Here is a 53,421-nt window from a genome sequence, read left to right on the forward strand (position 1 = left end):
TGATCTGGGGGATTGGTTCAAAGGCATCGCCTCAATCGACCGCATGCCGAAGATCGAGGATGCAGGGTGTCTTGCCTTCAATTCGATCAGTGCATTTGCCCGCTCTGACCCTGAGGTCAATGCCCGAATCGAACGCTACCTGACCGCGCTGGAAGGGCGGTTCGCGGCGATTCTAAGCCGGGCAAAGAAAGACGGGGCCATCCGTTCCGAGGTCGATCCACCTGAGGCCGCCCGGGTGCTGATCAGCCTTTTGTTGGGCCTGCATACGATCATGAAAGCCCGAACCTCGGACCAGTTCCCGCAGACCTATGCAGACGCAGCCGCCGGGCTGATCGACGGGTGGAAGGCACGATAAAGACCGCTTTTTTCGATGAACGTAAAGAGCCATAGGCACCGATGAACATCCGCTCGGCTATTAGGTGTCAGCCGGTGCATAGCTTCCGTCTTTGCAGTGCGTTTCGCGACCGCTAAGCGGTGGCGTAAAAACGCAGACAAGCCTTAAATCGGCGTCTGTGGCTTGCACCACGTGCCGGTCATGCTGATCCAATGCGTAAAGAGTGAATGGTTCAAGGAGGTGCCAGATTTTATCATCAGCCGCCCTGATCCGGCCCTTACCCTCGATACAATAACACGCCTCCAGATGATGGGTGTATTCAAGTTCGAGCACTGCGCCCTTTTTGATGATCGTATCCGTCAGCGAAAACCCCATACCATCGGAGGCAAGCAGCAGACGCCTACTGTTCCAGCCCGGACCGGAAACGTCCCGATCTGTCCCAAGGATTTCTTTGAGCGCCGTAACGATCATCTTTCACCGTCTCTTTCCTACCGAACCGCGCGGTTCATCCCACCGTCGGACAGTATACTCTGACCGTTAATATAGCGGGCCGCATCACTGGCGAGAAACACGCAGGTTTGTCCGATTTCCTCGAACGTAGCTGGTCGTTGCGCCGGAATTTCCCGACGGGCTTGTTCGGACAGGTTCACATTCTCGCAGAACCCGGGAAGCAGGTTGTTCATACGGATGTTGTGCCGCGCATAGCGATCCCCGTAGAGCTTTGAGAAACTGTGCAGAGCGCCGCGCAGCATGCTCATGGGGTAGGGCGCGCGTGGCTCGATTGTGTTCATGGACGAGATGTTTACGAATGCACCGCCGCCTTGTTCGATCAAAATGGGCGTGACGATACGGGCGATCTTCACGACATTCAGAACGTACATATCCAGACTTTCGTGCCACAATTCGTCGCTAAGCTCCAATAGCGGCCCGTCAAAATCAGGATCGAAGCCTACCGTTTTGATGGCCTCGGGTACCGACCCCCCGTGCCCCATGTTGCTGACGATTGCATCAATCCGCCCGTATTTGCTCATGGTGTCATCGATCATCGCCTGTAAGTCGTCGACATCCAGAACAGAACCGCGGCGGCCAATGCCCCCAAGCTCCTCGGCCAGTTCAACCGAGCGATTGGACGGCGACATCAGTGAGACTTTGTAACCTGCCTTTGCCATCTCAACGGCGCAGCCCCGGCCAATGCCTTGTCCGGTACCTGTCATCAACGCAACTTTGGTTTCGGGCATGGTATGTCCTTTCAATGGGCGCAAAGCTTGTGAGAATATTCAGTCTGCGTTCAGTGTATCCCCTTGAAACCAGACAGACCTATCGAGTTTTCAGAGCATTGCTGTTAGATTTTCTCACATGACAGAAAACCTCAGGCACCTTCGCGCCCTTCAGGCCTTTGACGAAACCGCAACCCAGTCCAGCCTCACCAAAGCGGCGGATGTGTTGAACGTCACCCACGGGGCGATCAGTCGGCAAATCAAATTGCTGGAACTGCACCTTGGCGTGACACTCTTTCATCGCCGCCCCAATGGCGTTGAACTGACCAGAGCCGGGGAACGTCTGTATCAGTCAACTCGGGGGGCGTTTTCGGCGTTGCAGTTGGGTGTGATGGAGGTGAAGCGATTGCATCACCGCCAGTCGATTACCGTGTCCCTGTCCACGTCGCTGGCGCTCAAATGGCTTGTGCCGTTGCTTACCTCGTTTCAGCAAGACCATCCGGGGATCGCATTGTTGCTGGACACAAATGATGCCTTTGCGGATTTCGATGCGTCCGAGGTCGATGTCGCTCTGCGGTTTGGCGAGCCCGGATGGGGCGGGCTGTATCATGAGCAGATCAAAAAAGAGGAATTGATTGTCGTGGCCGCGCCGTCGCTTGTCGAGAAAGCGCGGCTGCCAATGCGGGCCGAGGACGTGGCTGATCTGCCATTGTTGCACGACGCTTTCAACGTCGGATGGGAAAGCTGGGCTGCACAAGTTGGGCTGGACGCCGATCGGATCAACTCGCAAAGCATCAAATACGTGGATAGCGCTGTTCTGTTGGAGGCGGCGATTGACGGACAGGGCGTGGCACTGGCAAGACATCTCTTGGCGGCAAGAGACTTGGAACTTGGTCGGCTGATCCGTCTCGATGATAGCAGCGTCCCGTTGGATCGTGGGCTCTACTTCGTCTGCCGCCCCGGCGATCAGGAGCGGGTCACGGTGAGAATTTTCAAGAAATGGCTCATGTCGATTTGAATGGCAGTGTTTTTGTGAGGAGTTTCTACTCTGACCAGCCGCAACTTGGCATCGCAGTCTGTCCGCCTAAGACTGATGTTGCCATCTTAACGCAGGATCAAAAATTCGAGCTATCGGTCAGCCGCAAGAAACCTGTTCAGCGCATTGCGGGTGATACGCTCCACTTGTTGATCCTTGCAAATCAGCCCCATGACCCATTCGCAGGTCCCTGCGGTGAAGACTTCGCCTTTGCCGCGCCGCCAAAATAAAATGACGCCATTCCCGCGCGAACTGCGGTCCAGTGTTTCGGCTTAGATCGTACCGAATTGGGCCTTTGCTTTGAACTTCGCATCATCCTTACCGATTTAAACAGTCTCACCCCATATCCCGTGATCCGGCTCGACGTTCCCCCGCAGTCCCGCATGGGCTGCGGTCTACCTTCCGCGATTGGGCGGCAGAAGAGGGCTACGATCACCACATGGCAGAACTGGCACTCGCCCATATACGGTCGAACGTATGGGGCGTGATCCCGTATACATAGACCAGCTGTCTATTGGTGTTGTTGGTGGCATCCAGCCAGACAAATTGAACGGGCTGCTGATCAACTCTGACGATGATGGTTTGTTGGCGCGATTTATACCGATCTGGCCCGACCCCGTTCCGATACAGCGTCCACAATCCATTCCTGATGATGCGTTCATGGAGCGGGCGCTCACCAGGCTACTGTCACTACGTATGGTAGCGGACGAATACGACGTCACGCGGCCTTGGCTCATCCCCTTCACGGAAGAGGCCCGCGACCACCTCGATACGTTACGTAGCTATGTACGGGATTTGGAGGTCAAAGCAGACGGGTTGTTGCTCTCATATATAGGGAAACTCCCCGGAATGACCATTCGGCTTGCCCTGGTGTTGTCATACTTGGACTGGTCAACAAGAATCGAAGACGAAGCACACCAGGTCACGGCAGCGGACTTTGAGCGGGTAGCGTTGTTTGTCACATCCTACGCTTTGCCGATGGCGCAGCGCGCGTATGCAAGTGCGTCGCAGTCAAAAACTGAACGGGCTGCGCGCCGGTTGGTGGCTGTAATCCGGGAACAAGCCTGGGAACGCTTCACATCACGTGAGGTATTGCGCCTGGATCGATCAGGGCTGGCAACCGCTAGTGAGTTAAATCCGACTCTCAAGGCGCTGGAAGAAAGCGATATTATTCGATTGGCCGAGCAAGCATCAAACCCAGCGGGCGGGCGACGTTCTCGACTCTACATGGTCAATCCGATGATCCACCAGGCGCAGTTGCGAATAGTCTCCTGACACAACCGACAGAACTCATACTTGGACAAGTTTTGTCGGTTGCGTCGGTTTTGTCAGATGCATTTTTGTGTCAAAAAAAGAGCAGTTTTAAACATACTCACTTCTAGTCTGACTGCTGGAGTGGAGCGTGCAAGTGCATGAGACACTGAAGCTTAGAAACATTGCAGCGCCGAGCACGATGCTAGTCGCATAAGCAACTGTAAAATAAAAGCTAATCATAAAATCCACCACAAAGCCTCCGCTCTAAGCCTTGTTCTTGCGCTCGAATTTTGATCTCAGTAATTGCGGTAAAAACCGAACACACAGTTAAAAAAATAGGAACGGAAATGAGTAGCGGCGACCTTACAAGTGCTAAAAAGGCGATCAGCAAGGCCAAGAAAGACGGTTCCGGTGAACTCAACCTATCCAGGTTGGGCTTGACAAAACTCCCAACTGAAATAACAGAGCTTGAGAATTTAAGGTTCTTAGATCTCAAGAGCAATAACTTATCAGAATTTCCACAAGAAATTTTTCGCCTCAAGTATCTGAAATACTTGGAGATTTCATTTAATCCGATAGTTGCAATCCCTCCGGAAATTGGTGAGCTTTCTAACCTAGTGGTTCTTTCTATGACTGATTTGGGCATCGAAGAGTTGCCAGTCGAGATCTGTCAACTACAAAACCTGCGAGAACTCTTTGTTGGCCTGAACAAATTATCTAGATTACCTAAGGGGTTCTCACAACTACCTAATCTTCAGGCTCTATATCTTCACAAGAACAATTTCAGTACCTTTCCAAGCGAAATCGCGCACTACAAAACCCTTCAAACACTCACACTCGGTTCGAAACTCAGGAGAATTCCTAGCAGAATTTCTCGTTTCAAAAAACTGAAACGCCTTAGCTTAACTGGAAATAAGCTTGAGTCTATTCCATCAATAATTGGGAGCATAAGTTCCCTAGATGAGCTTCAAATCTCAGGAAACAATATTACTGAAATACCTTCTGAAATTGGTGAACTGGAAGGCCTTACCCAATTTCAAATCTATGATAACCCTCTTCCCGCCTCGCTTTTAAGTGCTGAAAAAGATGGAACAAATGTACTGCTTGCGCAGATAAAAAGCCTAGCAGACCCCAATAAGATTGCCACGCTATCAGAGGCAAAGCTGATGATCACAGGCGAAGGTAAAGTCGGAAAGAGCTGCCTAAGAATGGCGCTCGATGGCTCACTTGATCCTGACCGGGACCTCTTTCACTCGACAACTTGGGGAGTCGACTGCGGAACACTATTTCTATCGGATGAAGGCGCACCCAACGGAAGCATTCAGTTCAATTACTGGGACTTCGGCGGTCAAAAGATTTATCGAATAACTCATCAGTTTTTCTATTCAGATCAAGGACTTTACTTGCTTGTCTGGGATCCACGATTGGGTGAAGAACAGTGCCTCGTCGAGGATTGGTTGGTACGGATTGCCGCGCGTACCGCGGGTGTTGCCAAAGTCATTCTTGTAGCGACCCACGCCGACGCTGATGGTGGCAATTATCACCCTAAACTTGATTTATCTCAGTATGATCCGGAACTACGCGCTCTAGTAGTCGATCAGATAAGTGTCGATAGTTTCTCCGGCAAGAATATTGAAGCACTAAAAACGGCGATCAAAAATCACGTCAAAGGTATGCCGGGGATTAAGAGTCCAATCAACTGCGACTGGGATAACGCGCGACAAGAAGCATTAGACCCAGGCAACTCAGACCCGTGGATGAGTTATCGAGAGTTCGAAGGAATTTGCGCGCACTACGGTATAGAAGACCCACAGGCAGTGCGTTCAATTGCCGCCACGTTCCTCCACCGATTGGGGCGTGGAGTTTGGTATGGGATCGACTGGGAAAATGATGCTTTTTTGAGGGATACGATTGTTAGAGATCCGTCTTGGCTAGCCATGGCCTTCATGGAAATCGTTCAGCATGAACCAACCAAACTTGCGGGAGGAATGCTCGATCACGAAGCACTACCAGATGTTTGGATCAATCACGGGCGCGAAAAAGACGGCTGGCGAGTATTTGACCTGGACGATCACCAGAGGATTATTAGGATGCTGCGCGCTCAAGGAGTTGCGCTTCCAACAAAAGCCTCTGACGGTCAGCGCAGCTTGATTCCCCAACTGGTTTCGTCAGAAAAGCCGGCTCTTCCATGGAACAGTGCGAGTGAATTGTCGCATGAAGCTCGAATCATAAGAATGCGAACCAAAATAGAACCCGCTGTAGATGGTTTCATTTATCGCCTAATTGCTGGGCTAGAACCTTATCACCATTACTTGAATGATGGTCGGGGCGCGTTTTGGCAACTCGGAATGTTCCTTCGCGATTCAGCCGGACGTTTCCGAAATGATGCACTTATAACGCTGAAGCCCGAGCGTAACTTCATAGAGCTTGAGACTACGGTTACAGGAGAAGAGCCAGGCTTGCTTATGCAGCAAATTGATGCTTCGATTACCGAATGCTTAAAGTTCTGGCCAGGGGCGAACCGTGATGATCGTGTTGGGTGTCCACACCATTTTGGCGGCGGCTGGTGTTCTGGCCACTTTAAATTGTCAAATGTCGAACGCTGGCTCAGGCGAAATCAGGAAAACGCAATATGCCATGAGTGCGACCATGTCACACCTCCCTCTGATCTAATTTATGGTTTGCGGTCTCGAGCTCAATCGCAATCGAAATCTGAGCAACTCCTGCACTACCTGGCATTCAAAGAACAGCGACCTGCACCCAAGAGCGTTGTACTTCTCCCAGTCAAGTCCAATTGGAAGGATATAAGAAACTGGGAGATTCTGGGCCGAACACGGTTAAAGGCGCAGTTGCGCTCCGAGTTCAGTGGCGCACTAGTCGCAGAAAAAGAGTTTACTGCTAACCCTGGGTTGTTGAAGTATCTTGGTCCAGTCGCAAAGTTGGGAGCACTATTTTTCGCTGCTACACCTTTGCCGCTAGATCTTTCACCAGGGTTTTCGGAGAGCTTCGGAGAACTTAGTGACTCCTTAGACAAGCTTGGCGATCAGCTGCCAGACGGAGAGCAGAATATCGAAGTTGAGTCAGTGAGTGATGACAAAAATCTTGCACTGGTTGAGGCATTTCTCGAGGCAATTGACCTGTCGCCCAAACTAAACGGCATGGACTTGGAACGCGCGCCTGACGGCAATTGGTACTGGATGACCGCAGACGAAGTTAACCAACACAGGCCCATACAAGCTTCGATCGAAGCAGCCAACGACACCTAAGAAAGACCAAAATTTAATTCCACTGCCGGTTCGCCGTCTTGGCCTTAAGCCAAAGACTGGCGAGCCGGTTTAAGCCCACCCGATATATGTTTTGAAGAAATGTCTGGCACTAGGAAGATGCTGTGCCATTGGCCATCGAGATTCTACACTTTGGAAGCACCAATGCTTGGCTTCCTTCCTCTTGCCAAACGACTGGTCAACTCTACGAGAGGGATCAAATGGGGGATACAACCCAGGTCCCCATATTTTATATTATTAAAATAAAATAATAAGAAGACTAGTGGCGGAGAGACAGGGATTCGAACCCTGGGTGGGCTTGCACCCACAACGGTTTTCGAGACCGCCCCGTTCGACCACTCCGGCACCTCTCCGCGGGGGTCTGTGAGGGGGGGATTTAGTGAGGAACGCGCGGGGGTGCAAGCAGAAAATTCCCGAAATTCACCAAGACGGGATTTTCCATTGCCAGACGGCGCAAAACACCTAGGCTTCTGGGTATGACTTGTCACCTACGCCGCCTCGCTTTGCCCTTTGTTCCGTTGCTTTTGGCCTTGGCCATGTTGCCCGCGCCTACATGGGCCGCCGGGCGCGACCGGATTGAGGCCTTTCTGACCACAACCGGTTTTGACGTGGCGCTGGACAGCATCGCGCTTGCCTCGGCCTCGGCGCCCCGGATGCTGGGAATCGATCCTGAAGGGTTCGGCTCGGACTGGACCCGTCTGACCGACGAGGTGTTCGACACCGAAGACATGCACGAAACCGCGGTGGCCATTCTGGAACAGACGCTGAGCGATGAGGCCCTGAACCATGCCGTAGAATTCTATGCCTCGGATCTGGGGCAGCGGCTGGTCGAGGCGGAAAATGCGTCTCATATGGCCGAAGATGACGACGCCAAACAGCAGCAGGGTCAGGAGATCGTGGCCGGTCTGATCAAAGACGGGTCAAAGCGGGTCGAGAACCTCAAGCGCATGAACGCCGCCATTGATTCCAGCGGAACGGCGTTGCGGGCGCTGCAAGAGGTTCAATTGCGGTTTCTGCTGGCCGCCAGCGCATCCGGAGTGATCGACTTGGAACTGAGCGCTGATGAGCTGCGGCAGATGATGAAGCAGAACGAAACCGGCATGAGACAGGCGCTGCAATTGTCCGCGCTTGCCGGGGCGGCCTATACCTATCGGGCTTTCTCGGATGCCGATGTCATCGCCTATGCCGAGGCGTTGGAACAGCCGCTGATGCAGGAGGTCTATGAGCTTCTCAACGCGGTTCAATACGAAATCATGGCAATGAAGTTCGAGATTCTGGCCTCACGGATGGCGGAATTGCACCCGATACAGGACATCTGATGCGACTGTTTCTGGCGTTTGCCGCCCTGTTTTTGTGGACCATGCCGCTACAGGCCGAGGAAAAGGTCGAACGTCTGCTGCGAGCCCTGCATCTGGATGAAGTCATCGCGATCCTGCAGGATGAGGGTGGCACGATGGGGCAAACCCTGCAGGAGAGCTTTCTGGACAATAAAGGCGGCCAGGTTTTTCAAAACCAGGTCGGCCGGATTTACGACGCCGGCAGAATGCGCCGCCAGGTCATGGATGTGTTCGATCAATCCCTTACCGACAGGGAACTTGACCGCGCCATCCTGTTTTACGAAAGCGATCTGGGTCAGACTATCGTTTCGCTTGAGATCACGGCCCGTATCGCGCTTGCCGATGAAGCCATCGAGGAAATGGCACAGGACGCGTATGAGAACGGCGACAAGGATTCCGAGCTTTACCGTCTGGTCGATGAATACATCCGGATCAACAACCTGATCGAGGAAAACGTTCAGAACTCCATTAGCGCCGATTACAATTTTTTCCGCGGGATGGATCTGGGCGGTGAAGTGGATGACGCCGAGCTTTTGGCCCAGCTTCTGGCGCAAAAGGACAGTATGACAGAAGAGACGCAGACTTGGCTGTATTCTTTCTTTCTGCTGGCGTACCAACCGCTGAGCGATGCGCAGATTCGCGAGAATATCGCGTTTTCACGAACCGAGACGGGCAGGGCGATCAACAACGCCCTGTTTGAAAGCTTTGATCAGATGTTCGACGTAATCTATTTTCAATTGGGTCAGGCGGTCGCGCAGGTGCTGCAAGGGTCCGACCTTTAAGCCTGCATTTGATGTTGACTTTCCTCTGCAATCTATGGATAAGCGCGCATCCCGGCCGGTTTTCCGCGCCGGGTCTCGTTATTATTGACCCATAGGGCATATCCCACGGGTCGTCACACAGCCCGAAAAGGGCGCGCTGTTCGAGGTGGCTGAGGCCGAAAACGCCCGAAAGGGGACCACAGAACGCGGGTATGAAAAGGAAAGACGCATGTTTGCGGTCCTCAAGACTGGCGGCAAGCAGTACAAGGTTCAGGCGGGCGACGTGCTCCGCGTTGAAAAGCTGGCTGCCGACGCAGGTGAAAAAGTTCAATTCAACGATGTTCTGATGCTGGGCGGTGACGCTCCGGTTGTTGGCGCACCTTTCGTTGAAGGCGCGGGCGTACAGGCCGAAGTGATCGAACAGGTCAAAGGTGACAAGGTCATCAAGTTCGTCAAGCGCCGTCGTAAGCACAGCTCGAAGCGTACCGTTGGCCACCGTCAGAAACTGACCCTGGTCAAAATCACCGACATCCTGTCGTCGGGCGCTGACAAGTCGGGCATCAAGGCTGCAACCGGTTCGGCTCCGGCTGGCGAAGCTGCTCCGGCGGCAAAAAAGCCTGCCAAGAAAGCAGAAGCCAAAGCAGAGGCATCCGCCGCCGTTGCCGCTGATGATCTGACCAAGCTGAACGGTGTCGGCCCCGCCGCTGCCAAGAAGCTGGCAGAAGCCGGTATCGAGAGCTTTGCCGCTCTGGCCGCCTTGTCGGACGAGCAGATTGCTGCTATCGACACCATCAAAGTGAAACCCGAATGGGTTGAGCAAGCCAAAGAGCTGGCTCAAGGCTAAGGAGAGAGAGAATGGCACATAAAAAAGCTGGCGGTTCCTCCCGTAACGGTCGCGACTCAGCTGGTCGCCGCCTTGGCGTGAAACTGTATGGTGGCCAGGCAGCCATCGCAGGCAACATCATCGTGCGTCAGCGCGGCACCAAGTTCTGGCCGGGCGAAGGCGTAGGTATGGGCAAAGATCACACCATCTTTGCAACTGTTGATGGCGCCGTGAAGTTCCACAAGGGACTCAAGAACCGCACCTTTATTTCGGTCCTGCCAGTGGCGGAGGCCGCAGAGTAAGCCGAAACCCATAAGGTTTGAAAAATTCATGGGGGACCGGCAGAAAATGCCGGTCCCCTTTCTCGTTTTAACGCAGTTTTGATCAATGGCCCCGATGACACACGCAGCAAGCATTATCCCGTCCCTGGTTCAGGGCCGGATCGCCCCTGCGGTTGAAGATCGGATGGGGCGGAAATATCTGATTGGGACGTTAATTGGTTTCACCGTTGCGTCCGCGATTTACGTGTTGTTCGGAGGAGGAACGAACTCATGAAACTTGAGACAATAATAAACCAGCCGGTCATAGAAACCGAGCGGTTCGACCTGCGCCCGCTGCGTCGGTCGGATATGGGTCTCATTGAACATTACGCAGGCGATGAGCGCGTGGCGCGCATGACCACGTCGATCCCGCACCCTTTGCCGCCCGGCTCGATCGAGGCCTTTGTGACCCGTTCCATGGCCGAGGATCGCGAAGAGGACGTTTGGGTGATGGATGCCACCAAAGATGGCGGACCCGAGCTGATCGGCCTGATCTCATTGACGCGGCTGGATCGCAACCAGACCGAAGTCGGCTATTGGGTCGCGCCGGTCTATTGGAACACCGGCATCGCATCGATGGCGGTCGAGGCGCTGGTCAATGCAAATCCGCTGGAGAACGCCACCATGTTCGCCAGCGTGTTTCAGGATAATCCGGCCTCGGCCCGGGTGCTGACCCATTGCGGGTTCCAGTACCTTGGTGATGCCGAGAATTATTCGGTGGCGCGTGATGCAAACGTGCCCACCTGGACATACAGTAAAAAACTCTGACTTGTGGCCGATGGGGCCTTTGCAGTAGGGGACAGCCATGAAATTTCTCGATCTTGCAAAGGTCTACATCCGGTCCGGGGCCGGAGGTGGCGGCTGCGTCAGCTTTCGGCGCGAAAAATACATCGAATACGGCGGTCCCGATGGCGGCGACGGCGGTAAAGGCGGGTCCGTCTGGGCCGAGGTTGTGGACGGGCTGAACACCCTGATCGACTTCCGTTACCAGCAGCATTTCTTTGCCAAGAACGGCCAGCCCGGTCGCGGTCAGCAGCGCACCGGCAAGGACGGCGACGACATCGTCCTGCGTGTGCCCGTCGGCACCGAGATCCTCGACGAAGACGAAGAGACCGTCATTTGCGACCTGACCGAGGTTGGGCAACGCGTATTGCTGGCCAAGGGTGGCAATGGCGGATTCGGCAACCTGCATTTCAAATCGGCCACCAACCAGGCCCCGCGCCGCGCCAATCCGGGGCAGGCGGGGATCGACCGCACCATCTGGCTGCGGCTGAAACTGATCGCTGATGTGGGTCTGTTGGGGATGCCCAACGCGGGCAAGTCAACCTTTCTGGCGGCGACATCGAACGCGCGCCCGAAGATCGCGGATTACCCCTTTACGACGCTGCATCCCAATCTGGGCGTTGTCGGCGTCGATAATGTCGAATTCGTCGTGGCTGATATCCCCGGCCTGATCGAAGGCGCGCATGAAGGCCGCGGGATCGGTGACCGGTTTCTGGGGCACGTAGAACGCTGCGCGGTGTTGCTGCATCTGGTCGATGGCACATCTGAAACCGTTGCCGACGATTATAGAACCATCATCCACGAGCTTGAGGCCTATGGCGGCGAGTTGGCCGAAAAGCCCCGCATCACGGTGCTGAACAAGGTCGACGCGCTGGATGACGAAGAGCGCGATCTGGCCAAAGCTGAGTTGGAAGAGGCCGTCGGCGGCCCCGTCATGAACATGTCCGGCGTGGCTCATCTGGGCGTGACCGAGGTTCTGCGGGCCCTACGCGCTCAGATCGACGAAAACCGCCTGCGGCAGAAGCCCGCTGAGGAGGCGAAGACGTGGCAACCCTGACCTCGGCGAAACGTCTGGTGGTCAAGATCGGGTCCGCTTTGCTGGTGGACCGGAATACGGGGTTGTTACGGTCGGACTGGCTGCATTCACTGGCGCAGGACGTGGCCTGGCTCAAGGGGCAGGGGACGGATGTCATTCTGGTGTCGTCCGGGTCAATCGCTCTGGGTCGCGGGGTGCTGAACCTGCCGATCGAGATCTTGGCGCTGGAACAGTCTCAAGCCGCCGCTGCCGTTGGCCAAATTCGGTTGGCCCGTGCGTATGAAGAGGCTCTGACCCCGCACAAGATCACCACTGCGCAGGTGCTGGTAACTCTGGAAGACAGCGCTGACCGCCGCCGTTACCTGAATTCACGCGCGACGCTTGAGACATTGCTGAGCCTCGGTGTCGTTCCGATCGTCAACGAAAACGACACCGTTGCGACGGATGAGATCCGCTATGGCGACAATGACCGACTGGCCGCTCAGATCGCGGTGACCATCGGCGCCGACCAGCTGATCCTGTTGTCGGACGTGGATGGGTTCTATACCGGCAACCCGAACGAGGACGCCTCGGCCACGCGGTATGACTCGATCGACGACATCACCCCCGAGATCGAAGAAATGGCGGGCGATGCCGGGTCGGGCCTGTCCAAGGGCGGCATGAAGACCAAGCTGCTGGCCGCCAAGATGGCTACTGCGGCGGGTTGCGATATGGCGATCACCGAAGGATCACCCCTGAACCCGTTGAAGACGCTTGAGAATGGCGCAAATTGCACCTGGTTCACGGCCACTCTGGATCCGCACGCTGCCCGGAAACGCTGGATTTCGGCGATGAAACCGCGGGGCGAGATTGTGGTGGATGCGGGCGCGGCGCGTGCGCTCGGCAATGGAAAAAGCCTGCTGCCTGCGGGCATTGTCGAAGTGACCGGAGATTTCGGCCGCGGTGATCCGGTGGCGATCCTTGATCCAACCTCGCGCCGATTGGCGCAAGGTCTCAGCCGTTATACCGCGCAAGAGGCGGATGCGATCAAGGGACGAAAGTCCTCGGAGATCGAGGCGACTTTGGGTTATCCGGGGCGGGCCGTTTTGATCCACCGGGACGATTTGGCGCTGTAGGCGCGCAATGCTAAAACACCAGAATACCGACCGAAAGGCACATGAGATGAAGGATTTCGACAGCATTCCCACACTGATGGCCGATCTTGGAAAACGCGCCAAATCGGCCTCGGCCGATCTGGCTTGTGCCAGCGCCGAACGCAAGCACGCCGCCCTGATTGCCGCTGCGGATGCGGTTTGGGCAAACCGGGCCGACATTATCGAGGCAAACAAGAAAGACCTGGAGTTCGGGCGCGAAAAGGGTCTGAGCCCGGCGATGATGGACCGCCTGATGCTGGACGAAACTCGTATTCAGGGCATGGTTGACGGTCTGCGGGCTGTGGCGGATCAGGCTGACCCGGTTGGCGAGGTGCTGACAGAATGGGACATGCCCTCGGGCCTGAACATCCAGCGCGTGCGCACCCCATTGGGTGTGATCGGTGTGATCTATGAAAGCCGCCCGAACGTGACGGCGGACGCCGGCGCACTGTGCCTGAAATCCGGCAACGCCGTGATTCTGCGCGGCGGCTCCGAAAGCTTTCATTCCTCGGGCGCGATTCACGCCTGTCTGGTCGAAGGGCTGAAGGCCGCGAATTTGCCTGAAGACGCGATCCAGCTTGTGCCGACGCGCGACCGTGCCGCTGTGCAGGAATTGCTGACCCTCACCGACTACGTGGACGTCATCGTGCCACGCGGCGGCAAAGGTCTGGTTGGTCTGGTCCAGCGCGAAGCCCGCGTGCCCGTATTCGCACATCTCGAGGGCATCGTTCATATCTACATCGACAAGGCCGCAGATCCGCAAAAAACGCTGGATGTGGTGCTGAACGCCAAGACCCGCCGTACCGGGATTTGCGGTGCCGCCGAGTGCTTGCTGGTCCATCAGGACGTTGCCGAAACGCTGGGCCGGGACGTCATCGCAGCTCTGCTGGCGGCGGGTGTCGAGGTTCACGCCGAAGGCACGCTGGCCACCGAAGGCACGGTTACCGCGACCGCTGAAGATTGGGGCAAAGAGTTCCTCGACAGCATCATTGCAGCCAAACCTGTCGCCGATATCGACGCCGCCATTGCGCATATCCGTCAGTATGGCTCGAACCACACCGACTGTATCATGACCGAGGATGCGGGTGCCGCCGCGCAGTTCTTTGAACGGCTCGACAGCGCGATCCTGATGCACAATGCCTCGACCCAATTCGCCGATGGGGGCGAGTTCGGCATGGGCGCCGAGATCGGTATCGCCACCGGCAAGATGCATGCGCGCGGGCCTGTGGGCGCCGCGCAGCTGACCAGCTTTAAATATCTGGTGCGCGGGAACGGAACGACCCGGTACTAGAACCGGATAACAATGCGGGTTGAGGTGGTTTCTGCCGCAACCCGCCGCCCCATCGACGCAGCGGTTTCGGGCAGCAGCGCAAACTGTACCTGCGCGGGGGTGACCTTGTTGGCAAACCGGCCCAGAGGCAGGTTCTTCCACAGATCATTATCCAGATTCAGCTTGTCGGCGGAACCGGTCACCGACCAAGTGTCCCCGGTATTGGTAATTGTGACTTCACCGCCAAAGGGCATCGCGCTTTCGCAGCACATCAATGCCAGAAACGCCAGTTTCACCTGATTGCGCGGTACCGCTTCGGTCAGGTGCCAGTTGACGCGCACACGGCCAGCCCGTTCAACATCCTTCAGCAGCTCAGACACCTCAGCCCGACCCAGGGGCTGGTCACTGGCCGATCCGAACGCAACGCGGAAGAACCGTATCCGCGCTCCGGCACTGCCGACACTGCCCGAGATCAGCTCCATCTCGGGGCCCTGGGTGGCACCGACCATCTCAAGCAGCTCCAGACCGTTGGTGATCGCGCCAATGGGGCTGATCAGATCGTGACAGATCCGAGAGCCGATCAGCTCGGCCAGGTTGACTGTGGTGTCGCTCATGCGTACCTCCTGCTGCATCTGCTGCCGGACCGGAGCCCAGACATGTCAGACCTCAATGCCATTCTTGCACCGGGCATGTATGTCCGCCACCCCGATTTCCCCGATTGGGGCGTTGGACAGGTGCAGTCCAACATTGGGGGCAAGATCACCGTCAACTTTCGCGAGCAGGGGAAAGTGGTGATTGACGGAACACGCATCGCCCTGATGCCAGTCTTTGATCCGTGAAACTGGTTTAGGAAAGGTTAACAACCCCGCAAATCCGCTCTTGTTGCCATCCCCCTGGAATCTGCGGTATCAGCGCCAAAACAAGAACGGAACCACAAATGCCGGATGCAGGTCCTTCCTTTACCGTCAAACTCGCCGAGACCGAGGACGAATTGCGCGCAGCCCAACGGCTTCGCTATGACGTGTTTGTCCGCGAACTGGGCGGTGGCGGAGAGATGGTCGATCACGAGGCTGGGCTAGAGCGCGACAGGTTCGATCCGTATTTTGACCACATGCTGGCAATCGACAACGTCACCGGCGAAACTGTGGGCGTTTACAGGCTGTTACCGGGCGAACGTGCAATAGAATTGGGACAGTTCTATTCCGAGGACGAATATGACCTGACCATTTTGAAACAAAGTGGCCGCAAGCTGTTGGAACTGGGCCGATCCTGCCTGCATCCCGACTATCGCGGCGGCACGGCGATGTATCACCTGTGGAACGGTCTGGCGGCTTATGTCACCGAACGCGAGATTGAGGTTCTGTTCGGCGTCGCCAGCTTTCACGGCACCGATGTGCAAGAGCTGGCGCAACCCTTGTCGATGCTGCATCACAATCATCTGGCCCCGCCCGATCTGAGGGTGCGGGCGCAGCCGGACGTGTTTCAAACCATGAACCTCGTGGCGCCGGATGATTTGGACCGACGCGCGGCGATGGTGCAGGTTCCGGCGCTGATCAAAGCCTATCTGCGGTTGGGCGGTTTCGTGGGCGAGGGGGCCTTCATCGACCGCGCCTTTAACACAACCGACGTGTGCCTGATCCTCGACACCGCCCGCATGAACGAGCGACAGAAACGTATCTATGGCGGAGCGTAACCCGGTGAACGACGTGCTGTGGAACAGTAAGGATGCGCCGGACCCGATCAATCTGGGGCTGGTGGGCTGGGTTCTGGTTATCCTGCGCGGGGTGCCTCTGGCCCTTTTGGTGTTTGGGGGGCTGGTCGTCCTTCTGACCATTCGCCTGATCGAACTCCCGCTATTCGGCGTGCGCCGTCCGGTCACGCCGTTTATCACGCAATTTGTGTGCCGCAACGCATTTCGCATCCTCGGGATGGGCTTTCGAACCTCAGGGGAGTTGATGCGGCAACGCGGGGCGGTGGTTGCAAACCATACGTCCTGGCTGGACATTTTCGCGCTGAATGCACGCAAGCGGGTCTATTTCGTGTCCAAGGCCGAAGTTGCGAAGTGGCCCGGCATCGGTTGGTTGGCCCGCGCGACAGGAACCGTGTTCATCGAGCGGGACCGCAAGAAAGCCAAAGAACAGACCAAAGTGTTCGAGACCCGCCTTAAAGCCGGCCACAAGCTGCTGTTTTTTCCCGAAGGCACCTCGACCGACGGCCTGCGGGTTCTGCCATTCAAAACAACGCTCTTTGCCGCGTTCTTCGCGGATGAACTGCGTGATTTTATGTATGTGCAGCCGGTTTCGGTGGTCTTTCACGCGCCCGAAGGTCAGCCGGACCGGTTTTATGGCTGGTGGGGCGAGATGGAGTTCGGACCGCATCTGCTGAAGACACTTGGTGCGCGCAGACAGGGTTCCGTGGAACTGATCTATCATGCCCCGGCTAAGGTCAGCGACTTTGAAAACCGCAAGGCGCTGGCTGCGCATTGTGAAGAGGCCGTGCGACATGCGCACAGCTTGGCGCGCATCATAAAATAATGCGCTCAATCATAAAAATTTATGATTTTTCCCTTGTAGGGTGACCTCTGCTGCCGTATACGCGCGCCATTCAAACCCGCAGGCGGGGTTTGGCCTTTTTGAGGGAGACATCCTCATCAAGACCGCCGGTTGGAGCATCTGCTTCTTTCACCCCCGCCCAGGCGTAAACCGGAAAAGGAAAATAGCATGGCTCTTCCCGAGTTCACCATGCGTCAGCTGCTGGAAGCTGGCGTTCACTTTGGTCACCAGACACAGCGTTGGAATCCCCGCATGGGCCCGTTCATCTACGGCTCGCGCAATGGCATCCACATCATGGACCTGACCCAAACCGTTCCGATGCTGGACCAGGCTCTGCAGGCTGTTCGTGACACCGTTGCAAAAGGCGGCCGCGTTCTGTTCGTTGGTACCAAGCGTCAGGCCGCCGGCCCGATCGCTGAAGCGGCTGAAAAGTCGGCTCAGTACTTCATGAACCACCGCTGGCTGGGCGGCACGCTGACCAACTGGAAAACCGTTTCCCAGTCGATCAACCGTCTGAACCAGATCGACGAAGCCATGGAATCGGGCGCCGAAGGCCTGACCAAGAAAGAGCGTCTGGGCATGGAGCGTGACCAGGCCAAGCTGCAGGCTTCGCTGGGCGGCATCCGTGAGATGGGCGGCGTTCCGGACCTGCTGTTCGTCATCGACGTCAAAAAAGAAGCACTGGCCATCGCCGAAGCCAACAAGCTGGGTATCCCGGTTGTGGCTGTTGTCGACACCAACTGCTCGCCCGACGGCGTTGACTACATCATCCCCGGCAACGACGACGCAGCCCGTGCGATCGCTCTGTATTGTGACCTGGCCGCACGTGCCGCTCTGGACGGCATGACCGCTCAGATGGGTGCAGCAGGCGTTGACCTGGGTGCGTTCGAAGAAGCGCCGGTTGAAGAAGCCGTTGCAGAAGAAGCGCCGGCCGAAGCAGAAGCATCTGCCGAAGCGTAAGCTGCCCGTCACGTAAATGACATATGGGGCAGGGTATGACCTGCCCCAATTCCGTTTGAATTGAGGAGAGCCAAGAGATGGCAATCACAGCAGCAATGGTTAAAGAACTGCGCGACCAGACCGGCGCAGGCATGATGGACGCAAAAAAAGCGCTGACCGAAACCGGCGGCAACATGGACGAAGCCGTTGATTGGCTGCGCACCAAAGGTCTGGCCAAAGCAGCCAAGAAATCGGGCCGTACCGCAGCAGAAGGTCTGGTTGCGGTTCACGTCAACGGCGGCAACGGTGTTGCTGTCGAAGTAAACTCGGAAACCGACTTCGTTGCGAAAAACGCCGAGTTCCAGGAAATGGTCGGCAAGATCGCTTACGCAGCCGAAGGCGTTGCAGATGTCGACGCGCTGCTGGCGGCTGACCTGGGTGGCAAGAACGTGGCTGACACTCTGACCGACAAGATCGCCACCATCGGCGAGAACATGTCGGTGCGCCGCATGGCCAAGCTGTCGGGCGACACTGTTGTGTCCTACGTCCACAACGCAGCCACCAACGGCATGGGCAAAATCGGCGTTCTGGTTGCTCTGACCGGTGGCGACGAAGCGATCGGCAAGCAGGTTGCGATGCACATCGCGGCGGTAAACCCGGCAGCTCTGTCCGAAGCGGACATGGACCCGGCCGTTGTCGAGAAAGAAAAGCAGGTTCAGATGGACATCGCCCGCGAATCCGGCAAGCCGGAGCAGGTGATCGAGAAAATGATCGAAGGCCGTATGAAGAAATTCGTCGCGGAATCGACCCTGCTGAACCAGCAGTTCGTTGTGAACCCTGACCTGACCGTTGAAGCAGCGGCCAAAGAAGCGGGCGCAACCATCACCGGCTTCATCCGTCTGGAAGTTGGCGAAGGCATCGTGGTCGAAAAAGAAGACTTCGCAGCCGAAGTTGCCAAGGCCGCTCAGGGCTAAGGACTATCTCCGGGCCTCGCAAGGGGTCCGGACACACAAATGTCGAAACCGGTTGCGCAAAACGTGACCGGTTTTTTCGTGCGGAAATAAAAAAAGACGCCGAAGCGTCTTGGTGTTCGTTGAATTGATTGAGGGGCCCCGCATGATGGGGATGGTCGAGGCCCCCCAAAATTCCGGCAATCGGACGCGGCAAATAGGCGCCTTCTTGTCAGAGCGGTTGGAGAGCCCTGGTATTGCAAAGATCCAACCAAATGTTCCCTGGCTAAAGCCACCACTCACGGAACCATCTCACTTTGCAACTCCGCCTCAGGAATGGAAAGTCATGTTTTCCTTACCTAGGGTAAATTGACGCAATTTGGCGTCAGATTTCGGGGGGCTAAGCCTCCATAACGAACATCTGATTCTGCAATGACGCCTTCAGAACTGCCTGCGCTGTGGTTTCCACGGAAAGGGCCTCACGCGCCAGGCGCAGGTGCTTTTCAACCGTTGCCGAAGTCAGTCCCATCAGCAACGCGATGTCCTGCGTGGTCTTGCCGTCTCCGACCCATTGCAACGCCTCGCGCTGGCGTTTGGTCAAAGCCCGATTGGGGGCGTTGTAGGGCAGGGTGAGGATTTTCAGATGCGCGACGTTGTTCATCAGCAGGATGTCATCGCCGTGCTCGGCCCACATCGCATCCACTTCGGCCTGACTGGCCGCGCCTCCGGACGACAGGGAAATTGCCCCTTTCGACCGCATCGAGACCGAAGTGAAGCTGACCGTGTACCCGAAGGTCACGCCTTGCGACCGGTTGAATTCCAGAACGTCCAGCTCTTGCGCCGTCAGCTTGCCGTTGGCCACCATGTCCTGCGCGATGTTCCAACTGGCTGCGCCTTCATTGTGCAACGCCCATTTCAGCATCGGAGCATGGAAATACATCCCATCCCGCAGGAACCCGTCCAGATAGGATTTTTCATGATTGGTCAGAATCACGAAATCCTCGGGGTCACCAAGTGAGGTCGCCGTTCGGTATTGGGTGTACCCATAGATCAGCCGGTCAAAACCGAAACTTGCCATCTGGCGACAATGGGCATCCCAAAGCTCTTCCAGAGTTTTGGTGTAGCTGAGGAAATGCAGATATTCACTCAGCGTCATGCAGAAGACCCACTTTTCAGGTGCGCGGCCAATGCGTCCAGCGCCAGCACATAGCCCTGTGCGCCAAAGCCGCAAATCTGGCCGACAGCGACCTTTGAAATATACGACAGGTGCCGGAACGTCTCACGCGCGTGGATGTTGGACAGATGCACCTCGATCACCGGAAGCTCGACCGACGCGATTGCATCCATCAGAGCGATGGAGGTGTGGGTAAAGGCGCCGGCGTTCAGCACGATCCCGTCCTGATCCCCCTTGGCCTCATGAATGGCGTCAATCAGCGCCCCTTCGTGGTTGGACTGAAAGCACGAAACCTCAACCCCTATGGAGGCCCCATGGTTCAGGCACAAGTCCTCAACCATTTCCAACGTGGTGCTGCCATAAACCTCGGGCTGCCTTGTGCCCAGAAGGTTCAGGTTTGGACCGTTCAAAATCAGAGCTTTGTGCATTACTTCACTGTTCCCATGGGAAATTCATAGACGCTAAAGGGTGTCAATGTCCACCAGCCAACGCGCGCATAGGGCGAGTGGGGGAAGTCACGTCACTCACCTTCGGCGTGAACCGGCATTGTCACTACGGTCTTACCCAAAGCAGAGCGGCTTGTCATATGCGACAGCGCCTCGGATGCGCGGTCCAGCGAATACCGTGCGTTGATCTTTGGTTTGATTTTTCCTTCGCTGTATAACTGGAACAAATCCCTCACATTTTCCGAATGCCCGACGGGATCACGCATCACCGAAGCGCCCCAGAACACGCCCATGATCTGACAGCCTTTGAGCAACGGCAGGTTCAATGGAATTTTGGGGATGCCCGCCGGAAAACCGACCACCAGAAAGCGGCCGTTCCACGCCATGCTGCGCAGTGCGGGTTCGGCATAGTCTCCACCCACCGCGTCATAGACGACATTTACTCCCAAAGGCGCAGACAAATCCTTGATTTCACTGGTGAACCTCTTCTGCGAGTCCCGATCCATGTCATGCGCATACAAAACCGTTTCATCCGCGCCCAGACTTCGGCAGAAATCCGCTTTGTCTTGCGAGGATACGGCGGCAATCACCCGCGCGCCCATGGCCTTGCCCAACTCGATCGCAGCAGACCCGACACCGCCCGCGGCACCAAGCACCAGCAGCGTCTCACCGGGCTGCAAATCAGCCCGATCCTTCAACGCGTGATAAGAGGTGCCATAGGTGAAAATGAAACAGGCCGCATCCTCGAACGGCATCGTGTCGGGGAACCTGGTCGCGGTGGCCGACGGGATGCACAGATGCGTGGCGAACCCACCGTGGCCGGTCAGCGCCAGTACCCGGTCGCCGATTTCAAAGCCGCTGACGCCTTCACCGATGGCCAGCACTTCACCTGCGATTTCACCGCCGGGCGCAAAGGGGCGGGGCGGTCTGATCTGGTAACGGTCCTGAATGATCAGCGTGTCCGGGAAATTGACGCCCGCTGCCCTGATTCCGATCAACAGCTCGCCCCTTGCCGGTGATGGATCGGGGAGGGTGGTCAGTTCCAGTGTTTCCGGCCCGCCCGGCGCGACGCTGAGTAAAGCTTGCATATCAGACCCGTTATCCTTGTTATTCAGTAGATAAGAGCTTTGGCGCAGCAACAGGTCTTGTCAAGAAACCTCCTGTTTCGCTCATCGACGTCCATTCCGGGGAAGCACCCGGCACAGAACAACAGGAGCAGACCATGACCCCCGAAACGCTTTTCTCTTTGCAAGGCAAGACTGCGCTTGTCACCGGTGGCGCCACCGGGATTGGGCGAATGGCGGCCGAGGCGCTGGTGCGGGCCGGGGCGCGCGTCCTGATCGCTTCGCGCAAGACCGAGGCCTGCGAAGCCGTCGCGGCAGAGCTGAATGCGCTGGACGTCCCCGGTCAGGCCGAAGGCTTCGGCGGCGACGTTGCCACCAAGGAAGGGGTCGAAGCGCTTGCGTCCGAAGTCAGGAACCGCACAGATCGCCTTGATATCCTTATGAATAACGCAGGCATAAGCTGGGGCGCGCCGATGGGTCAATTTCCCCATGAAGCCTGGGAAAAGATCATGTCGGTCAATGTCGCGGGCCTGTTCGACCTGACCCAAAAGCTGTTGCCTGTGTTGATGGCATCCGGTTCTGCCGACGATCCGGCACGGGTGATCAACGTTGGCTCGGTCATGGGCGAGGTGCCGATGGGTGACGGCGCCTACAGCTATTCGGCGTCGAAGGCGGCTGTCCTGCACCTGACAAAGATCATGGCCAAGGAATTCTCACCCTACCACATCACGGTCAACGCGCTGGCGCCTGGGCCTTTTGTTTCACGCATGACGGCCTTTGCCACGGGCGACGAAGCGACACGGGCAAAAGTTGGCAAATCCGTCCCTTTGGGGCGCGTTGGGCGCGATGAGGACATTGCTGGCTGTATGCTGTTTCTGTGCGGGCGCGGAGGGAGTTACGTGACCGGCGCGGTGATCCCGGTATCTGGCGGCATAAATGTGGTGACGGCCGGAAACATCTTTGCCGAAGCCTTTTAAGCTGTGATCCGGAGGAGCAGGATGAGTAGCACACAATTGGACATCGCAGCCGTCGACGCCTATCTCAACGCCCATCTTCCGGGGTATCGAGGCCCGCTAGAGGCAACCAAGTTTGCGGTTGGCCAGTCTAACCCGACCTTTCTTCTGCAAACCCCTGAGAAGACGTATGTTTTACGCCGCAGACCCTCTGGGATATTGTTGAAATCCGCGCACGCGGTGGACCGGGAATTCCGCGTGCAGTCCGCTCTGACCGACAGCGTGGTGCCGGTCCCCCGGATGTATCTGCTGTGTCAGGATGACAGCGTCATCGGCTCGGATTTCTACGTCATGGAACATCTTGACGGGCGCATATTTCTGGATCCCACCATGAGCGGCGAAAGCAACGATACCCGCAGCGCCGTTCTGGATGAAATGAACAGGGTTCTGGCCGCGCTGCACATGGTTGATATCGAATCCGCCGGGCTGTCCGATTACGGACCGCCCGGAAATTACTTCGAACGGCAGATTGCGCGCTGGACCAAACAGTACCGCGCCTCTGAGACCGCGGAAATTCCCGAGATGGACGCCCTGATTGAAGCTCTGGAACATGCCATTCCAAAGGATGACGGGCAAAGGACGCTGGTGCATGGCGACTACCGCATCGACAATCTGATGTTCGAGAAACACGGTACCCGGTGCATCGGTGTGCTGGATTGGGAACTGTCGACCATCGGGCACCCCTATGCGGATCTGGCGGCTGTAATAATGCAATGGCGGATGCCACCCGGTACCGAGGGCCGGGGGCTGGCAGGTATCGACCGTGACAGCTTGGGGCTGCCGTCCGATCAGGCTTTTATCGACCGGTATTGCCAACGTCGCGGCCTGTCCGGCATCGACAATTTCGGCTTCTATCTGGCGTTCAATTTCTTCCGCATGGCGGGAATTCTGCAGGGTGTCTACAAACGCGCGCAGGATGGCAACGCATCGGATCCGAAGCGCGCCGTGGTTCTGGGCTCGTATGTCCCGATGTTCGCGCAGCATGGATTGGCCGCACTAAAGGCCTAGGCCCCCTTTGAAAGCTCCAGTTCCAGATTTCCAAGGCTGTTCTTGCCAAAGAACATCTCGGACCCTGCAAAAAGGCTTGGCACGCCAAAGACACCACGCTTTACGGTGGCTTTGGTTTGCTCCTTGAGCTGCTGCTTAACCTCGACACTGGTCATCGCCTCGCGGAGCTTGCGTACAGGCAATTCGTTCTCGTGCAGGATTTCGGTGAGAACGCCGATCTCGTCGACCTTTTGACCATGCACCCAGATGGCATCAAATATGGCATCTATGTATTTGGATTCCCACGATTTCCCGGACGCAAACACCGCGCCACGCATGGGAAATTTGGTATTGACCGGAAAGTGCGGACTCATGTGAAAACTTATGCCCCGGGCACGCGCAAACCGGTGCAGATCATGGGTCAGGTATGCCGTTTTCTGACGGTTTTCCGAGAACGCCTTAAAAGGGTTTTGGTTGTTGGTGGCCTTGAACACTGCAGTCAGCAGAACAGGAACATGTTTTACCCTGACGCGATGTTTATCAGCCAGAGCGGGCAGGGCCTTGTACGCGAGAAAAGCATTCGGGCTGCAGAAATCGTACACAAATTCAATATCTTGTGTCATATTTCTCCTCCGATAGGGTAGGTGGTGAAATGTCTCCAACTCGTGACAGCGAATCCTCTACCCACTCAGTGTAGCAGCCCGCTGGGTCAAACGTACCGTTCTGGTCGATTTCCCTGTCAATTCAGCGTGTAAGGCCGCAAGATCGCGGCAATGAGACGGAAGGCAGGTTGCAGATGACAGCGTTCGATCCCAGGCGCCTGACCCGTATCACCGACTGGATGCAACGCTATGTCGATGAACGGAAATACGCGGGCAGTTCTTTGCTGGTAAAACACAAAGGGGCCGAGGTGTTTTTCAACGCCTGCGGTCAAAGGAGCGTCGAAAACGGTCTGCCGTTTCAGCGCGACACGATCGTACGCATCTATTCGATGACCAAGCCGGTGACCACTGTCGCACTGATGATGCTGGCCGAGCGCGGGTTGTTTCATCTGGACGCTCAACTATCGGATTTCCTTCCGGAATTTCGTAACATGCAAGCTTTGATTCCGGGTGCTGAACGGCTGGACCAGACCGAGGACGCGCCGACACCGACGCTGCATCAATTGCTGACCCACACAAGCGGCCTCAGCTACCCGTTCAACCCCGGAGTGCTGCCCAAGGCGATGGATGAACAGGACCTGATGTTCAAGCCAGATCAAGGCCTTCTGGCGGATCGTGTGGCCGATCTGGCCGCTTTTCCATTGGCGTTTCAGCCGGGAACCCGCTGGGAATACTCTGTCGGCACAGATGTTCTGGGGCGCGTGATCGAAGTGGTTTCGGGTCAGCCGCTGGATCAGTTCTTTGCGCAGGAGATCTTTGAACCGCTGGGCATGCAGGATACAGGATTCCAGGTGCCGCCGGGGGCAGGGGATCGGTTTGCCTCGCTCTATACCCCTTTGGCCGGAGACGCGATGGCGCTGAACTCAGCCGAAACCGGCAGTGAGAGCCTTCGGCTTGTCGATCAGGCCGGAGAATCTCCGTTTGAACACACCACAACCTTTTCAGGGGGCGGCGGTCTGGTCGGCACAATCGACGACTATTCCCGTTTTACCGAAATGCTGCGGAACCGGGGGCAGGGTATCGGACACCGTCCATTGGGATCGAAAACGGTAGATTACATGCTGCGCAATCACTTACCGGGCGATATAGCCTCGATGGGACCACAGAGCTTTGCCGAGCAACCCATGGAAGGCACCGGTTTTGGCCTTGGTGGCGCAGTGGTGCTGAACCCCGGCAGGACCCGTGTGCCGGGCTCGGTTGGTGATTTCAGCTGGGGCGGCATGGCGTCCACCTTTTTCTGGATCGACCGGGTAAACGATCTGACGACCGTCTTCTTCACGCAGCTTTCACCGTCCAGTTCATACCCGTCGCGGGCTGAGTTAAAGGCGCTTGTCCTCGGGGCAATGATTGAATGACCTTTCCGGCGCTGATACCCAAGCCCGGGACGACAAACCGGAGACCTTAGCATGACCGAAGCAGAACGTATCCTCTTGGACCTTTTGAACATCGAAAGGCTTGAGGTCGACCTGTTTCGCGGCACGGGTTCCGGCGGCGAGACTCCGACCCGTATATTTGGTGGTCAGGTTATTGCGCAGGCTCTGGCGGCCGCGTACCGAACCGTAGATGATCGTCTGTGCCATTCTCTACACGCCTATTTCATTCGCGCCGGAGACCCATCCATTCCCGTTATTTATCAAGTTGATAGAGCGCGGGACGGAGGCTCGATGACCACACGGCGCGTTGTCGCAGTTCAAAACGGCAAGCAAATCCTCAACATGTCGACCTCTTTCCATGTTCAGGATGAAGGCTGGGACCATCAACATGCCATGGCGCCGACCGAGGCCCCGGAAAGCTACCCGGAACGATCGGAGTTGCGGCAGCGATACGTCGATCTGGTTCCCGAGAAACTACGCGGCGAGCTGTTGCGCGAGCGGCCAATCCAGGCGCGTGAAGTGAACCACCAGAATCCCTTTAGCCCCGAAAAATCTGACGATCACAATCAGATCTGGTTCCGCATGGACGCCGCTGCGGATGCCGATCCGGTAACTCAGCATCTTCTTTTGGCTTACGCGTCAGACATGTACCTGATGACATCAGGATTGCGGCCGCATGGGCTGAGTTTGTTCAGTAGTGAGGTCAATTTTGCCAGCCTGGATCACGCTTTGTGGTTTCACGCGCCGGTTCGCTTTGAAAACTGGCATCTTTACGCGATGGAGTCGCCATGGAGCGGGCAGGGACGCAACTTCAACCGCGGCTCGATTTACGCGCAGGACGGCACCCTGATCGCCTCGGTCGCACAGGAAGGCCTGATGCGTAAAGCGCGCAAAAAGCCTTAGCTGCCTTTGATAAACAGCTGATTTAACTTACGCATCCCGCCTAGCCAACGATCATAATCCCCAGCTTTGTTGCGGATGTAATCCAAAACCTGAGGATGCGGCAGCACCAGAAACTGCTCGGAACGGATGGCTTCGACACAGGCCCGCGCCACGTCTTCAGGTTCCAACATTCCATCAATCGACGCGACAGAAACTTCGTGTCCGCGTGTCATCACGGACCGAACGGCCTGCGGACACAGGACCGACACACGCAGACCTTTGTGTCCGTAGGTCAAAGACAGCCACTCGGCAAAGCCAACGGCCGCGTGTTTCGTCACGCCATACGGCGCAGCGCCTGGCTGGTTCAGCAATCCCGCAGCCGAAGCCGTGATCATGATATAGCCGCTGCCACGCGCCATCATCCGCGGCACCAAGTGGCGCGCGGCCCAGACATGGGACATCACATTGATCTTCCAGATCCGGTCCCAATCCTCGTCAGGAACCTCTGGGCCGCCAAGGGTGAGAATACCAGCGTTCGCGCAGAACAGATCAATCGGACCAATCGTATCCTCGACGGTTTCGATCAACGTTTTGATGTCAACTTCGCGCGAAACATCGCAAACCAGCGCGTGACCACCAATGTCCTTGGCCACGCTCTGAACACCGTCTTCGTCAATATCCGCGCAAATGACATTGGCACCATCACGGGCGAACCGTTCAGCCAGACCTTTGCCGATGCCCTGAGCGGCTCCGGTAACAACCACAGTTTTTCCGCTCAGTTCCATGTCTCAATCCCGAATGCTGGTTCGGGTTCATACGGTAACTTGTTTGATTTGTTGTGCAATCTGGTATTTGGTGTCAACTGATTTTAACCATAATACCAATTATACGCGTTTCTCCTGTAGGTCCGGTCTGCTGTGTCATTGTGGTAAGCCTTTGGTAGCCTGTCCGCAAATTTCCCGTCAAGCGTGAATTCGCCTAGACACAAAAAAAGCCGGAACGCGAATTCCGGCCCTTTGGTTCTTTGTGTGTGATTACAGCGCCTTAACCGACGCTGCACATGGACGAATACAAGTCTGGTGCGATGTTGGCGAGAATAACCCCAAATCCGGTGAAAATTGCGGGCGTTGCCAGACGTCCGGCGATTGCAGTTGCTACGTTCATTGTGTTCCGTACTCCTGTGTAAAGACTGCGTTTTCCAGCCTTCCTATTCTATGCCCGTGATCCTCATGACCTCGGGTCACACCGCCAAGCCGGAAGAATATCCCGGTCAGCAATCCCGTGTTTGCCACCGCTGCGGCGATCAGAACGGCGATGGCTGCGGTTTCTGTCATTTGCGCAGCACCTCCCGGTAAACGATGTATGAGCCGATAAGGACGCCTGAGACGGTCAGCAGCCGCGTGGTCGAGTCCACCGCCTTGGCAAGCGGTTCTGCGGCGTCCCCCATCTGCTCGGCAGTCTCGCCAGCCTCGTCAATCAGCACCTTGGCTCCGACGCCAGCGCCAACGGCTGCGCCGCCCGTGATCCAAACCCAAAGTGGTACGCCCAAAATCAACGGCATGTCACACCCTCCGTACTGCGGCCAGAACGGCCTCTGGTTTCACTGTGGCTTTGTTCAGCCCGTCGCGGGCGTAATAGCTCTGCCCACGGCGCACGTTGACCTTGTGGCCGGGTTGGTCCGATTGCACCGGCAGACCGGCCCAGACGCGGGCCAGACGGTCGGCAAACTTCTCGGCAGTCCAAGCGCCGCTGCGGTAGCGATCCAAGCCCGCGTCGGTCATCAGCACCACGGCCAGCTTGTCTTGGTTGGCCGGGCTGAACAGGTCCGAGGTTGTCAGGCCCGCGCGGCGGTAAATCCGGCGCAGCGTGTCTTCAAGGATCTGATAGCGGCCCGCCGCCTCGGATTGGTACTTGCGGTCGATGCTGTCCTGCCATGCCAGCACCTGACCGATGGTCATTTGCGTGATCGGCTTGGGCGGGTAGTCGGCCAGATTGATACCGCCCCAAATCTGGTCGTATCCCTTCGGCGCTTCGGCGCTGCCAATCAGGTTCAGCAGAGCGCCGACCCCTGCCCCGCCGGACGGTTTCCGGTTCGTGTTGGCCGGTTGACCTGGCTGCGGCGAATAGCTGGCCTTTGTTACGTTGCCTCGATCCACCTGGCCAGGTTCACCGCGGTTGCCAAAGTTAAACAACCTGTCCCCAAACACGGCCTGAATGCGGTCCTGAAGGCCGGGGTTTGCGGGCTTGGATTTACGGACAACGTGAAGCTGCGCGCCGGTCTGTTTGGTGGCCGGTTTGATGCTGAATGCGGCCAGCAGCAGGCCCGCCAGTCCAATGGCTTTTTTAGCTGCCATCTTACAGCCCTCCCCACGCTTCGGCCTGTTCCCAAGCCTGTTTGATCGCATCGTCGCTCAGATCGACGTCCGGCGCGATCTTCGCGGCGGCGGCGCGGAACTGCGCCACAACGGCCAAGGTGCGATCTTGGTGGAATGACCGGCGGGCGCGTTCGGCTTTCAGGGCCGCATACTGCGCCATGTCGCCGGTTGACCTGGCTGCGGCTTCCAGACCGGCCCAGACGTCGCCAAAGCCGGTCAGAGCGAGAAGAAATTCAAAGCGCGCCGGGTCCAGTTGTGCGGGCTGTTTGGGCGGTGCCACATAGGTGGCAATCCCGCCCGCAGCACGGATTTCAGCGTCCAATGCGCTGCCCGGTTCGACCGTGTAAGGTGCCCAGCCGATCCCCGGCAATTCGGCCTCAACGTCCACGCCGCCAGCATGGTTGAAAACAGGGTTCCGGTACTTCATGCGATCCTCTTAAATGCGCCGAATGTCGGCTGATTGGCCTCCGAATGGCACAGCGCCACCCACGTACCGGGCAGCGCGTTGCCCCAACTCGGCGTCGTTGTTCCCGGCCCGGTATGGAACCCGGCGCGCTGTAGCTGAGAACCGGCATAGGCGTTGCCGAATGTGGCCTGAACCAGCAGGCGCGCAAAAACGATGCTGCCCACGTCCGTGGCCCCGAGTTTCGCCATAGCCGTGCCTACGGGGACAGGTCCGAGGCCGCTCATGACGAGTACCGTGTTGCCACGCCCCGTACGGTCGCGTCTGCGCCGCTATCGTTGCGGACATAAATCGGCGCGCGCGTCCGCAAAGTGTAGGACTGCCCCGGCTGTACCGGGATGCCCTCATTCTGCACCGCCGTGGCGCTGCCGCCTACGTGGATCGGGCCGGAAGACCCTGCCCCGTTTACAATCGTGATCTCATCGCGGTACGGATCATCCGGCACGAACTCAGTCACCACGGCATTGGTGCAAACCTTGACATAGTTTTCGAACAGTTCAGGCGCGCGGGCCGTTGTTTTGACGACACCCACCGCCGAAAAGCGCAGGTCAAAGAACTCACCCCGGCCAACGTAGATATCGACCGAATTGACCGCGTTCGACGCATCCCTGATGCGCACCTGATCAAACTCTTCATCCTGAAAACTGACGGTCTGGCCAACGTCCAGCGGGATGAATGCACCATCGCCCAGGGCGATCTCTACCGGGCCGGTCGCACCCAGCAGCGACACCAGATTGCCAACATTGTGGACGGTGATTTCCTCACCTGCCCCGATGGGTGATTTGAACCGCGAATAGGTCGGTTGCTTGTTCATTTGTTGAAGGCCCTCCACGCCAGAATTCCCCCGACGATCATCATCAGGGGCACGGCGCTCTCTGCGATTTCTTTCAGGTCGGACTCTGATGCGCGCAGGCTGGATGCCTGCGCCTGTCCGAGTGCTTCGCGGGCGATCTGATCCGCCCGGAAGTTACTTTCCGCCAGCGCATCAAATGCGCCCTGCACGGTGTTCTCAGCCAGTTCCAACGCGCGTTCAGAATCGACGTTCAGCGTGGTGGACTGATTTTGCGATATGTACGAGCGACCAGTTGCAACAAGCGACCCATCATCAGCCGCGCCGCGCTGGTCGGTGTTGTAAGTCTTTGCCGACGACTTGGATGAAAACAGACCCATCAGCGCCTCCGTTTTTTCAGCAGATACAGCGCCGCCAAGCCGACCAGCAGCCAGAGCGTGACGTTACCGCCTGACGCGCTGGCGCTGTTGCCGCTGCCAATGTCCGTAAAATTGACGCTGAACGGGCTGGCCTGCGTTCCGTCACTGGATGCGGACGAGGACGGCCCGGTCAGAGAGCCGGACAGGTCGCCACCGACGAGGGAAAGAGGGTCCACCATCAGCTCACCGCGATCAGCAGGGCAACAGCACCGAGAGCCAGATACATGGGCGGAATGCTCATGCCGCCAATCTGGAAGCCTTCACCATCCGGGGGGGCATAGCTGACATCCTGCGGGCCGGGAACGTATACGCCCGTCTCAACGCTGGTGCGGTCGCGCTGTTCTTCCAGCAGCGCCTTTTCCATCTGGAAATTATTGTAGGCCGAGCCAAGCTGTCCGGCCCGTGTGACCCACTTTTCGAATTTATCTTCTGACACACGTCCGCCGCTGCCGTTCATGCGGGTTGTGTCCCATGTCCCGTCCGGGTTTTTGAATGCGTTGCTAATTCTGCTTACGAGTGACAAAGCCTGTCCTTTCGAATGTCTGTGGCCGCGCGGTCAGGAGGTCCACCGCGCGGCCTGTTGGAACCGCCCCGAGGGGTCAGGCGGTTGCCATCTGCTCGACGCTTTCAACCAGCATGTCGAAGCTTGCGGCATCCGACATGTTCAGGGTCATGCGGACGTCGCGGCCCATCACTTCGAACTCATCCTCAAGGCGGTTCGAGGAGTTCAGGTCGATCATGGTGATGCCGTTTTCGGACCGCTTTGCCAGCGCCTTAAGGAAGCCTTCGCGGACAACCTTCTTGGACGAGTGAATGATCACATCGTCCGCTTTCAGGGTCACATCGTCGATCTTGTCGGTGCCGATGAACAGCGCCTTGATGCGCTGCTGCGCACGGGTGAAGCTGTTCAGTTCGAAGTCGCCCGCGCCGGGGGCAGACCGGCGGTAGGTGGACAGGCGGTAATGCGGCCCCAGCGGCTGGTTTGCGCCGCGCACGGCGTAAAGGTCCAGACGGTTGATGGTGTGCCCGCCCGCTTTCAGATCGACGTGAATCTCGAAATTGCGGACATCAAGGGTGCCATACCCGGCCACGTCCTCGCCCGCCGCTGACCGCATATGCGGCTGCGCCAGCAGGATCGGCACAAAGTTGTTGGCAACATCGGTGTTACGGCAGGCCCAGAACTTCTGCAGTTGGGTGCCTTTGACCTCATAGCGCGGTTCACCGTTTACGCGCAGGGTGATCTTGTCCACGTAGGTGTGCACGTTGGCCGGGGTCAGGGTGACGCCATCAATGTCGAACAGCAGACCCAGCGAAAAGTAGGTATGGCTGCGGGGAATGTTCATGGTGGCCTGAGTGCCGGGAACCATGGACGACATGGAACCGATCAGTTCCGGGGTGCGGGAAAACTGGCTCATCTGTCAGTCCCCCTTATGCGCCGTAGCCAGCCGCGATATCGCGGATCACAGGCATGTTGCGGCCATACCGCAGGGCCAGACCGCCAGCGGCCAGCGCCGCAAGCGAGAAGATGAAGATACGTTGATCAGCTTTGGTCATGTTGAAGCTTTCTGTTGCAGGATTTCAGGGGGGGGTGGGTCAGATCATTGCGCCGCCGGAACCGTCGATATTCATGGTTCCATAGCCATAGGCGAACGGGCTTTTGCCCTCGTAGGTCGGCGGTGTGAAAAAGTTGATGATCGGGCGAACCGCAGCCGCTGCCCCGGCTTGCTTGCTGGGGGCCGTTTTCTGGGGTTTGGCCGGTGCGGAGGCCATGACAGCCTCCGTTGCCGCGATTGAATTGCCGTAGGGCGCGCCTGAGACAAGCTCAGGGTTGATCGTGCTGCCCCGGCCCGTGATGCGTTGCAGGATCAGCCCCGCCGCCACGGCCCCGCCAACACCGATCAGAAGTTGTTTGGTAGAGGATTTCACATTGTCACCTTCCGTTTGTGCGAAAAAAGGCCCCAGCGTCGGGGCTGAGGCCTTTTCATTGGCAGGTTCGGAGGGTGATTTCAGACTACCCGGCGTAGGGTATACCCCGGGTAGGGAATATCACTTTTTTGTGGCCCCCCGGGTAAGCTTTCCCCGGTGGTAGGCGAGATACTGGAAGTTCTCCAATTCGCGGACAGTCTGCCAGTTCTCCCCGATCAGGTCGGCGGCAACCTCGCAGGCCCCTTTCCGCATCTGCGCCAGCACACACACCGCGTCCAGCCGGTCGCGGAAGTCGATGCCGGTTTTGTTGACGCCCTGAGACACGCCGCACAGCCGAATGCCGTAGTGTCGGCCCCGGTCGCAGATTTCCACGAAATTGGGCGCGTCCTTGCCAGCGTGCAGCGGGAACGATTTCGCCATCTCTTCGACCACGAACAGGATTTTGTGCTTGTGCTTCCCGGCCCGGAAACCGGCCTGCACGTCCAAAATAGCCGCGCTGAGGGCATCAAGGGCTTTTACGGCACTCACCCCCTTGGCGGGGTGGTAACTGACCTTACAGCGCGCTTTCAGCGCCTCTTTCGCCACCGGGGCCACCTGCCCGCTCATGGACTTCCAGCCGGGGCCGTTCAGATCGAGCATGGGATCAAACGCAACTACGCGGGTCGGGCTGGTTCTGGGGTTCTTGGGGGTCGGTTTTCGTTTTGCGGTTTGCCATGTGTGATTACCATCCGTTTGTTGAGGTCGATGACTGCGCCGGTTTCCTTGAATTCGGCGATCAGTTTGTGTGATTTTTTGCGGCTCATCTTGTGCTGGCAGTTGCAGCGCGCGCCGGTTTCTTCATCGGTGTGCTGGCAGGTCATCATCAGCAGATCACCGGCCTTTGTGGCGGCGTAAAACACGACCTTCTGACAGTCGATGCAGCGCCACCGGGCAACGTGGGTTCTTGCGGGCACCCCTGCCCCGGCCTCCATCAGGCGTCTTCCAGATTATCAATCAGGAAATCGACTGAACCGTCCTCGTTTTCCACGATGCAGCGGTCGCAGACATCGGCAAGGGGTTTCAGTTTGTCCAGCTGCGTCGCCATCGTCACCAGTAGCGCGGTCATGTCCTCGGCCAGTTGCAGCGCCAGCCCCGGACGGTCAAAGGGCTTGGCATTCTTCACGTTCTCGGCGCGCTTCACCAGATCACGTGCGCGTTCGGTCAGTTTGTAATCATTCATAGGGGGGGGGCCTATATTCCGTAAGTTGATTGTCGCGGCCTTGTTTCAACCGCTGCCAAGGACCGTATCAGATCGACACCACCCCCTAATCTGGACATTTTGACTCACCTACCCTACCCGGCGTAGGCCGAAACGTCGCCTCTCGTTGACCTCAGCCGCGCGGATCGACCTACCGGGCGCGAGGTGGACGAGAGAGGCCGCGCCCCTCCCCCGCCACGCAAAAAGGGCAGAGGTTGCCCCCTGCCCCGCTGGCCCGTTCCGCCTTTGTTGCCGCCCCGTTCCGGTCTCGTTTCGAAACTCCGGACCACCTGGCCAGTAGGGCAGAGTTCAGAACCCGAAACCCAATTGCAGCTGGCCAGGTGCGGCCGGCTCGCCTCGATCCACCTGGCCAGGTCGGCCGGCGTTGCGGCGCAGCCAGCCCTTTCCGCTTCTCGACCCGGTTCCGTCGCAGTCGCCACACAACAGCGACGGATACCCGACCGGGCAACTTTCATCCTGCTCGACCTTCGTGCAATGACAATCGCCGCGATCGGTGGACCTGGCCAGCTGCACCAGCCAGCGCGCCAGCTTCTCGGGCGTATGCTCGCGCGCGGCGCGGCCCAGCTGCTCGACGCGGCGCGTCGGAATGCCAAATTCGATTTCCGGGCGCGGCATGGTCTCAAGGTCGATGCCGACCAGATACAACCACGTGTCCTTTTCCGCCGGGTGGCCAAAGTCGCACTGCCTGACAAGGATCGTCCAGCCGCCGAACTCATCCTTGCCCATCGTCGGGCGCGGCAAATCCTTCGCGCGCCACAAGGTAGACCCTGCCGGATGTTCCAGAACGCCGCCATTCCGGCGCACCACGTCCACGGCAAACTCTCCTAGCTCTTTCTCGCCCGGTTCCGGCTTGGCGAACGCCTTCAACCGGCCCCAGCTGCGGCACGGTGGATGTGCGATCACCGGCCCATCACCGCAATACCGCCTTGCGTCCCGATCCGCGTCCCATACATCGCACCCGTCCAGTTTCTTGTAGATGCTGTCCCGCCTCGCAAACAGCACTGCCACCTGATCTTGTCCCAAAATTCTCAACCCGTCCTGTTTTCTAAGCTGGCCGCGTAGCGGCCTCATTCTGCCGCCACGTTTGCGGCTTGCCACGCACGTTCGATTTCTCGCGCACGGGGGTAGCCATGCCGCTTGCACAGCACCAAGAAAGTGACCGGCTCTCCCCCTCTGTCTGTGTCGGGTATCAGGGGCGCTTTATCCCCTTCGCCGCGACCAGCGGCGGCGTCAGCCCCATCTGATAAAGATGGGTTACTGTAGTGGTGTGTGTTTTTTCCTAGGGGGTCTGGGTGTTTTTCACCCACCCCCCTGTGTGTTTTTTCCACAGGGGTAACCGGTGGCAACGCCATCTGATATCGGTTCGCGTGGCCGCTGTTGTCGGCCCATTTGACGCCCCGGCCACGGAAATCAGCATAGCGTACGATACCCGCATCCCTGAGCGCCCGAATGCACTTTCTGACGGTATCGAACGACAAGCCGCCCATGTCCGCCCCTAGGTCCCTGTGGGCGATCTCTGGCGTCGTCCCGGTGCTGAAATCAATTTTCATGAACAGGCAATACAGAATGCCCATTTCGTTGCCCTTACAGCCCGCCGCAATCGCTGCGTTGGCTGCTCGAAGCTGATAAGACTGTCCGTAGGGTCTGGGCGCGCTATTTCTGTTCATCGACCTGCCCCAAGTCCATAACAATCTGGTCGATTTCGCCGGTCTCTTTCATGCGCTCAACAAGCGTATGAACCCCGGATTTGCCCCGGTCCATGACCTTGGCAATCGTCCTTATGCTATTTCCCTTGGACAGGAGAACGCGGACCATATCTTTGTCCGCTTTGTTGAAATTTGGCCCTCTGCGCCTCATCTTAAGGTGTCCCTATTAGGGCAAACCTGACCTTGATTTGCGGACGCGCTTTAAGGTACTTTCGGGGCAAGCCTTATAGGCCAAAGCCCCTTCTGATTCGTGTCTTTGTGGTAAAAGTCCGGGGATCAGTTGGGGCTTTTTTTATGCCCAAATCCCTGTTTTACCATAAGAAACCTTATCTCACTGTAGTACCAATTACGCGAAAACCTCAATAGAACGCCTGTAGCCCAGTCTGTGCCCGCCCAAGGATCAGCGCGTGTACATCATGCGTGCCTTCATAGGTGTTCACCGTCTCGAGGTTGACCATGTGTCGAATGACCTGGAACTCCAACGAGATACCGTTACCACCGTGCATGTCCCGCGCCATCCGCGCGATATCCAGCGCCTTGCCGCAGTTGTTGCGTTTGACGATCGAGATCATTTCAGGCGCGGCTTCGGCCTCATCCATCAGACGACCGACGCGCAGGCTTGCTTGCAGTGCCAAGGCGATCTCGGTCTGCATGTCCGCCAACTTGCGTTGATACAGCTGAGTTTGCGCCAGCGGTCGATTGAACTGTTTCCGATCCAGACCGTATTGACGCGCGGCGTGCCAACAGGATTCGGCGGCCCCCATGACTCCCCAGCTGATGCCGTACCGCGCGCGGTTCAGACAGCCGAACGGTCCCTTGAGGCCCTGAACATGCGGCAGCAGAGCGCTTTCATCGACCTCAACACCATCCAGAACGATTTCACCGGTGATCGACGCGCGCAGGCTCAGTTTGTTCTGAATTTTCGGGGCGCTTAGACCTTTCAGCCCCTTGTCCAAAACGAAGCCCCGGATTTTGCCATCGTGTGCATCGGACTTTGCCCAAACCACAAACACATCAGCAATCGGCGCGTTCGAGATCCACATCTTGCTGCCGGTCAGACGATACCCACCGTCGATCTTCTCGGCCTTTGTTTTCATGCCGGCCGGGTCCGAACCCGCATCTGCCTCGGTCAGACCGAAACAGCCGATCCATTCGCCACTGGCCAGTTTTGGGAGGTATTTCCGTCGCTGGTCCTCGCTGCCATAAGCATAGATGGGATACATCACCAAAGAGCTTTGCACCGACATCATCGAGCGGTAGCCGGAATCTACACGCTCGACTTCGCGCGCGACAAGACCGTAAGAGACGTACCCTGCCCCAAGGCCACCGTATTCCTCGGGGATCGTGGTGCCCAACAGGCCCATCTCGCCCATCTCACGGAAAATCTCGGGGTCGGTTTCTTCGTTCTGGAACGCTTCGGTCACGCGCGGCTGCAGCTTTTCCTGCGCGTAAGCCTGCGCGCTGGCCGCGATCATGCGTTCGTCTTCGTTCAGCTGGTCGGACAGACGAAACGGATCATCCCATGCGAACTTGCCCATGTCGGGCGCGTCTTTGTCCCGGAGAGTTGGCTTGGTGTCAGGGGCGTTCATGATGCATCTCCGCTTAGTCAGCTTCGACGCAACCTAACCCGCCCCCGGACCAAAAGACAGTAAGAGTTTCGCATCTGACCATGAGCAAAACTCATACCCTGCCCCGGTTTTACCCCAGCGCATATCCGGCACCGCGAACCGTGCGCACCGGGTCATCGCCGCCATGTTGCGTCAGTGCCTTGCGCAGGCGACCGATATGGACGTCAACCGTGCGCGTATCGACATAGATATCACGGCCCCAGACCCGGTCCAGCAATTGCTCACGGCTCCAGACACGGCCCGGTTTTTCCATGAAAGTGCTCAGCAGGCGGAATTCGGTTGGACCCAGTTTCAAAGGCTTGCTGTCACGGCTGACCTTGTGCGTTTCCGAATCCAGAACGATATCGTCAAACTCCAGCCGGATACCGACCGTGGCGGGACGCACGCGGCGCAGTTGCGTCCGCACCCGCGCCATTAGCTCGACAACCGAATATGGCTTGACCACATAGTCATCCGCGCCGGTTTCAAGGCCGCGCACCTTGTCGACCTCTTCGGTGCGGGCCGAGAGCATTATGATCGGAATCGATCGCGTATCCGGGCGGGATTTCAGACAACGGCAGACCTCGATGCCACTGAGGTTCGGCATCATCCAATCCAGCACGATGATGTCCGGATGTTCCTCGTCAACCAACAGCATGGCTTCATCGCCGCTGGCGGCCCGGGACACGCGGAAACCTTCAGCTTCGAGGTTATAGGCCAGAACTTCACGCTGCGCCGGTTCATCTTCAACGACCAGAACGGTGGGCTGATCCGCAGACATTTGTCAGATCTCCTGAGGGGTATGCGAAGTTACATCAGCTTTCGGGCGCGCCTCGGCCGGGCGTTCCCCGGTCACGAGATAGACAACCTGCTCGGCAATCGCGGTCACGTGGTCGCCCATGCGCTCGATGTTTTTTGCGATGAAATGCAGGTGCATACAGGACGAGATGTTGCGCGGATCCTCGGCCATGAAGGTCAGGAACTCGCGGAACAAGCCGTTGTACATCTGGTCCACCTCTTCGTCGCGGTTGATGACATCGGTCGCCAATTCGGCATCGCGTTGAATATAAGCGTCCAGCGCGTCGCGCAGCATCCGTTCGACCTCGCGCGCCATGCGGCGCAAGGCGGCAGCGCTGCCGTTGATTTCGCCCGCATTGACCAAAACCGTGGTCCGCTTGGCGATGTTCTTCGAATAATCACCAATGCGCTCAAGGTTGCCGGACACTTTGAGCACCGACAAAACCAAACGCAAATCACTGGCCGTCGGAGCCCGCAACGCAATCAGACGCGCGGTTTCTTCGTCGATCAACTCTTCCAAAGCGTCGATGGCCTTGTCGCCCTGACGGACCTGTTGCGCGAGTTCCTCGTCGCGGGTTTCCAAGGATCGAGCGGCGCCCATGATGGCGGCTTCGACAAGGCCGCCCATCTTCATGATATGGGCCTGAATTGCCTCAAGGTCCCGGTCGAAAGCGGATGCAATATGTTGTTCGGTCATACCTGTATACCTGTGCTCAGCCGATCCGGCCGGTGATGTAGCTTTCGGTGCGGGGATCTTCGGGATTGGTGAAAATCTGCCCCGTCTCGCCAAATTCGACGAGGTTGCCGAGGTGGAAGAATGCGGTTTTCTGGCTGACACGTGCCGCCTGTTGCATCGAGTGGGTCACGATCACCACCGAATAGCGAGAGCGCAGTTCGTCGATCAGTTCCTCGACCTGCGCAGTAGCAATCGGGTCCAGGGCCGAGCACGGCTCGTCCATCAGCAGGACCTCGGGGGCAGTGGCGATGGCACGGGCGATGCACAGACGCTGCTGCTGACCACCGGACAGGCCGGTGCCAGGCGCGTCCAGACGATCCTTGACCTCATCCCAGATCGCGCCGCGACGCAGGGATTTTTCAACGATTTCATCCAGTTCCGCCTTGTTCTTTGCCAGGCCGTGGATACGCGGGCCATAGGCCACGTTGTCATAGATCGACTTGGGGAACGGGTTCGGCTTCTGAAATACCATTCCCACCTTGGCGCGCAGCTGCACCGGGTCGACGCGCTTGTCATAGATATCTTCACCGTCCAGCAGGATATCGCCTTCAACCCGGCAGATATCGATCGTGTCGTTCATCCGGTTCAGGCAGCGCAGGAACGTGGACTTGCCGCAACCCGACGGGCCGATGAAGGCGGTGACGGTCTTGTCCTCGATCTGAACATCCACGTCTTTGATGGCATGGGTGTCACCGTAGTAGACCTGAACCTTGTTCGCGGCGATCTTGATGGCTTTGGAGTCCACGGTTCTCTCCACTCGTTTCATGTCGTTCATAATAAGCCCCTTTACCAGCGGCGTTCAAAGCGGCGGCGCAGGATGACCGCGATGGTGTTCATTGTCACGAGGAAGATCAACAGGATGATGATGCCCCCCCATGCGCGTTCATAAAAGGCCGGGTCGGCGCGCTTGGACCATTCGTAGATCTGCGCTGGCATGGCCGAGTTCGGCGACAAGAAGCCCGCAACAATTCCGTCCGGCGGGTTCGAGGCGATAAAGCCCACCATCCCGATCAGCAGCAGCGGTGCAGTTTCCCCAAGCGCTTGCGCCAGACCGATGATGGTGCCGGTCAGAATGCCAGGCGCGGCCAGCGGCAGAACATGGTGGAACACCGCCTGCATTTTCGAGGCCCCTACCCCAAGTGCAGCATCCCGGATCGACGGCGGCACCGATTTCAGCGATGCGCGGGTCGAGATGATGATCGTCGGCAGGGTCATCAGCGTCAGCACAAGGCCACCCACCAGCGGCGCCGAGGTCGGCAGGTGCATGTAGTTGATGAACACGGCCAGGCCCAGAATACCGAACACAATCGACGGCACGGCAGCCAGGTTCGAGATATTCACCTCGATAATATCGGTCAGCCGGTTCTGCGGCGCAAATTCCTCAAGATAGATCGAGGCCGCAACGCCGATAGGCAGTGCCAGCGCCAGCACCACGAACATCATGAACAGCGAGCCCAGCATCGACACACCGATCCCTGCCGCCTCGGGCCGTTGGTCGGATGCGTCCGCGCCAAAGATGAAGTCCGGGTTGAAGGCCTTGTACAGCACGCCCGCGTCACGCAGCTGATCCACGACATCCAGTTGCGCGACCGAGATGCTCTTGTCATTGGCGATCGAATCCCGGGTCACGCGGCCTTTCATATAGCCATCAACGCGGCTGTTGGTCAGAAAACGAAAGCTGACCGTCTTGCCGATCTCATCGGGGTTGGCGATGACATAGTTCCGCAGATCAGCCTGCGCCGCCTTGGACAGGATTTTTCCCAGCTCTTTGGGCTTCAGGTCCGTCTGAATGCCCAGTTTTTGCACTTCGCTTTCCAGCGCCGATGCAATCAGAGGCGCATAGCCAAAGGTCGAGACCTTCTTGATGTCCTCAATATTGCGGTTGCCTTTCTTGTCCAGCTTGTCTTCCTTCAGCTCGACATTCAGCTCAACAAAGCTTTGCTGGAACGCGCCTGTACCGGCAGTGACGATGTTGGTCACCAGAACGACCAGCATCAGCAAGCCAATGCCAATGGCCGCGATGCCATACAGTTTGAACCGGCCTTCGGCAGCATTCCGACGTTTGGTGCGCGCGTCCTTTTCGAACAGCGACCCGCCTTTGCGCTTCGCAGCAGGAGCAGCACCAGGGGTTTGGGAAATATCGGTCATTCGTACTGCTCCCGGTATTTGCGTACGATGTAGAGGGCAAAGATGTTCAGCCCCAGCGTGATGATGAACAGGGTCAGACCCAATGCAAATGCCACCAGCGTTTCGGGGCTGGCAAAATCGGTGTCGCCGGTCAACTGGCTGACAATACGTGTGGTGATGGTGGTCATCGCCTCAAACGGGTTGCCCGAGAATTTGGCGATGGCACCCGCGGCCATCACCACGATCATCGTCTCACCGATGGCACGGCTCGCAGCCAGCAGGATCGCACCCACGATCCCCGGCAACGCGGCTGGCAAAACCACCTGACGCACGGTCTCGGATTTGGTTGCGCCGAGACCCAGCGAGCCATCGCGCATCGACTGCGGCACCGCGTTGATGATGTCGTCGGACAGCGACGAGACAAACGGGATCAGCATGACGCCCATGACCAGACCGGCCGTCAGAACCGCGTTGGAACTGGCCATCCAGCCCAGACCCAGCGCACCTCCGTCACCGAACATCGACACCAGCGCCGGACCCACGGTCAGCAGAGCAAACAGGCCGTAAACGATGGTCGGGATACCGGCGAGGATCTCAAGCAGCGGCTTGGCAAGCGCGCGGGTCGCGCCCGAGGCATATTCCGAAAGGTAAATCGCGGCGAACAGGCCAATCGGTACGGCCACCAATAGTGCGATCAGCGAGATATAGAGGGTGCCCCACAGCAGCGGCAGGATCGATAGCTCACTGCCTCCGCGGAAGTTCGGGGCCCAGGTGCTGCCGAAGAAGAAGTCTTTCCACGAATGCAGCTGGAAGAAGTTCATGGTTTCGAACAGCATCGACAGCACGATGCCGACGGTGGTCAGAATCGCAATCGATGCGGCCAGCAACAGCAGCGCCAGAATGCCCTGCTCGACCACGTTGCGCGCGCGGAATTCCTTGTGCGTCCGCACATAGGCAAAGGCTGCGCCCATGAGGGCCAGCGCCAGCACGACGACCTGCATCGCCACCGACCCGGTCCCGGTCATGCTGCGGTATTTCTGCGCCGCAACCAGAATGGGCTGGGTGATATCCTGCGTCAGAACCTGACCCGCGTCTTTCAGAGCTGACGTCAGCGCGTCAATATCCGCGTTCGCATCCTGCGCCTGGGCCCCGGTCAATGCGCCCGAAGCAACAGCGCCATCCAGGCCGTAGGCCACGCGGCGCACTTCGCTCATGATCAGGCCGCGATCCGATCCTTCGGGAATCGCCTGATCGGGGATGAGACCGGATACCGTGCTGTTCACGATCATCGGCTGTACCAGAAGCCAGACAATCAATACGCCCAAAGCTGGAACAAGCGCCGACATGGCGACGTTGTAGCCATAATAGGACGGCAAAGAGTGCAATTCGCGGGCGTCACCTCCCGCACTTGCCAGGGCACGGGACCGACCCGTGAAGTATCCGATCACTGCAAGCGCAAGCAGGATAAGCAACAGCCAGGATAACGCCATGATAACTCCGTGGGGATGGCAGAGTTGGAGTCAAAACGAACCGGGGCGCGTATAAAACGCCCCGGTTCCATTCACAAATGTACTTAGGAGCCGCCGCCCAGAACGGTTTCGTTGGCAACAGTTTCCTGTACCTTGACCAGTTCCGGATCGGAAACCAGACCGTATTCGGCCAGCGGGCCGTCGGGACCTGCGATCTCGTCAGCGACGAAGAACTCGGCATATTCTTTCAGGCCGGGGATTACGCCGATGTGGGCTTTCTTCACGTAGAAGAACAGCGGGCGCGACACGGGGTACTCGCCGGATGCGATCGACTCGGTCGAAGGAACGATGTCGGACATGGTCGCAACTTGCAGCTTGTCGGTGTTGTTCTCGTAGAACGCCAGACCAAAGACGCCGATGCCGTCCTTGTTGCTGTCGATACGGGCCAGAGTTTCGGTATAGTCGCCGTCGATGTCGACCGACACGCCGTCGGTGCGCAGAGCGATACAGGCTTTCTCGGCCGCTTTCTTCTTGGCCTTGTCGCTGTCGCCTTCTGCGGCGGCCAGATAGGCGTCAAAGTCGCCCAGGTGCTCACAGCCGGCCAGGATCACTTTGTCTTCAAACACTTCACGGGTACCGTGCTTGGTGCCCGGGATGAAGGCTGCGATCGGCTGCGCCGGGAACGCTGGGTTCACGTCGGCCCAGGTTTTGTTCGGGTTGTCGACCAGCTGGCCATCAACAACAATCTGTGCAGACAGGGCCTTGTACCAGTCTTCCGGCGTGAACTCGAACGAGTTGCCGTTGATGTCGGATGCGAAAACGATGCCGTCATAACCGATCTGAACTTCGATGATGTCGGTTACGCCGTTTTCAGCACAGGCTTTGATTTCTTTTTCACGGATGGCGCGCGATGCATTTGCAACGTCGATGGTGTTTTCGCCAACACCTTCACAGAAACGCTTCAGGCCCGCCGAGGAACCACCCGATTCAACAACCGGTGTCGGGAAGTCAAAGTTTTCACCGAAGGCTTCCGCAACGATCGAAGCATAAGGCAGGACGGTTGAGGAACCGGCAACCTGAACCTGATCACGGGCGGCGGCCGCAGTGGCCGAGACAGCAGCGATAGCAAGGGCCGAAGCCGACAGTTTTACAAAGGACATCTCAGTCTCCTTGAGAATGTAGTTGGTGATCACCCCCATGATGATCTTGCCGGCACCTCTACGGCCCGCGCGTAAGCCTTTTGTGACAGGTATGTAACAGCTATATGACAGTCGACAGAAATTCTTACCGACGCGACGCATTGCAGACATGCAGCGTTCACATAGCTTCACGAAACCGCTCTGATTGCTGTGAGTTTAGCGGGTCACCGCGGCAGAATAACGGTGAACGTCGTGCCTTTGCCCAGATCGCTTTCCACCCGCAGCCGCCCGCGATGGCGGTTGATGATGTGCTTCACGATGGCAAGACCCAGCCCCGTCCCGCCCAATTGCCGCGATCTGTGACTGTCGGCGCGATAGAATCGTTCGGTCAGACGGGGCAAATGCACCGCATCGATACCCGGCCCCTTGTCGATCACCTGAACCCGAACCGCCGGGCCCCGCATTGCGGAATCGCGTTCAGACGGAGCCACGCGAATCTCGACGCTGCCACCGCTGCCACCGTATTTGATGCCATTCTCGATCAGGTTGGTGAAGACCTGGCGAAGCTGGTCATTGTCTCCGGTCAGCGAAACAGGTTCTTCCGGCGCTTTCAGGGTCAGTTGCACCTCGGCGTCTTCAGCCAGAGGCCGAAGAGAGTTCAGCGTCGACTGCACGAGGCCCGTCAGCTCCAGCTGTTCTTTCGGCCGCACACGCTCTTCGCTTTCGACGCGGTTCAAAGACAGCAGATCCCCTACCAGCCGGTTCATCCGGTTGGCTTCATCGTTCATTATGTGAAGAAAGCGCTCACGCGCGACCGCATCGTCACGGGCCGGTCCGCGCAAGGTTTCGATGAACCCCATCACGGCTGTCAGAGGTGTGCGTAGCTCATGGCTGACATTGGCGACAAAATCGCGGCGCATCTGGCTGGCCTGCTCGACATGCGTGATGTCCTGAAAGATCGCCAGCACCGCCCCGCCAGACACCGCGCCGACCCCGTTCAGATAACGGCATTCGACCTCGAACGTAGTGTCCTGCGCACCATCGTTGGACAGGTGGCGCGTTTTGGCCGGGCCTTTGGTATGCAGGGCCTGTTCAATCGCATCAATCACCTGCGGTTGCCGCAGGATCGTTGCGAAATGCCGTCCGACGATATTCTGCGTCAACAGGGTTTTCGCATCCGTATTCGCGGCAATGATCCGCTCTGTCTGGTCGACCATCAGGGCGGGCATCGGAATGGCCGAAACAAATTCGGCAAGCAGGTCGTCTGACATTTTCTCAATCTTTCCAGACTAGACCACAGGCTTCATCTCATCGCGGAACCGGCGCATGTTCTGCTGATAATGCAACGCGCTGAGGGTGATTTTCTGCGCCGCTGCCTCATCCAGCTGCCGCACGACCTTGCCGGGCGACCCCATGACCAGCGAGTTGTCGGGGATTTCCTTGCCCTCGGTGATCAGGGCCCCTGCCCCGATCAGGCAGTTCTTACCGATCTTCGCGCCGTTCAGAACAATCGCCCCCATCCCGATCAGCGTGTTTTCCCCGATCGTGCAACCATGCAGCATCACCTTGTGCCCGATCGTACAATTCTTGCCGATGGTCAGAGGGAACCCGGCGTCGATATGCATGATGCAGTCTTCCTGCACGTTGCTACCTTCGCCCACACGAATCTCTTCATGATCCGCCCGGATGGTGCAGCCGAACCAGACCGAGGCGCCCTGCTCCAGCACCACTTTGCCGATCAGGTTGGCGTCGGGCGCTACCCAAGTGTCCTCGTGGATTTGCGGAATGTGCTCCCCCAAGGCGTAGATGGTCATGACAGCCCCTCAAATTCGTTTTGCAGGGTACGCACGTGGTTTTGCAGATTGGGTTGCTGGATGCGGCGCATGCGTTCCGCGCTGACGATGGTTTTCAGTTTGTCCTCGGTCGAGTCCAGATCGTCATTGACCAGTACATAGTCGTAATAACCCCAGTGGCTGATCTCATCCCAGCTTTTCAGCATCCGTTTGGCAATCACATCCGCGCTGTCCTGCCCGCGGGTCTCCAGACGGCGGCGCAGTTCGGGGATCGAGGGCGGCAGGATGAAGATCGACAGCGCATGCTTGCCCAGATCCGAATTGCGGATCTGCACCTCGCCCTGCCAGTCCACGTCAAACAGCACATCCCGGCCGGAATTGATGGAATCCCGCACCGGACCGGCGGGCGAGCCGTAAAAGTTCCCGAAAACGTGCGCATGTTCCAGCATCTGCCCATCGGCAACCTGCTGCTTGAACTCGTCTTCCGACAGGAAATAATACTCGCGCCCATGCTCCTCACCCGGACGGGGCGCGCGGGTTGTGGCCGAGACCGAAAATTCCAGACCTTCGTCCCAAGCCATCAGCCGGCGGGCCAGAGTGGATTTTCCCGCACCCGAGGGCGAAGACAGGATGATAAGTAGGCCGCGGCGATCTGCCATGTCAGTCGTTCCCATAATCATTCAACATTTTGCACTTGTTCGCGCATCTGGTCTATGACCGCCTTCAACTCAAGCCCGACCGAGGTCAGATCAGCGCTCTGCGCTTTCGAACACAGCGTGTTGGCCTCGCGGTTGAACTCCTGCATCAGGAAGTCCAGCTTGCGCCCGACGGCTGTGTCCTGAGACAACAAATCCCGCGCAGCCACAACGTGGGCTTTCAGGCGGTCGATTTCCTCGGTGATATCGGATTTGACGGCGATCAGCGCCAGTTCCTGTGCAACCCGGTCAGGGTCGGCACCCTGCGCATTGTCCAGTACTCGCGCGAGGTTTTCCCGCAGCGCCTCGGCGGCCTTGTCCTTGCGTTGCTCGGCAAGATCCGCAGCCTGTTCGGTTAGTTGAGCCACCTGCGCCAATTGCCCGTCCAGAACGTCGGCCAGTGCCTTGCCCTCGGTCTGGCGCATATCAACAAACGCAGCCAAAAGCGGGGCAAACTCCTTGGTCAGTTGTTCCACCAGCGGCGCGGGGTCATCGACGTCGCTGCCGGCCTCCAACATGCCCTTGATGCCGATCAGGTCAGCCGCAGTGGACGGAGCCAGCGCAACACCGCTGGCGGCGGCCATTTCCTGTGTGCGCGCCAGCGCGGTGAGCGCGGCGGCCATGGCGGTTTCGTTCAGGGCAAGATCGGGCGCCGTTTCATCACGGCTCAGCTTTAGCGAAAGGGTAACGCTGCCCCGGCTCAGAGCTTTCGAGGTTTGCGCCCGCAAGCCAGCTTCGAGCCCGGTCAGCCAGTCGGGCACGCGCAGGCGCATGTCCAGCCCCTTGCCGTTCACACTGCGCAACTCCCACGTCCAGCTATGGGGCCCATATGCCCCCTTGCCCGAGGCGAAAGCGGTCATGGATTTGATCATTTTAGCTGCCCCTGTCTGCTCGCTTGGTGCACCTAATGCCATCGGCAGGCGCAGGGCAAGAGTTTGCTCACTTTGAACCGATCTCCAGAAGTTAACCATTCGTTAAAGAATTCCTCCAAAATTGACTTAACCCGTGTCAATCTGACCTGAGCCAGCGCAGGTCGGGCGCAAATGGTCCCGGTATCTGGCATTTTAGGAAAATGACGGTCAATCGACGCTAGGGTGATGAAAATGAAAACCTTTTTCGGAAACGGTTCCGGGTCAAGTTTTGGAAAGATCGTCGCAATGGATCGTTTTGACAGCGGGCGCAGCCTCTCGCCCATCCGACAGGTCGAAGCGTACTGGACCGCGCTTCTGACAGGTGACGGCGTGCCCAAGCGGTCGCAGGTCGATCCGCGTGGTCTTGAGAACGTTCTGGAATACACGTTCATCCTGGAACGCATTGCACCGGGGCTGGCGCGGTTCCGTCTGGCAGGCAGCCATCTGAACAAACTGGCGGGCATGGAAGTACGCGGTATGCCACTGACCGCGTTTTTCGAACCCAGCGACCGCGGCCAGATTTCGGACGTTCTTGAGCAGGTCTTTGCCCGGCCTGCGATTGCCGAATTGGGACTGGTCTCTGCCGGCAAACTGGGGCGGGTCCAATTGCAGGCCCGCATGATCCTGTTGCCGCTGAAAAGTGACCTTGGTGATGTCAGCCGCGTGCTGGGCGTGATGGTCTGTGACGGTGCAATCGGTGCAACGCCACGCCGGTTCACCATTCCGGACACCCGCGTTCGGGCGGTCTCCGACGTGCAAGCACCACAGCAGCAGGTGGACCACGAACCTGCCGGTTTCGCCGAGGATCAGGATGCGTTCAAACGCCCCGGATCACATCTGCGGCTGGTGTCGTCCCGCGACGACTGACACCGACGAAAAAGGCGGACCAAATGGCCCGCCTTTCTTTTGCAATTTGCCCGAAACTCAGCTGACCGCGCGTTTGTTGCCATTGCGGCGCAGGTTGGTCAGTTCCTCAGCAACAAGGAATGCCAGTTCCAGCGATTGCGACGCGTTCAGACGCGGATCGCAAGCGGTGTGGTAACGATCCGAGAGGTCCTCTTCGGTCACAGCCCGCACGCCGCCGGTGCACTCGGTGACATCCAGCCCGGTCATCTCGAAATGCACGCCGCCGGGGATGGTGCCCTCGGCCTGATGCACACCAAAGAAGTCGCGCACCTCGCGCAGGACCGAGTCAAAGGGCCGCGTTTTGTAGCCGGTGGCTGACTTGATCGTATTGCCATGCATCGGATCGCAGACCCAAGTGACCTTGGCCCCCTCTTCCTTCACGGCCTTGACCAGACGCGGCAGATGTTCGCCCGCCTTGCCCGCACCAAAGCGCGCGATCAGGGTCAGGCGGCCTTCTTCATTCTCGGGGTTCAGCTTGGACATCAGAACCTTGAGGTCTTCGGCCGTCGTGGTCGGACCACATTTCAGTCCGATCGGGTTCAGCACGCCGCGGCAGAACTCTACATGTGCGCCGTCCGGCTGACGCGTGCGGTCACCGATCCAGATCATGTGGCCGGAGCCGGCCAGCCAGTTTCCGGATGTCGAATCAAGACGGGTCAGCGCCTCTTCGTATTCCAGCAGCAGACTTTCGTGGCTGGTGTAGAATTCAACGGTCGAGAATTCGTGCGTGGTGTCCGCCGTGATCCCGGCAGCGTTCATGAAATCGATCGTATCCTGAATACGGTCAGCGATTTCCGAGTATTTGCTGACATCCTGTTCGTCGGTAAAGCCCAGCGTCCAGGAATGCACCATGCTCATATCCGCGAAACCACCGGTCGAGAATGCGCGCAGCAGGTTTAGCGTCGCGGCGGCCTGAGTGTAGGCCTGCAGCATCTTGCCGGGATTCGGAATGCGTGCTTCGGGCGTGAAGGCCAGCTCGTTGATGATGTCACCACGGTAGCTGGGCAGTTCCATACCATCCACAACTTCGGTGGGGGCGCTGCGCGGCTTGGCGAACTGGCCCGCCATACGGCCAACCTTCACCACCGGCACCTTGGCGCCATAGGTCAGCACCATTGCCATTTGCAGCATCACCTTGAAGGTGTCACGGATCGCGTCCGCACTGAATTGTTCAAAGCTTTCGGCGCAATCCCCGCCCTGCAACAGGAAGGCCTCGCCGCGACCGGCGGCACCCAGATGTTGCTTGAGACGCCTCGCCTCACCGGCAAAGACCAGCGGGGGATACTGTGAAAGCTGGGCCTCGACCTTGGCCAAAGCGGCCTCGTCGGTATAGTCTGGCATCTGAACCCGGGGCTTGTTGCGCCAGTTCGTTTTTTGCCATTCGGTCATAGCTTTGATCTCCGCTGAAGTAGTCAGGTCGTCTCTATACAAAATGCATTGAAGACTGACCATATCCGATTTGGGCCTCTTGACGCGGGAAACAAGCTTTGATCATGGTGGCTGTCAAATCTGTCGCCGGACGTAACGTCTCGAAGCGCCGAATCAAGGACACCTCGCCATGCAAGAGCAACGCCAAGTTGTCACGGTGGAAGACACTGCGGCCAACCCGCGCAATTTCGTATTTGTCCTGCTGGACAAATTCTCGCTGCTGTCATTCGCATCGGCGTTGGACAGCCTGCGGATTGCCAACCGTATGGCGGATAGGACGCTGTATACCTGGACCCTGATGGGCGAAAGCGGCGAAACGGTCAATTGTTCGGCTGGTACGACGTTCGCGTTGAACGAGGACCTGACCGAACTTCAGCGCGACGATGTCGTGTTGATCTGCGGCGGCGTGGACGTGCAGGCAGCGACCACCAAGAAGGTGCTGAACTGGGTGCGGCGCGAAGCACGGCGCGGCCTGCGCATCGGAGGCCTGTGCACCGCGGCCTATACGCTGGCCAAAGCCGGCTTGCTGGACGGCAAGCGCGCCACGATCCACTGGGAAAACGCCGACAGCTTTGTCGAGGAATTCGACGAGGTCGAACTGACCAAGTCTGTCTTTATCGTCGATGCGAACCGCATGACCACGGCGGGTGGCACCTCGTCCATCGACCTGATGCTGAAGATCATCGCCGACGATTATGGCGAAGACCTGGCCAACGCGGTGGCGGATCAGATGATCTATTCCTCGATCCGTACCGATCAGGACACGCAACGCCTGTCGACTCCGACCCGCATCGGCGTGCGCCACCCCAAGCTGAGCCAGGTCATCCTGATGATGGAAAAGAACATCGAAGAGCCGATCTCGCCTTCGATTCTGGCCAAGGATGTCGGCATGTCCACGCGGCAGCTTGAACGGCTGTTCCGTCGCTATCTCAGCCGGTCGCCCAAGCGCTATTATATGGAACTGCGGCTGCACAAAGCGCGCAACCTGCTAATGCAGACGGATATGAGCGTGATCAACGTGGCGCTGGCCTGTGGGTTTGCCAGCCCGTCGCATTTCTCGAAATGCTACCGGGCGCATTACAACACGACGCCCTACCGTGAGCGCGGCGCACAGGGTGACCGGCTGTCCGGTTAACCCGGTCCTACGTGCCCGGCGTCATGCGATAGACCGCCCCCTGCCCGACCGAAATGAACCAGATCGACCCATCCGGGGCCTCGACGATGTCGCGCACGCGTTCGGTCTCGGGGCCTTTGATCTGCTCGACCTCTTGCAGCGGCGATCCCGCCAGCCGCGCGATATAGTCGAATTTCAGCGAGCCTACAAAGATGTTCCCTTTCCACTCGGGCCACAGCTTGCCGGAATAGACCATCAACCCGGACGGTGCCATGGACGGGTCCCAATAGAATTCGGGCTGTTCCATGCCTGGTTTCGCAGTGCCCTCTCCGATCTTCTTGCCGGAGTAATGCACGCCGTAAGAGATCACCGGCCAACCATAGTTCCGACCAGGCCGGACCAGATTGACCTCATCCCCGCCTTTGGCGCCATGTTCGGAAATCCAAAGCCGCCCGCGCGCGTCCAGCCCGGCCCCCTGCGGATTGCGGTGGCCGTAAGACCAGATCTCGGGCCTCGCGCCGTCTTCCCGGACAAAAGGGTTGTCCGCAGGCACCGAACCGTCGCGGTTCACGCGAATGACCGTGCCATTATAGTTGGAGCGGTCCTGAGCTTTGGAGCGCTCACCCCGGTCGCCGATCGTGACGAACAGGGTCCCATCTTCCGCCTCAACCACCCGCGAGCCATAGTGCCGCCCAGCCGAACCACCCGGGACCGCCTCGAAGATCACGCGCGGGTTGGTCAGTTGATCACCCGCATTTGACAATTGGGCCACCGCAAGGGCGGTTCCGGCACCGCCCTGCTGCGGTTTCGAAAAAGTCAGGAAAACCTCTCGGGTGCGAGAGAAATCGCGGGCGACGGTCACGTCAAGCAAACCGCCCTGCCCGTTTGCCGCCACTTTCGGCACACCCCTGACGCGTTTTGCCTGCCCGTCCGTGACATAGAGCAGTTCACCTTCGCGCTCGGTCACCAGAAACGCGCCACCTGGCAACAGCCCGACAGCCCAAGGTGTATCCAGGCCCTCAATCATCGGACTGACCTGCACGGAACCGGATGAGGTCTCAAGGGTGTCGGCACTGACCCAGCCGGCCGGAAACCACAGCGCCAGAATCGCAAATACTCTTAACATTCAGCTCTCCATCCATGGACCGCCTGCCGCCAAATCACGGGATACACCCAACAAAAACTAGCAGAACTATAGGTGGCAATGACACATCTTCGTGAGGACTTTTCTTTTCCGGACAGCTTGCCTAGGGTCATGCGCAGAACGAATACGTTCCAACTTGGGAGTAACCACATGAAAAAGCTGCTTACTGCAACCGCAGCAACCGCATTGCTGGCCGGCACCGCCATGGCCGAAGACGTCAAACTGGGTATTATGTTCGGTTTCACCGGCCCGATTGAATCGCTGTCGCCTGCAATGGCCGCCGGTGCGGAACTGGCCATGAAAGAAGTCTCGGAGTCGGGCAAGCTGCTGGACGGATCGACCGTGACCCCGGTACGTGCCGATACCGGCTGCGCCGACAATGCGCTGGCCACTGCCAACGCTGAACGCCTGGTTGCCGAAGGCATCAACGGCCTGGTCGGCGGAGACTGCTCGGGCGTGACCGGCGCGATCCTGCAGAACGTTGCCGTTCCGAACGGCATGGTGATGATTTCACCGTCGGCGACCTCGCCGGGTCTGTCTGTCATGGAAGACAATGACCTGTTCTTCCGCACCTCGCCGTCTGACGCGCGCGAAGGTGAGATCATGGCCGACATCCTGAAAGAGCGTGGCGTCAACTCAATCGCTCTCACCTATACCAACAACGACTACGGCAAGGGTCTGTCCGAGGCGATCAAATCCTCGTTCGAGTCGCTGGGCGGTGAAGTCACCATCGTAGCGGCACACGAAGACGGCAAGGCCGACTATTCGGCCGAAGTTGGCGCCCTTGCATCGGCTGGCGGCGACATTCTGGTCGTGGCCGGTTATCTGGACCAGGGTGGTCTGGGCATCATCCAATCCTCGCTGGACAGCGGTGCGTTCGACACGTTCGGCCTGCCGGGCGGCATGATCGGTGACTCGCTGCCCGAAAACGTAGGCCCGGATCTGAATGGTTCCTACGGTCAGGCGCCGGGTTCGAAAAGCGAGGCTGCGGATTCGTTCTTTGCGATGGCCGAGGGCGAGGGCTTTGACGGCTCGTCGATCTTTGTTCCCGAATCCTATGACGCCGCAGCGCTGTTCCTGCTGGCCATGCAGGCCGCGGGTTCCAGCAACCCCGCCGACTACGGCAGCAAGATCATGGACGTCGCCAACGAACCGGGTGAGAAAATCTATCCGGGTGAACTGGCCAAAGGTCTGGAACTGCTCGCCGCCGGTCAGGACATCGACTATGTCGGCGCGTCGGGCGTCGAACTGATCGGCCCCGGTGAAAGCGCCGGCGCCTATCGTGAGATCGAGGTTATCGACGGTGAGATGAAGACGGTTAATTACCGTTAATCAAGCGTCAATTCAGACCGAACGGAACAGCCCGGGCCTTGTGTCCGGGCTGTTTCAGTGACAAAAGGCGGCACCTCTGTTTTCGGGGAAAAGACAAGGGAAAACCATGATCGTCGTAGAAGACGTGCACAAGCATTTTAGCGGCTTCCACGCGGTGGATGGCGCTTCGTTAAAGATTGAAAAGGGTTCGATTACCGGCCTTATCGGACCAAACGGTGCAGGCAAAACCACCCTGTTCAACGTGATCGCAGGCGTTCTGCCTCCGACCAGCGGCAAGGTGTTCATGGATGGTGAGGACATCACCGGATTGCCCCCGCATGAGCTGTTTCACAAGGGCTTGCTGCGCACGTTCCAGATCGCGCACGAGTTCTCGTCGATGACCTGCCGCGAAAACCTGATGATGGTCCCTGGCGCTCAATCGGGCGAGGCATTGTGGAACACGTGGTTCGGCCGCAAGCGCATCGCCGACGAAGAACGCGCCTTGCGCGCCAAGGCCGACGAGGTGCTTGAGTTCCTGACCATCGAACATCTGGCCGATCACAAGGCGGGTCAGGTCTCGGGCGGGCAGAAAAAGCTGCTGGAGCTTGGCCGCACCATGATGGTCGATGCCAAGATCGTGTTTCTGGACGAGGTCGGGGCGGGCGTGAACCGTACC

The 53,421-nt window shown here is 58.1% G+C and carries 65 protein-coding genes and 1 tRNA gene (1 of these 66 only partly in view); 27 read left to right on the forward strand and 39 right to left on the reverse strand.

The window, feature by feature from the left end; all coding sequences use genetic code 11:
- Positions 1–355 (forward strand): TetR family transcriptional regulator C-terminal domain-containing protein (locus ACR0DO_RS14650; protein WP_480559778.1); only part of this gene is annotated, 355 nt, incomplete at its 5' end.
- 60 nt (positions 356–415) lie between these two features.
- Here ACR0DO_RS14650 and ACR0DO_RS14655 read toward each other — a convergent pair.
- Together ACR0DO_RS14655 and ACR0DO_RS14660 are read right to left on the reverse strand one after the other, a co-directional pair.
- Positions 416–805: an ectoine synthase gene (locus ACR0DO_RS14655; protein ID WP_170671444.1), complete on the reverse strand. Its 390-nt coding sequence runs from the start codon at positions 803–805 to the stop codon at positions 416–418.
- A gap of 17 nt (positions 806–822) precedes the next feature.
- Positions 823–1,572 carry an SDR family oxidoreductase gene (locus ACR0DO_RS14660; RefSeq protein WP_170671447.1) on the reverse strand — a complete coding sequence of 250 codons (750 nt, stop codon included), beginning with the start codon at positions 1,570–1,572 and terminating at the stop codon, positions 823–825.
- Positions 1,573–1,690: 118 nt separating this feature from the next.
- On the opposite strand from ACR0DO_RS14660, the gene ACR0DO_RS14665 reads away from it, so the two are divergent.
- From ACR0DO_RS14665 to ACR0DO_RS14680, 4 genes are all read left to right on the forward strand, one after another.
- Positions 1,691–2,569, forward strand: a complete 879-nt coding sequence (locus ACR0DO_RS14665; protein ID WP_480559780.1) for a LysR substrate-binding domain-containing protein — start codon at positions 1,691–1,693, stop codon at positions 2,567–2,569.
- Positions 2,551–2,817, forward strand: coding sequence for a hypothetical protein (locus ACR0DO_RS14670; protein ID WP_480559782.1), 267 nt, complete (start codon positions 2,551–2,553; stop codon positions 2,815–2,817). Before ACR0DO_RS14665 ends, ACR0DO_RS14670 begins: the two co-directional genes overlap by 19 nt.
- A 247-nt stretch (positions 2,818–3,064) precedes the next feature.
- Positions 3,065–3,862, forward strand: coding sequence for a DUF3987 domain-containing protein (locus tag ACR0DO_RS14675; RefSeq protein ID WP_480559784.1), 798 nt, complete (start codon positions 3,065–3,067; stop codon positions 3,860–3,862).
- A gap of 326 nt (positions 3,863–4,188) precedes the next feature.
- The gene (locus ACR0DO_RS14680; protein ID WP_480559786.1) at positions 4,189–7,107 is read left to right on the forward strand and encodes a leucine-rich repeat domain-containing protein; all 2,919 of its coding nucleotides are present in this window, start codon (positions 4,189–4,191) and stop codon (positions 7,105–7,107) included.
- A gap of 281 nt (positions 7,108–7,388) precedes the next feature.
- On the opposite strand, the gene ACR0DO_RS14685 is transcribed toward ACR0DO_RS14680, so the two are convergent.
- A tRNA-Ser gene (locus ACR0DO_RS14685) sits at positions 7,389–7,478 on the reverse strand.
- 183 nt (positions 7,479–7,661) lie between these two features.
- On the opposite strand from ACR0DO_RS14685, the gene ACR0DO_RS14690 reads away from it, so the two are divergent.
- From ACR0DO_RS14690 to ACR0DO_RS14725, 8 genes are all read left to right on the forward strand, one after another.
- Entirely contained in the window at positions 7,662–8,444 is a 783-nt protein-coding gene (locus ACR0DO_RS14690) for a DUF2059 domain-containing protein (RefSeq protein ID WP_480559788.1), read from the forward strand.
- Complete coding sequence (locus ACR0DO_RS14695; protein ID WP_480559790.1) at positions 8,444–9,244, forward strand: DUF2059 domain-containing protein; 801 nt, start codon at positions 8,444–8,446, stop codon at positions 9,242–9,244. Before ACR0DO_RS14690 ends, ACR0DO_RS14695 begins: the two co-directional genes overlap by 1 nt.
- Positions 9,245–9,452: 208 nt before the next feature.
- On the forward strand, positions 9,453–10,067 hold the full coding sequence (locus ACR0DO_RS14700; RefSeq protein WP_480559792.1) for a 50S ribosomal protein L21: 615 nt from the start codon (positions 9,453–9,455) through the stop codon (positions 10,065–10,067).
- 11 nt (positions 10,068–10,078) lie between these two features.
- Positions 10,079–10,348, forward strand: a complete 270-nt coding sequence (rpmA, locus tag ACR0DO_RS14705; protein WP_010440093.1) for a 50S ribosomal protein L27 — start codon at positions 10,079–10,081, stop codon at positions 10,346–10,348.
- 249 nt (positions 10,349–10,597) lie between these two features.
- Positions 10,598–11,134 carry a GNAT family N-acetyltransferase gene (locus ACR0DO_RS14710; protein WP_170442718.1) on the forward strand — a complete coding sequence of 179 codons (537 nt, stop codon included), beginning with the start codon at positions 10,598–10,600 and terminating at the stop codon, positions 11,132–11,134.
- Positions 11,135–11,171: 37 nt separating this feature from the next.
- Positions 11,172–12,206 (forward strand): GTPase ObgE, encoded by a 1,035-nt coding sequence (gene obgE, locus ACR0DO_RS14715; RefSeq protein WP_480559794.1) that lies wholly within the window; start codon positions 11,172–11,174, stop codon positions 12,204–12,206.
- The gene (gene proB, locus ACR0DO_RS14720; RefSeq protein WP_480559796.1) at positions 12,194–13,300 is read left to right on the forward strand and encodes a glutamate 5-kinase; all 1,107 of its coding nucleotides are present in this window, start codon (positions 12,194–12,196) and stop codon (positions 13,298–13,300) included. Before obgE ends, proB begins: the two co-directional genes overlap by 13 nt.
- 46 nt (positions 13,301–13,346) lie before the next feature.
- The gene (locus ACR0DO_RS14725) at positions 13,347–14,609 is read left to right on the forward strand and encodes a glutamate-5-semialdehyde dehydrogenase (protein ID WP_480560012.1); all 1,263 of its coding nucleotides are present in this window, start codon (positions 13,347–13,349) and stop codon (positions 14,607–14,609) included.
- Here the strand turns inward: ACR0DO_RS14725 and ACR0DO_RS14730 are convergent.
- The gene (locus ACR0DO_RS14730; RefSeq protein ID WP_480559798.1) at positions 14,606–15,202 is read right to left on the reverse strand and encodes a histidine phosphotransferase family protein; all 597 of its coding nucleotides are present in this window, start codon (positions 15,200–15,202) and stop codon (positions 14,606–14,608) included. The genes ACR0DO_RS14725 and ACR0DO_RS14730 overlap by 4 nt on opposite strands.
- Before the next feature lie 42 nt (positions 15,203–15,244).
- Here ACR0DO_RS14730 and ACR0DO_RS14735 point away from each other — a divergent pair, with 42 nt between their 5' ends.
- The 5 genes from ACR0DO_RS14735 (at position 15,245) to tsf (ending at position 19,053) form a co-directional block, all read left to right on the forward strand.
- Positions 15,245–15,427, forward strand: a complete 183-nt coding sequence (locus tag ACR0DO_RS14735; RefSeq protein WP_170324899.1) for a DUF3553 domain-containing protein — start codon at positions 15,245–15,247, stop codon at positions 15,425–15,427.
- Positions 15,428–15,525: 98 nt separating this feature from the next.
- The gene (olsB, locus tag ACR0DO_RS14740; RefSeq protein WP_480559800.1) at positions 15,526–16,281 is read left to right on the forward strand and encodes an L-ornithine N(alpha)-acyltransferase; all 756 of its coding nucleotides are present in this window, start codon (positions 15,526–15,528) and stop codon (positions 16,279–16,281) included.
- Positions 16,268–17,122: a lyso-ornithine lipid O-acyltransferase gene (olsA, locus tag ACR0DO_RS14745; protein WP_480559802.1), complete on the forward strand. Its 855-nt coding sequence runs from the start codon at positions 16,268–16,270 to the stop codon at positions 17,120–17,122. The genes olsB and olsA overlap by 14 nt, the downstream gene beginning before the upstream one ends.
- Positions 17,123–17,308: 186 nt before the next feature.
- On the forward strand, positions 17,309–18,100 hold the full coding sequence (gene rpsB, locus ACR0DO_RS14750) for a 30S ribosomal protein S2 (RefSeq protein ID WP_170442731.1): 792 nt from the start codon (positions 17,309–17,311) through the stop codon (positions 18,098–18,100).
- Between the two features lie 77 nt (positions 18,101–18,177).
- Positions 18,178–19,053 (forward strand): translation elongation factor Ts, encoded by an 876-nt coding sequence (gene tsf / locus ACR0DO_RS14755; protein WP_170442733.1) that lies wholly within the window; start codon positions 18,178–18,180, stop codon positions 19,051–19,053.
- A 376-nt stretch (positions 19,054–19,429) separates the two neighbouring features.
- Here tsf and ACR0DO_RS14760 read toward each other — a convergent pair whose 3' ends face one another.
- The 3 genes from ACR0DO_RS14760 to ACR0DO_RS14770 all read right to left on the reverse strand — a co-directional run bounded on the left by ACR0DO_RS14760 (position 19,430) and on the right by ACR0DO_RS14770 (position 21,737).
- Positions 19,430–20,185, reverse strand: a complete 756-nt coding sequence (locus tag ACR0DO_RS14760; RefSeq protein ID WP_480559804.1) for a helix-turn-helix transcriptional regulator — start codon at positions 20,183–20,185, stop codon at positions 19,430–19,432.
- Complete coding sequence (gene aroQ / locus ACR0DO_RS14765; RefSeq protein WP_480559806.1) at positions 20,182–20,631, reverse strand: type II 3-dehydroquinate dehydratase; 450 nt, start codon at positions 20,629–20,631, stop codon at positions 20,182–20,184. Before aroQ ends, ACR0DO_RS14760 begins: the two co-directional genes overlap by 4 nt.
- A gap of 92 nt (positions 20,632–20,723) precedes the next feature.
- Complete coding sequence (locus ACR0DO_RS14770) at positions 20,724–21,737, reverse strand: NADPH:quinone oxidoreductase family protein (protein ID WP_480559808.1); 1,014 nt, start codon at positions 21,735–21,737, stop codon at positions 20,724–20,726.
- Between the two features lie 134 nt (positions 21,738–21,871).
- Between ACR0DO_RS14770 and ACR0DO_RS14775 the strand changes: the two genes are divergently transcribed.
- Both ACR0DO_RS14775 and ACR0DO_RS14780 read left to right on the forward strand, forming a co-directional pair.
- Positions 21,872–22,690, forward strand: a complete 819-nt coding sequence (locus ACR0DO_RS14775; RefSeq protein ID WP_480559810.1) for an SDR family oxidoreductase — start codon at positions 21,872–21,874, stop codon at positions 22,688–22,690.
- A gap of 21 nt (positions 22,691–22,711) precedes the next feature.
- A complete protein-coding gene (locus ACR0DO_RS14780; RefSeq protein ID WP_480559812.1) occupies positions 22,712–23,734 on the forward strand; it encodes a phosphotransferase family protein in 1,023 nt (340 codons plus the stop codon).
- Here ACR0DO_RS14780 and ACR0DO_RS14785 read toward each other — a convergent pair.
- Positions 23,731–24,336, reverse strand: a complete 606-nt coding sequence (locus ACR0DO_RS14785) for a DsbA family protein (RefSeq protein ID WP_480559814.1) — start codon at positions 24,334–24,336, stop codon at positions 23,731–23,733. The genes ACR0DO_RS14780 and ACR0DO_RS14785 overlap by 4 nt on opposite strands.
- 173 nt (positions 24,337–24,509) lie before the next feature.
- Here ACR0DO_RS14785 and ACR0DO_RS14790 point away from each other — a divergent pair, with 173 nt between their 5' ends.
- Both ACR0DO_RS14790 and ACR0DO_RS14795 read left to right on the forward strand, forming a co-directional pair.
- Positions 24,510–25,730 carry a serine hydrolase domain-containing protein gene (locus ACR0DO_RS14790; RefSeq protein WP_480559816.1) on the forward strand — a complete coding sequence of 407 codons (1,221 nt, stop codon included), beginning with the start codon at positions 24,510–24,512 and terminating at the stop codon, positions 25,728–25,730.
- 51 nt (positions 25,731–25,781) lie between these two features.
- On the forward strand, positions 25,782–26,651 hold the full coding sequence (locus ACR0DO_RS14795; RefSeq protein ID WP_480559818.1) for an acyl-CoA thioesterase: 870 nt from the start codon (positions 25,782–25,784) through the stop codon (positions 26,649–26,651).
- Here the strand turns inward: ACR0DO_RS14795 and ACR0DO_RS14800 are convergent.
- The 14 genes from ACR0DO_RS14800 to ACR0DO_RS14865 form a co-directional block, all read right to left on the reverse strand.
- A complete protein-coding gene (locus ACR0DO_RS14800) occupies positions 26,648–27,415 on the reverse strand; it encodes an SDR family oxidoreductase (protein ID WP_480559820.1) in 768 nt (255 codons plus the stop codon). The genes ACR0DO_RS14795 and ACR0DO_RS14800 overlap by 4 nt on opposite strands.
- 375 nt (positions 27,416–27,790) lie before the next feature.
- Entirely contained in the window at positions 27,791–27,964 is a 174-nt protein-coding gene (locus ACR0DO_RS14805; RefSeq protein ID WP_480559822.1) for a hypothetical protein, read from the reverse strand.
- The gene (locus ACR0DO_RS14810; protein ID WP_480559824.1) at positions 27,961–28,191 is read right to left on the reverse strand and encodes a hypothetical protein; all 231 of its coding nucleotides are present in this window, start codon (positions 28,189–28,191) and stop codon (positions 27,961–27,963) included. Before ACR0DO_RS14810 ends, ACR0DO_RS14805 begins: the two co-directional genes overlap by 4 nt.
- A gap of 1 nt (position 28,192) precedes the next feature.
- Entirely contained in the window at positions 28,193–28,984 is a 792-nt protein-coding gene (locus ACR0DO_RS14815) for a lysozyme family protein (RefSeq protein WP_480559826.1), read from the reverse strand.
- 1 nt (position 28,985) lies between these two features.
- Positions 28,986–29,432 (reverse strand): hypothetical protein, encoded by a 447-nt coding sequence (locus ACR0DO_RS14820; RefSeq protein ID WP_480559828.1) that lies wholly within the window; start codon positions 29,430–29,432, stop codon positions 28,986–28,988.
- Positions 29,429–29,695, reverse strand: a complete 267-nt coding sequence (locus tag ACR0DO_RS14825; RefSeq protein WP_480559830.1) for a hypothetical protein — start codon at positions 29,693–29,695, stop codon at positions 29,429–29,431. Before ACR0DO_RS14825 ends, ACR0DO_RS14820 begins: the two co-directional genes overlap by 4 nt.
- Positions 29,692–30,282, reverse strand: a complete 591-nt coding sequence (locus tag ACR0DO_RS14830) for a hypothetical protein (RefSeq protein ID WP_480559832.1) — start codon at positions 30,280–30,282, stop codon at positions 29,692–29,694. The genes ACR0DO_RS14825 and ACR0DO_RS14830 overlap by 4 nt, the downstream gene beginning before the upstream one ends.
- A complete protein-coding gene (locus ACR0DO_RS14835) occupies positions 30,279–30,638 on the reverse strand; it encodes a hypothetical protein (protein WP_480559834.1) in 360 nt (119 codons plus the stop codon). The genes ACR0DO_RS14830 and ACR0DO_RS14835 overlap by 4 nt, the downstream gene beginning before the upstream one ends.
- Positions 30,638–30,856, reverse strand: coding sequence for a hypothetical protein (locus ACR0DO_RS14840; RefSeq protein WP_480559836.1), 219 nt, complete (start codon positions 30,854–30,856; stop codon positions 30,638–30,640). Before ACR0DO_RS14840 ends, ACR0DO_RS14835 begins: the two co-directional genes overlap by 1 nt.
- The gene (locus ACR0DO_RS14845; protein WP_480559837.1) at positions 30,856–31,113 is read right to left on the reverse strand and encodes a hypothetical protein; all 258 of its coding nucleotides are present in this window, start codon (positions 31,111–31,113) and stop codon (positions 30,856–30,858) included. Before ACR0DO_RS14845 ends, ACR0DO_RS14840 begins: the two co-directional genes overlap by 1 nt.
- A 163-nt stretch (positions 31,114–31,276) precedes the next feature.
- A complete protein-coding gene (locus ACR0DO_RS14850) occupies positions 31,277–32,092 on the reverse strand; it encodes a major capsid protein P2 (protein WP_480559839.1) in 816 nt (271 codons plus the stop codon).
- Positions 32,093–32,105: 13 nt separating this feature from the next.
- The gene (locus ACR0DO_RS14855; protein WP_480559841.1) at positions 32,106–32,231 is read right to left on the reverse strand and encodes a hypothetical protein; all 126 of its coding nucleotides are present in this window, start codon (positions 32,229–32,231) and stop codon (positions 32,106–32,108) included.
- 39 nt (positions 32,232–32,270) lie between these two features.
- Positions 32,271–32,603 carry a hypothetical protein gene (locus tag ACR0DO_RS14860; RefSeq protein ID WP_480559842.1) on the reverse strand — a complete coding sequence of 111 codons (333 nt, stop codon included), beginning with the start codon at positions 32,601–32,603 and terminating at the stop codon, positions 32,271–32,273.
- A 120-nt stretch (positions 32,604–32,723) separates the two neighbouring features.
- Positions 32,724–33,242 (reverse strand): hypothetical protein, encoded by a 519-nt coding sequence (locus tag ACR0DO_RS14865; protein ID WP_480559843.1) that lies wholly within the window; start codon positions 33,240–33,242, stop codon positions 32,724–32,726.
- A gap of 105 nt (positions 33,243–33,347) precedes the next feature.
- Between ACR0DO_RS14865 and ACR0DO_RS14870 the strand changes: the two genes are divergently transcribed.
- Complete coding sequence (locus ACR0DO_RS14870) at positions 33,348–33,497, forward strand: hypothetical protein (protein ID WP_480559845.1); 150 nt, start codon at positions 33,348–33,350, stop codon at positions 33,495–33,497.
- 76 nt (positions 33,498–33,573) lie between these two features.
- Here ACR0DO_RS14870 and ACR0DO_RS14875 read toward each other — a convergent pair whose 3' ends face one another.
- From ACR0DO_RS14875 to ACR0DO_RS14945, 15 genes are all read right to left on the reverse strand, one after another.
- Complete coding sequence (locus tag ACR0DO_RS14875; RefSeq protein ID WP_480559847.1) at positions 33,574–33,822, reverse strand: hypothetical protein; 249 nt, start codon at positions 33,820–33,822, stop codon at positions 33,574–33,576.
- A gap of 327 nt (positions 33,823–34,149) precedes the next feature.
- Positions 34,150–34,869 (reverse strand): hypothetical protein, encoded by a 720-nt coding sequence (locus ACR0DO_RS14880; protein WP_480559849.1) that lies wholly within the window; start codon positions 34,867–34,869, stop codon positions 34,150–34,152.
- A gap of 59 nt (positions 34,870–34,928) precedes the next feature.
- Positions 34,929–35,435: a hypothetical protein gene (locus ACR0DO_RS14885; RefSeq protein ID WP_480559851.1), complete on the reverse strand. Its 507-nt coding sequence runs from the start codon at positions 35,433–35,435 to the stop codon at positions 34,929–34,931.
- Between the two features lie 79 nt (positions 35,436–35,514).
- A complete protein-coding gene (locus tag ACR0DO_RS14890) occupies positions 35,515–35,676 on the reverse strand; it encodes a hypothetical protein (RefSeq protein WP_480559852.1) in 162 nt (53 codons plus the stop codon).
- Positions 35,677–35,926: 250 nt separating this feature from the next.
- Positions 35,927–37,156 (reverse strand): acyl-CoA dehydrogenase, encoded by a 1,230-nt coding sequence (locus ACR0DO_RS14895; protein ID WP_480559854.1) that lies wholly within the window; start codon positions 37,154–37,156, stop codon positions 35,927–35,929.
- Positions 37,157–37,265: 109 nt separating this feature from the next.
- Positions 37,266–37,955 (reverse strand): phosphate regulon transcriptional regulator PhoB, encoded by a 690-nt coding sequence (gene phoB / locus ACR0DO_RS14900; RefSeq protein WP_480559856.1) that lies wholly within the window; start codon positions 37,953–37,955, stop codon positions 37,266–37,268.
- Between the two features lie 3 nt (positions 37,956–37,958).
- On the reverse strand, positions 37,959–38,669 hold the full coding sequence (phoU, locus tag ACR0DO_RS14905; RefSeq protein ID WP_170671477.1) for a phosphate signaling complex protein PhoU: 711 nt from the start codon (positions 38,667–38,669) through the stop codon (positions 37,959–37,961).
- Positions 38,670–38,685: 16 nt separating this feature from the next.
- Entirely contained in the window at positions 38,686–39,483 is a 798-nt protein-coding gene (gene pstB / locus ACR0DO_RS14910) for a phosphate ABC transporter ATP-binding protein PstB (RefSeq protein ID WP_170671479.1), read from the reverse strand.
- Between the two features lie 11 nt (positions 39,484–39,494).
- A complete protein-coding gene (pstA, locus tag ACR0DO_RS14915) occupies positions 39,495–40,856 on the reverse strand; it encodes a phosphate ABC transporter permease PstA (protein WP_480559859.1) in 1,362 nt (453 codons plus the stop codon).
- Positions 40,853–42,325, reverse strand: a complete 1,473-nt coding sequence (gene pstC, locus ACR0DO_RS14920) for a phosphate ABC transporter permease subunit PstC (RefSeq protein ID WP_480559861.1) — start codon at positions 42,323–42,325, stop codon at positions 40,853–40,855. The genes pstA and pstC overlap by 4 nt, the downstream gene beginning before the upstream one ends.
- Positions 42,326–42,408: 83 nt before the next feature.
- Complete coding sequence (locus tag ACR0DO_RS14925) at positions 42,409–43,464, reverse strand: substrate-binding domain-containing protein (RefSeq protein WP_170671481.1); 1,056 nt, start codon at positions 43,462–43,464, stop codon at positions 42,409–42,411.
- Positions 43,465–43,667: 203 nt separating this feature from the next.
- On the reverse strand, positions 43,668–44,714 hold the full coding sequence (locus ACR0DO_RS14930) for an ATP-binding protein (protein WP_480559864.1): 1,047 nt from the start codon (positions 44,712–44,714) through the stop codon (positions 43,668–43,670).
- Between the two features lie 18 nt (positions 44,715–44,732).
- A complete protein-coding gene (locus tag ACR0DO_RS14935; RefSeq protein WP_480559866.1) occupies positions 44,733–45,257 on the reverse strand; it encodes a gamma carbonic anhydrase family protein in 525 nt (174 codons plus the stop codon).
- Positions 45,254–45,895, reverse strand: coding sequence for a guanylate kinase (gene gmk, locus ACR0DO_RS14940; protein ID WP_480559867.1), 642 nt, complete (start codon positions 45,893–45,895; stop codon positions 45,254–45,256). The genes ACR0DO_RS14935 and gmk overlap by 4 nt, the downstream gene beginning before the upstream one ends.
- Positions 45,896–45,912: 17 nt before the next feature.
- Positions 45,913–46,803, reverse strand: a complete 891-nt coding sequence (locus ACR0DO_RS14945) for a YicC/YloC family endoribonuclease (protein WP_480559869.1) — start codon at positions 46,801–46,803, stop codon at positions 45,913–45,915.
- Positions 46,804–47,088: 285 nt separating this feature from the next.
- Here ACR0DO_RS14945 and ACR0DO_RS14950 point away from each other — a divergent pair, with 285 nt between their 5' ends.
- Positions 47,089–47,709, forward strand: a complete 621-nt coding sequence (locus ACR0DO_RS14950; protein ID WP_480559871.1) for a PAS domain-containing protein — start codon at positions 47,089–47,091, stop codon at positions 47,707–47,709.
- Between the two features lie 57 nt (positions 47,710–47,766).
- Here ACR0DO_RS14950 and ACR0DO_RS14955 read toward each other — a convergent pair whose 3' ends face one another.
- Positions 47,767–49,137 (reverse strand): class II 3-deoxy-7-phosphoheptulonate synthase, encoded by a 1,371-nt coding sequence (locus ACR0DO_RS14955; protein ID WP_480559873.1) that lies wholly within the window; start codon positions 49,135–49,137, stop codon positions 47,767–47,769.
- Positions 49,138–49,306: 169 nt separating this feature from the next.
- Between ACR0DO_RS14955 and ACR0DO_RS14960 the strand changes: the two genes are divergently transcribed.
- Positions 49,307–50,311, forward strand: coding sequence for a GlxA family transcriptional regulator (locus tag ACR0DO_RS14960; RefSeq protein WP_480559875.1), 1,005 nt, complete (start codon positions 49,307–49,309; stop codon positions 50,309–50,311).
- Between the two features lie 7 nt (positions 50,312–50,318).
- Here the strand turns inward: ACR0DO_RS14960 and ACR0DO_RS14965 are convergent, their stop codons facing one another.
- Positions 50,319–51,416: a PQQ-dependent sugar dehydrogenase gene (locus ACR0DO_RS14965; protein WP_480559877.1), complete on the reverse strand. Its 1,098-nt coding sequence runs from the start codon at positions 51,414–51,416 to the stop codon at positions 50,319–50,321.
- A 168-nt stretch (positions 51,417–51,584) separates the two neighbouring features.
- On the opposite strand from ACR0DO_RS14965, the gene ACR0DO_RS14970 reads away from it, so the two are divergent.
- On the forward strand, positions 51,585–52,766 hold the full coding sequence (locus ACR0DO_RS14970; protein WP_170442784.1) for an ABC transporter substrate-binding protein: 1,182 nt from the start codon (positions 51,585–51,587) through the stop codon (positions 52,764–52,766).
- A gap of 106 nt (positions 52,767–52,872) precedes the next feature.
- Positions 52,873–53,421, forward strand: the 5' portion of a protein-coding gene (locus tag ACR0DO_RS14975) for an ABC transporter ATP-binding protein (protein ID WP_480559879.1). The gene runs 240 nt beyond the window's last position; 549 of the gene's 789 nt are visible here — the first part of the coding sequence; its start codon is at positions 52,873–52,875; the stop codon falls past the right edge of the window.

The organism is Ruegeria sp. AM9, from assembly GCF_056540565.1.

Excerpts from the sequence above, each read along its gene's own strand:
- ACR0DO_RS14670 (WP_480559782.1), top strand. The coding sequence starts at position 2,551 with ATGGCTCATGTCGATTTGAATGGCAGTGTTTTTGTGAGGAGTTTCTAC.
- ACR0DO_RS14815 (WP_480559826.1), bottom strand. The coding sequence starts at position 28,984 with ATGGCAGCTAAAAAAGCCATTGGACTGGCGGGCCTGCTGCTGGCCGCA.
- ACR0DO_RS14800 (WP_480559820.1), bottom strand. The coding sequence starts at position 27,415 with ATGGAACTGAGCGGAAAAACTGTGGTTGTTACCGGAGCCGCTCAGGGC.
- ACR0DO_RS14930 (WP_480559864.1), bottom strand. The coding sequence starts at position 44,714 with ATGTCAGACGACCTGCTTGCCGAATTTGTTTCGGCCATTCCGATGCCC.
- ACR0DO_RS14870 (WP_480559845.1), top strand. The coding sequence starts at position 33,348 with ATGACTGCGCCGGTTTCCTTGAATTCGGCGATCAGTTTGTGTGATTTT.
- ACR0DO_RS14795 (WP_480559818.1), top strand. The coding sequence starts at position 25,782 with ATGACCGAAGCAGAACGTATCCTCTTGGACCTTTTGAACATCGAAAGG.
- ACR0DO_RS14700 (WP_480559792.1), top strand. The coding sequence starts at position 9,453 with ATGTTTGCGGTCCTCAAGACTGGCGGCAAGCAGTACAAGGTTCAGGCG.
- ACR0DO_RS14820 (WP_480559828.1), bottom strand. The coding sequence starts at position 29,432 with ATGAAGTACCGGAACCCTGTTTTCAACCATGCTGGCGGCGTGGACGTT.
- ACR0DO_RS14810 (WP_480559824.1), bottom strand. The coding sequence starts at position 28,191 with ATGCCGTTGATTTTGGGCGTACCACTTTGGGTTTGGATCACGGGCGGC.
- ACR0DO_RS14835 (WP_480559834.1), bottom strand. The coding sequence starts at position 30,638 with ATGGGTCTGTTTTCATCCAAGTCGTCGGCAAAGACTTACAACACCGAC.
- ACR0DO_RS14875 (WP_480559847.1), bottom strand. The coding sequence starts at position 33,822 with ATGAATGATTACAAACTGACCGAACGCGCACGTGATCTGGTGAAGCGC.
- phoU (WP_170671477.1), bottom strand. The coding sequence starts at position 38,669 with ATGACCGAACAACATATTGCATCCGCTTTCGACCGGGACCTTGAGGCA.
- ACR0DO_RS14830 (WP_480559832.1), bottom strand. The coding sequence starts at position 30,282 with ATGAACAAGCAACCGACCTATTCGCGGTTCAAATCACCCATCGGGGCA.
- ACR0DO_RS14725 (WP_480560012.1), top strand. The coding sequence starts at position 13,347 with ATGAAGGATTTCGACAGCATTCCCACACTGATGGCCGATCTTGGAAAA.
- rpmA (WP_010440093.1), top strand. The coding sequence starts at position 10,079 with ATGGCACATAAAAAAGCTGGCGGTTCCTCCCGTAACGGTCGCGACTCA.
- ACR0DO_RS14790 (WP_480559816.1), top strand. The coding sequence starts at position 24,510 with ATGACAGCGTTCGATCCCAGGCGCCTGACCCGTATCACCGACTGGATG.
- ACR0DO_RS14965 (WP_480559877.1), bottom strand. The coding sequence starts at position 51,416 with ATGTTAAGAGTATTTGCGATTCTGGCGCTGTGGTTTCCGGCCGGCTGG.
- ACR0DO_RS14955 (WP_480559873.1), bottom strand. The coding sequence starts at position 49,137 with ATGACCGAATGGCAAAAAACGAACTGGCGCAACAAGCCCCGGGTTCAG.
- ACR0DO_RS14805 (WP_480559822.1), bottom strand. The coding sequence starts at position 27,964 with ATGACAGAAACCGCAGCCATCGCCGTTCTGATCGCCGCAGCGGTGGCA.
- ACR0DO_RS14855 (WP_480559841.1), bottom strand. The coding sequence starts at position 32,231 with ATGACCAAAGCTGATCAACGTATCTTCATCTTCTCGCTTGCGGCGCTG.
- ACR0DO_RS14850 (WP_480559839.1), bottom strand. The coding sequence starts at position 32,092 with ATGAGCCAGTTTTCCCGCACCCCGGAACTGATCGGTTCCATGTCGTCC.
- ACR0DO_RS14895 (WP_480559854.1), bottom strand. The coding sequence starts at position 37,156 with ATGAACGCCCCTGACACCAAGCCAACTCTCCGGGACAAAGACGCGCCC.
- ACR0DO_RS14710 (WP_170442718.1), top strand. The coding sequence starts at position 10,598 with ATGAAACTTGAGACAATAATAAACCAGCCGGTCATAGAAACCGAGCGG.
- olsA (WP_480559802.1), top strand. The coding sequence starts at position 16,268 with ATGGCGGAGCGTAACCCGGTGAACGACGTGCTGTGGAACAGTAAGGAT.
- olsB (WP_480559800.1), top strand. The coding sequence starts at position 15,526 with ATGCCGGATGCAGGTCCTTCCTTTACCGTCAAACTCGCCGAGACCGAG.
- pstC (WP_480559861.1), bottom strand. The coding sequence starts at position 42,325 with ATGGCGTTATCCTGGCTGTTGCTTATCCTGCTTGCGCTTGCAGTGATC.
- obgE (WP_480559794.1), top strand. The coding sequence starts at position 11,172 with ATGAAATTTCTCGATCTTGCAAAGGTCTACATCCGGTCCGGGGCCGGA.
- rpsB (WP_170442731.1), top strand. The coding sequence starts at position 17,309 with ATGGCTCTTCCCGAGTTCACCATGCGTCAGCTGCTGGAAGCTGGCGTT.
- ACR0DO_RS14945 (WP_480559869.1), bottom strand. The coding sequence starts at position 46,803 with ATGATCAAATCCATGACCGCTTTCGCCTCGGGCAAGGGGGCATATGGG.
- ACR0DO_RS14780 (WP_480559812.1), top strand. The coding sequence starts at position 22,712 with ATGAGTAGCACACAATTGGACATCGCAGCCGTCGACGCCTATCTCAAC.
- ACR0DO_RS14960 (WP_480559875.1), top strand. The coding sequence starts at position 49,307 with ATGCAAGAGCAACGCCAAGTTGTCACGGTGGAAGACACTGCGGCCAAC.
- ACR0DO_RS14760 (WP_480559804.1), bottom strand. The coding sequence starts at position 20,185 with ATGACGCTGAGTGAATATCTGCATTTCCTCAGCTACACCAAAACTCTG.
- ACR0DO_RS14840 (WP_480559836.1), bottom strand. The coding sequence starts at position 30,856 with ATGGTGGACCCTCTTTCCCTCGTCGGTGGCGACCTGTCCGGCTCTCTG.
- phoB (WP_480559856.1), bottom strand. The coding sequence starts at position 37,955 with ATGTCTGCGGATCAGCCCACCGTTCTGGTCGTTGAAGATGAACCGGCG.
- ACR0DO_RS14730 (WP_480559798.1), bottom strand. The coding sequence starts at position 15,202 with ATGAGCGACACCACAGTCAACCTGGCCGAGCTGATCGGCTCTCGGATC.
- ACR0DO_RS14885 (WP_480559851.1), bottom strand. The coding sequence starts at position 35,435 with ATGGGCATTCTGTATTGCCTGTTCATGAAAATTGATTTCAGCACCGGG.
- ACR0DO_RS14690 (WP_480559788.1), top strand. The coding sequence starts at position 7,662 with ATGTTGCCCGCGCCTACATGGGCCGCCGGGCGCGACCGGATTGAGGCC.
- aroQ (WP_480559806.1), bottom strand. The coding sequence starts at position 20,631 with ATGCACAAAGCTCTGATTTTGAACGGTCCAAACCTGAACCTTCTGGGC.
- ACR0DO_RS14775 (WP_480559810.1), top strand. The coding sequence starts at position 21,872 with ATGACCCCCGAAACGCTTTTCTCTTTGCAAGGCAAGACTGCGCTTGTC.
- ACR0DO_RS14935 (WP_480559866.1), bottom strand. The coding sequence starts at position 45,257 with ATGACCATCTACGCCTTGGGGGAGCACATTCCGCAAATCCACGAGGAC.
- ACR0DO_RS14735 (WP_170324899.1), top strand. The coding sequence starts at position 15,245 with ATGTCAGACCTCAATGCCATTCTTGCACCGGGCATGTATGTCCGCCAC.
- ACR0DO_RS14675 (WP_480559784.1), top strand. The coding sequence starts at position 3,065 with ATGGGGCGTGATCCCGTATACATAGACCAGCTGTCTATTGGTGTTGTT.
- ACR0DO_RS14665 (WP_480559780.1), top strand. The coding sequence starts at position 1,691 with ATGACAGAAAACCTCAGGCACCTTCGCGCCCTTCAGGCCTTTGACGAA.
- ACR0DO_RS14925 (WP_170671481.1), bottom strand. The coding sequence starts at position 43,464 with ATGTCCTTTGTAAAACTGTCGGCTTCGGCCCTTGCTATCGCTGCTGTC.
- ACR0DO_RS14785 (WP_480559814.1), bottom strand. The coding sequence starts at position 24,336 with ATGACACAAGATATTGAATTTGTGTACGATTTCTGCAGCCCGAATGCT.
- pstA (WP_480559859.1), bottom strand. The coding sequence starts at position 40,856 with ATGACCGATATTTCCCAAACCCCTGGTGCTGCTCCTGCTGCGAAGCGC.
- ACR0DO_RS14770 (WP_480559808.1), bottom strand. The coding sequence starts at position 21,737 with ATGCAAGCTTTACTCAGCGTCGCGCCGGGCGGGCCGGAAACACTGGAA.
- ACR0DO_RS14865 (WP_480559843.1), bottom strand. The coding sequence starts at position 33,242 with ATGCTCGATCTGAACGGCCCCGGCTGGAAGTCCATGAGCGGGCAGGTG.
- pstB (WP_170671479.1), bottom strand. The coding sequence starts at position 39,483 with ATGAACGACATGAAACGAGTGGAGAGAACCGTGGACTCCAAAGCCATC.
- ACR0DO_RS14950 (WP_480559871.1), top strand. The coding sequence starts at position 47,089 with ATGGATCGTTTTGACAGCGGGCGCAGCCTCTCGCCCATCCGACAGGTC.
- ACR0DO_RS14695 (WP_480559790.1), top strand. The coding sequence starts at position 8,444 with ATGCGACTGTTTCTGGCGTTTGCCGCCCTGTTTTTGTGGACCATGCCG.
- ACR0DO_RS14680 (WP_480559786.1), top strand. The coding sequence starts at position 4,189 with ATGAGTAGCGGCGACCTTACAAGTGCTAAAAAGGCGATCAGCAAGGCC.
- ACR0DO_RS14825 (WP_480559830.1), bottom strand. The coding sequence starts at position 29,695 with ATGAGCGGCCTCGGACCTGTCCCCGTAGGCACGGCTATGGCGAAACTC.
- ACR0DO_RS14890 (WP_480559852.1), bottom strand. The coding sequence starts at position 35,676 with ATGGTCCGCGTTCTCCTGTCCAAGGGAAATAGCATAAGGACGATTGCC.
- tsf (WP_170442733.1), top strand. The coding sequence starts at position 18,178 with ATGGCAATCACAGCAGCAATGGTTAAAGAACTGCGCGACCAGACCGGC.
- ACR0DO_RS14660 (WP_170671447.1), bottom strand. The coding sequence starts at position 1,572 with ATGCCCGAAACCAAAGTTGCGTTGATGACAGGTACCGGACAAGGCATT.
- ACR0DO_RS14970 (WP_170442784.1), top strand. The coding sequence starts at position 51,585 with ATGAAAAAGCTGCTTACTGCAACCGCAGCAACCGCATTGCTGGCCGGC.
- ACR0DO_RS14655 (WP_170671444.1), bottom strand. The coding sequence starts at position 805 with ATGATCGTTACGGCGCTCAAAGAAATCCTTGGGACAGATCGGGACGTT.
- gmk (WP_480559867.1), bottom strand. The coding sequence starts at position 45,895 with ATGGCAGATCGCCGCGGCCTACTTATCATCCTGTCTTCGCCCTCGGGT.